We start from the raw sequence: 56598 nt of genomic DNA on the forward strand, positions 1-56598 counted from the left end.
CGGTTGTTTCCGCCGCGGCCACGGCCGCCACGGGAACCGCGCGAGCGGCGGCGGCCGTTGCCCTCGTCGTCGTTGGAGGACGACGAGTGAGCCTCGTTGGAGGCGTTGTTATTCGCCGCAGAAGCCTGCTCGGAGGGAGCCTGGAAAACCGGCGAAGCCGCCTCGTTCGAGGCCGCTTCGTTGGTTTCTGCCGGCGGGCCCGCCTTGCGGGTCACCTTCCGGGCACGTTTTTGGGGTTCAGTCATTCTTAAAGGACTCCAGCCTTTCCATATCTAGGCGCAGAGCAGCAATCTCGTCCTCATTCGCTCCGAGGACCGGAAGACGCGGCTCTCCGCAATCAATGCCCTGCAGTCGCAGGGCCGCTTTTGCCATGGTTGCTCCACCCAGACGCGCCTGTGCGTGAATGAGCGGGGTCAAGATCTCGGCGTTAATCTCGCGCGCACGCGCCAGATCGCCGGCTTCAAACGAAGTATAAAGTTCTGCGAGAGCCTGCGGCGCGGCGTGGCCGACGACGGAGATAAAGCCCGATGCACCTAGGGCGACCCAGGGCAGGTTGAGCGGATCATCGCCGGAGTACCAGGCCAAACCGGTCTCTCGCATGAGTTCGGCGCCAAGTCCAAGGTTGCCCTTGGCGTCCTTGACGGCACGGATGGTGGGTAGCTCCGCCAAGCGACGCAGAGTATCTGCCTCGATGGCGATGCCAGAGCGGCCAGGGATGTCATAGACGCAGATCGGAGTATCCGTTGCATCCGCGATAGCAGCAAAGTGGCGGTAGACGCCCTCCTGGGAGGGCTTGGAGTAGTACGGTGCCACGACGAGGAGACTGTCAACGCCTACCTCAGTGGCGGCGCGTGCCATCTCGATGGACACGGCCGTGTTATTCGTACCGACGCCCGCGCAGATCTTCGCGCGGTCGCCAACCTCGGCCTTGACGGCCTTGAGCAGGTCTACCTTCTCCGCCGGCGTCGTCGTCGGCGATTCGCCCGTCGTTCCTGAGATGACCAGCTGGTCAATCCCGCTATCGACGAGATGAGCGGCAAGGCGTCGCGCGCCCGGCAGATCGAGGTTGCCATCCCCGTCAAACGGGGTGACCATAGCAACTCCGACGCGTCCGAACGTCTCAACGCCATTCTTTGCTGTCATACCTGTGCTCATGGGGTACAAGGTTACCCGCTCATGGCCCTCATGTGGACATCGGGCCGCGAGTGGCGTCTAAATCCGATCCGCCAGCCCACGCTCACGCGAACGGGCTCGACGCCATCTCCGTCCCATCCGGCAGCTGCGTGATGTGGAAGTCGTCAAAGAGCGTCGGCGCCTGCTCGCGCAGAATCTTCAGGCATTCCACTGCAACGGCCCGCAGCTCCGAGTCAGCATGCTCCGTCGCCCGCGCGCCAATAAACTGGCGCCATGCCCGGTAATTGCCGGTGACCACAATCCGCGACTCAGTCGCGTTAGGCAGCACCGCGCGCGCGGCTTGGCGGGCCTGTTTCTTACGCAGCAACGCATTGGGCTCGTCCTCGAGCTTGTCCTCGAGCGCGCGCAGCAGCTCCTCGTAGACGAAGCGCGTTTCGTCCACGGCCTGCAGCATCAACCGCGTGAGCTCCGGATCCGCTGCCACCAAGTTCGGCAGCACAACCTCCGCTTCCTCCGAGTGGACGAAGCGCTGGCTCAACTGGCTAAACGAGAAGTGACGGTGGCGCACCAGCTCGTGCGAGGCCGAACGCGAAATGCCCCGGATGTAGAGCGTCGCCGTGGCGTGCTCGAGCAACGCATCGTGGCCGACCTCCATGATGTGGTGAAGGTACGTCTCGTTTGTCGCCGTGCGCGGATTGGGCTTATCGAAGGACTCGTAACATGCGCGTCCCGCGAACTCGACCAACGCCTCCGCGTCCGTGGCGGAGTCATCCGGCGCCCAGGACACATCGGCTGGCGCGTGGAATGCCGTGGCCGCGATGAGCTGGACGTCGAGCTTCTTTTCTTTCGCCATTACAGATCCAGGTAGTTATCGAGGCCCACCACGAGACCCGGGTGCTCCGCGATATTGCGCACGCCCACGAGCACGCCCGGGGTAAACGAGGAACGGTCGTAGGAATCCTGGCGGATGGTGAGCGACTGGCCCTGGGCACCGAAGATGACTTCCTCATGCGCGACCATGCCACGCATGCGCACCGCATGCACCGGCACGCCGTCGACGTCCGCACCGCGGGCGCCCTCCAAGGACTGCTCCGTAGCGTCCGGCATGGCGCCCAACCCGGCCTCCTTGCGTGCCGCAGCAATGCCCTGCGCGGTGTGGATGGCCGTGCCCGACGGTGCGTCGAGCTTCGTCGGGTGGTGGAACTCGATGACCTCGGCGGTCTCGAAGAACTTCGCAGCCTGCTTTGCCAGCGTCATGGTAAGCACGGCCGAAATGGCGAAGTTCGGCGCGATGAGCACGTGACCCGCCCCCTCGGCCTTAGTCCACTCCTCCACCTTGGCCAAACGCTCAGCATCAAAACCAGTCGTACCAACCACGGCGTGGATGCCATGCTCGACCACGAACTTGAGGTTATCCATCACCACGCCCGGCTGCGTGAAGTCCACGACAACCTCCGCGCCGTTATCCACGAGCTCCTGCAGCGGGGTGTCGCGGTCAATCTCCGCCACGAGCTCCAGGTCGTCCGCTGCGTTCACACCCTCTACGATGGCTTGCCCGACGCGCCCCTTCGCGCCCAAAACCCCGACCTTGATTGTCATGTGCGACCTCCATACAACGCATTACGGCTACTTTTACTCGTTTCGCCATCCTACTCGTCTCGCACGCGCTCGCTTTTATAACGCCACCAGTCCCACCGCGAGGGCGCCACCGACCGCCCCAGCAAAAGCTAAAGGGACAAACCGGAGCACGAACCGGCGACCCCACACGCCCCATTGCAGGGCCACCAGCTTGAGATCCACCATCGGTCCCACTGTGAGAAACACCAGTTGCGCAACCGGACTGACTCCCACGAACGAGGCTGCAATGAAAGCATCCGCCTCAGAGCACACGCTCATGATGATGGCCAGCATCGCCATCGCAGCAATCGCCAGGAGGGGTTGGCCTGCCAGCGTTTCCAGCCACTGTGCGGGTAGGAGCACCTTCAATGTCGCTGCGATCATCGCGCCGAGCACGAGGCATCCACCCGCGGAAGCGAAGTCGTCCACGATGTGTCCCGCAACGTGCCGCCATCGGTGCTCGCCTGGGACACGGTGATGCTCATGGCTGCCATGACGGGAGTTTTCGGCGACTGTAACGCCCACGCGTTGCCATGCCTGGCCCACGATGCTCGCCGCAACCAGGCCCGCTGCGAGACGCGCCCACGCCATCGCAGGCGCATCGGGGAAAGCTACGGCCGTCGCGACGAGCACCACAGGGTTGATAGCGGGGCTGGCCAGCATAAACGCCAAGGCTCCACTCGCAGGCACGCCCCGGCGCATGAGCGTTGCGGCCACTGGCACCGCGGAACACTCGCAGCCAGGCAAGATAACCCCGGCCGCGGCCATCCCCGGCACCCCAGCGCGCCCGGCGCGCAGGAATACCGAATCCGGGACAAGCACAGCCAGCACCGCAGAAACAACCACGCCCGCAACAAGGAACGGTGCGGCTTGGAAGACAATGGCGACCAGAAGCGTGGCCCAAGCGTCGAGCGCGCCGTGCAGACGTAACGGTCCCCCAACCCCAAGCTGCAAAGCCACGCCTAGGGCACAAATGACGACAGACCAGACGCCGATCTGCCGCAGGCGCGCGCTAGTTTCAACAAGCTCCGGATCAACGTGGTGCGGGACTCTAGTGCTCATACGGATCCTCCGGCACCCCAATAGCGGAGATGTCGCGAGAAGCTGCCACGGCTAGCACCGGTTCTTGGCCCGGACTCACTGCGCCGGTCACCTCATACCAGGCGTCCTCGCTCAGCGCGGCGTTGGTATCCAGCCGCACCGAATAGGCCATGGCATCGGCCGCACAGCAAGAAATGGTGAAGCGGGTCAGGCGCCATCCGTCCTCCGCACGCACGGCGAACCCGCGCACCGTTACCTTTTTGCCAGCAATGTTCTCCGGCTCCAAGTGTGCGCGCACGTTCAACTCACGGATTCCCGCGGTCTCCCCCAGCGGAGCGAACGCAGATTTCCCGCGCAACTCTGAGGCCGCAGGCTGCCGGGCGCCTGCGTGATTCTGAGCGACCGTCGAGCCCAACTGATGCGGCTGCGCGAGCCACACCAGCGCCAGAGGAACGAGCAACAACCATGCCATGCGCGGCACGGGCCGATCCGCCCGCGCAACTATCGCCGCTCCGAAAAGCACCACACCGGCTGCAATGAGGAGCCAGCTAAACCGTGGCGCAAGGTAACGGGCCACGTCTCCGACTGCGACCAGCCACACCAGCCCTAGAGCGAACACGCCCACGAGCACCACGCCACATTGCCGCACTCGCACCTCACCCATACTTCTACGCCGTTATTGAAACCGCCCTACTATAACCCGCTTTCCGCCTAGACTGGAAGACATGAGTACCACACGCCACTTCCGTTACTCCGCTCTCCTCGCGCTGCCGTTAATCGTGGCTGGCTGCTCAAGCACCGAGCCTTCCGATGCCCCCGCCTCCTCCCCCGCAGCAACCTCCAGCTCGGGAACCACTAGTGCAGCAACGTCCAGTACCGAATCCAGCGCCCTGGCATCGAGTCCGGAGTCGCCCACCACGAGCACCGATCCCGAAGACACCGCCGGTTCCGCACCCGCCGGTTTCCTCGGCACCCCGTCGCTCGCGGACCAGCCGCTCACGCAAGCCGAAGGCGCCGAACTCGTCCCCGTCGCCGTGCGCGTCGGCTCGCACGAGGGCTACGACCGCGTCGTCATCGAATTCACCGGCCCCGGAAAGCCTGGCTGGTACACGCAGTACACCAACTCCCCCGCAGCCCAGGCCTCCGGCAAGCCCGTCGCCTACGACGGGGCCACCGCCCTCGTCCTCGGTATCGAAGGCACCCCGTGGCCGTCTACGCCGCAGCTCCAGCAGCAGTACGCCGAGTTCACCACCTACCCCGGCGCAGGCGCCGTCACCGGAGTCAACTTCGTCAACGCCTTTGAGGCGCAGTCTCAATTCGTCATCGGCCTCGACCGCCAGCTGCCCTACTCCGTGACCTTCCTCGAGGGCCCGCCGCGCGTCGTCGTCGACTTCCAGACCTCCTAGCCCCGCGCGCCTGGATTTCAGAACAACAAAGCCCCAGATTTTGCGAGATCTGGGGCCTTCGTTGTCCTGAAAACCGCGAACGGCCCGCACGGAACGAATCCGTGCGGGCCGTGTGAGCGTCAAGCGCTCATCCGATGAGGACTAGTCCTCCTCGACCGGGACGAGGGAGATCTTGCCGCGGTTGTCGATGTCCGCGATCTCGACCTGAATCTTGTCGCCGACATTGACGACGTCCTCGACGCGCTCGATGCGCTCGTCGCCGCCCAGCTTGGAGATGTGGATAAGACCGTCGCGGCCCGGCGTGAGCGAGACGAAAGCACCGAAGGCGACCGTCTTCACGACGGTGCCGAGGAAGCGCTCGCCGACCTTGGGAAGCTGCGGGTTGGCGATGGAATTGATGCGCTCGATGGCGGCATCGGCAGCCTCGCCCGTGGTGGCGGAGACGTACACGGTGCCGTCTTCTTCGATGGAGACGTCCGCGCCGGTTTCCTCAGTGATGGCGTTGATGGTCTTGCCCTTCGGGCCGATGAGCTCGCCAATCTTGTTCATCGGGATCTTCACGGACGTGATCTTCGGGGCCAGGCCGGACATCTCGTCCGGACCCTCGATGACCTCAGCCATGGTGTCCAGGATGGTGGCGCGGGCATCACGTGCCTGTTCCAGAGCCTGCGCCAGGACCTTAGACGGAATGCCGTCCAGCTTGGTGTCGAGCTGCAGCGCGGTAATGAACTCGGAGGTACCGGCGACCTTGAAGTCCATGTCGCCGAATGCATCCTCGGCGCCGAGGATATCGGTGAGCGCGACGAACTTCTCCTTGCCGTCGACCTCGCCGGAGACGAGGCCCATGGCAATACCGGCGACCGGAGCCTTGAGCGGCACGCCCGCGTTGTACAGGGACAGCGTAGAGGCACAGACAGACCCCATGGAGGTCGAACCGTTGGAGCCGAGAGCCTCAGAGACCTGGCGGATGGCGTACGGGAAGTCCTCACGGGACGGGATAACCGGGAGCAGGGCGCGCTCGGCAAGCGCACCGTGGCCGATCTCGCGGCGCTTCGGGGAGCCGACGCGGCCGGTCTCACCGGTGGAGTACGGCGGGAAGTTGTAGTGGTGGATGTAGCGCTTGGAATCGACCGGGGTGAGCGAGTCGATTTGCTGCTCCATCTTGAGCATGTCCAGGGTGGTCACACCGAGGATCTGGGTCTCACCGCGCTCGAAGAGCGAGGAACCGTGGGCGCGCGGAACGAGGTCGACCTCGACGCCCAGGTCGCGGATGTCGGTGACACCGCGGCCGTCGATACGGAAACCCTCAGCCAGAATCTTGGAACGGACGATCTGCTTCATCACGGCGTTATACGCAGCGCGAATCTGCTTGGAGGCATCCTCCAACTCCGCGAAGCGGTCGAGGAGATCCTCCTCGATGTCTTCCATGTACTCGTTGGTCGCGTCGTCGCGGTCCTGCTTGCCTGGGATGGTGAGCAGCTCGCCCAGCTTCTTGGAGGCCTTCTTTTCCACGGCCTTGAACACGTCATCGGTGTACGGCGGGAAGAGCGGGAACTCCTGGGTTTCCTTTGCGGCGCGCTCGGCCAGGCCAGCCTGTGCCTCACACAGCGTGCGGATGAACGGCTTAGCGGCCTCGAGGCCCTCGGCCACGGTGGACTCCTGCGGTGCCGGGGCACCGTCCTTGATGCGCTCGGCGACGTTCTCGCCAGCACCTGCCTCGACCATCATGATGGCGACGTCGTCCTTGCGGCCCTTCTTCACGATGCGGCCGGCGACGACCATCTCGAAGAGAGCTCGCTCGTGCTGCTCGGCGTTCGGGAAGGCGACCCACTGGCCCTTCGGGTGCTTATCATCGGCGATGAGCGCCATGCGTACGCCGCCCACGGCGCCGGAGACCGGCAGGCCGGAGAGCTGCGTCGCAGCAGACGCGCCGTTGATGGCGACGACGTCGTAGTACTCGTCCGGGTCCATGGACATGACGGTGATGACGACCTGGACCTCGTTGCGCAGGCCCTTGACGAAGGTCGGGCGCAGCGGGCGGTCGATAAGGCGGCAGGCCAGGATGGCCTCGGTGGAGGGACGACCCTCGCGGCGGAAGAAGGAGCCCGGGATCTTGCCCGCGGCGTACATGCGCTCCTCGACGTCGACCGTCAGCGGGAAGAAGTCAAAGCCCTCGCGCGGCTGGTTCGACGCGGTGGTCGTGGCCAGCAGCATGGTGTCGTCATCCAGGTAAGTGGTGACGGAGCCGTCCGCCTGACGGGCCAGCTGGCCGGTCTCGAAGCGGATGGTGCGGGTACCGAAGTCCCCATTGTCGATGGTGGCAATCGCCTCGGTGATGCCAAATTCCTCATCAACGTTAAATTCAACAGCGTTCTTAGCGCTCAAAGTTTTCTACTCCTTGTAGCCCGGCGATCATCGGTGCCGCCGGTTGAAAAATCGTTGGGTTTTCTACAACGAGTAGCGATTTTAGCAGCTTTCCTGGGAGTATGTCGAACATCACGCTCCCTGACTCGCGATACAGGCTTAGGCTTAAACCATGGTCATGTTCGTGTTGTGGTCGCTGCCCACGCTGGTGTTTCTTCTTCTCCGGCGCCAGCCCGTGACCGTCGGACTCGGGCGGCCGCAGGCGCACGGCTGGACGTGGGCCGGCATCCTGCTGCTCGTGTTGCTGATGCTGAGCTACCTCGTGTTGTTGCCTGTGCCGGCGGAGGTTGTCGCCCAGACCACGACTGCAACAACGGCAATGGGATTCCTCGCGATGGCGCTGCGCGCGGTGGGCGAAGAAATCTTCTTCCGCGGTTTCCTACAAGGAATTATCACCCAACGCTGGAATGCCGGCGCGGGAATTACAGTGCAGGGTCTCCTCTTCGGCCTCATCCACCTACCGCTGGCCATGATGGATGTCGCCCTCATCCCGCTCTTTGTTGTGCAGATTGCCACCGGCTTCGCCCAGGGTTGGCTGCGCGAGAAAAGCGCTTCTTTATGGCCCGGCGCCGCCGTGCACGCTGCCATCAACATCCTCACGGCAATGCTCCTCGTGTAGCCCACGCGCGGGACTAGGCGAACGGGTCGCGCCCTCCCAGCTTCATGTCGAAGCGCGCATAGTCCTCAAGCGACGCAAAGTGGCGCGCATAGAGGTCCACGTCTCCCTCGACCGTGCCGTAGAGTGCGGGCGCGACATCCACGATGTGGCGCATGACGATCGTGGGATGCTCTGCCGATTCTTGGCTACGCGCCAGCGCCATGACCTTCGCGCGCGCCTCATCGTCGTCTGTGGCACGGACGAGGACAATATCTTCGCGGAAATACGACGGCGCGCTGGGCTCTACCGATTCAAGTTCAAAAACGACAATGCCGATATACGGTTCCATGGTGCCAAGCTACCGTCTCAGGGGCCGCGATACCTGCTTCGTGATCACGACGGCCCTAGAAAGCAACACACCCCGTCCGAAGACGGGGTGTGAAAGCAACCGGAAGGCTTAGCGACGCAGGCCCAGGCGGGCGATCAGGTCACGGTAGCGGTCGATGTTGGTGGCAGCCAGGTACTTCAGCAGGCCACGACGACGACCAACCATCAGCAGCAGACCACGACGGGAGTGGTGATCGTGCTTGTGGGTCTTCAGGTGCTCGGTCAGAGTGTTGATGCGGGAGGTGAGCAGAGCAATCTGCGCCTCCGGAGAGCCAGTGTCGGTCTCGTGCAGGCCGTACTCCTTGAGGATTTCGGCCTTCTTCTCAGTGGTCAATGCCATGAGTATTACTCCTCGTTTTATTTCAGTCCGCATGAAATGTCGCGCCGCGAAAGGCGCGCCTGCAACTGCTGCGAACCGCAGTACACAGACTTCGGAAGATATTACAGGTCAGCGCTGGATTTACCAAAAAGCTCGGCCATACGTGCCATGAGGTCGTCGACGAAGCGGTCGATATCCACACCGACTGCCGCGCGCGAGGTGACCTCCGTGTGGAAGCGGGCCGGGTCTCCCGTGGTGCGGCCTTCGTGAGTGCACATCATGTTGATGGGCAGCCAGTCGATGAGGCTCGGGGTTAAGGCGGTCGCGACGGCGAGCGGATCATGCAGGCCACAGCCGCCCAGCTCCGGCTCAGACTGCGCGTAGGCGTCGATGTAGTAGTCGAACATGTCGGCGTAGATGTCCCCTACCAGGGTTCCACGCCACTGCGCGGTGTGCTTCTTCGTGAGCACGGTGCGCGTCGTGACATCGAGACCCACCATGGACACGTTCGTACCGGTACGCAGCAGGAAGTCCGTTGCCGCGGGGTCTTGGATGACATTGGCCTCGGCCAGCGGCGTGACGTTGCCGGGGACGGTGAGGGCTCCGCCCATAAAGACCACGGGGGCATCGGCAAGCTCGGGTGCCTCACGCATCGCCGCGGCGATGGTGGTCGACGGTCCCGTGGGAATGATGGTGAGATCCGCGCCGTGGGTGCGGTAGGCCTCGATGAGGAAGTCGACCGCATCGGTGGTGATGGTCTGCTCCGGGGCGGCGGGCAAGGCGACGTTGCCCACACCGTTCGAGCCATGAATGAACGAGGATATCTCGAGGACCTCGAAGCCGGGCTTCTGCGGGCCCGGGATGACAGGAATCTCGGGGTGTCCCAGCAGCTCGAGAAGCGCGCGAGAGTTGGCGACACCCTGCTCGACGTCGACATTGCCGTAGGTACCCGTCACCGCCAGTAGCTCGGCCTCGCCACGCTCGTGGGCGGAAATCGCATAAGCCAACGCGAGCGCGTCATCAATACCGGTGTCGAGGTCGAGGATGAGCTTCATCTAGCCCTCCTTGAGGAAGTACTGGTCGGGGGTCCAGCCACGGGCGGCGGCATCGGCAGCCAAGGCAACGCGCGCGGCGGCGACGTCTCGGTGCATATTCTCCAGCAGCTCGTCCACGGAGTTGAACTTCACCATGTCCCGCAGGTGAGCGACGAATTCGACGGTGGCCTCGTGGCCGTAGAGATCAGCCTCGCGGTCGAGCACGAAGGACTCGATGGAGCGCTCCTCGTCGCCGAAGGTGGGGTTCGTACCCACGGAAATCGCGGCGGCGTAGGCGCGGCCCGGTTCCATGTTGCCGTCCACACGCGCGGCGGTCGGGTCGATGGAGAACCAGCCTGCGTAGACGCCGTCAGCAGGCAGCGCGTGCGTATCCGGGAAGTACTGGTTGGCGGTGGGGAAACCAAGCTCCTTGCCACCGCGGCCGGCACCGCGGACGACGGGACCGTTAACACTAAACGCGCGGCCGAGCGCCCAGTTGGCGTGCTCCACGTTGCCGCAGGCAAGCTGAGAGCGCACGTAGGTTGAGCAGATATCCACGTCGTCGTCGCTGAGCAGCGGAATGACGGTGACGTCGAATCCTTGTGTCTTTCCTAACGCAGTGAGCAGTTCCGGCGTGCCGGCGGCGTTCGCGCCGAACGAGAAATTCTGGCCCACGACCACACCGCGGGCGTGGAGGGCGTCGACGAGGAGCCGGTCCACGTACGCCTCTGGGCTCAGGCCGGCGAGTTCTTTGGTGAAGTCGATAACGAGGACGCCGTCGACGCCGTAGCTCTCCAGCAAACGCAGGCGCTCCTCAAGGGTCGTCACGGCCAGCGGCGCGCGCTCCGGCAGGAAGACCGACACGGGATGCGGGTCGAAGGTGACGACGACGGCCGAGCGGCCCTCGGCGTGGGCACGTTCCACGGCGGCATCGATAAGCAGCCGGTGGCCGCGGTGTACGCCGTCGAAAACGCCGATGGTCACGATGCTGCCGTGCGAGCACTCGACCTCGCTGAGTCCATACCAAATATCCACGCGCACCATGTTAGTTCACGCGTGCCCCGTCGCTTAGACTAGCGGACATGACTGATGCACTCGCCACCTCCGGCCTCGTTGTCGTTGACAAGCCCGCGGGCATGACCTCCCACGATGTCGTGGGGCGTCTGCGCAGGTTCTTCCACACGAAGAAGGTGGGCCACGCGGGCACGTTGGATCCCATGGCGACGGGAGTGCTCGTCCTGGGCCTCGAGCGCGGCACGAAGTTCCTCGCGCACATGGTCGCCTCCACGAAGGCCTATGACGCCACCATCCGCCTGGGCCAAGCGACCTCCACGGATGACGCGGAGGGCGAGACCATCTCTTCTGCGGACCCGTCCGCGCTTTCCGATGCCGCCATCACCGACGGCGTCGCCGCGCTCACCGGAGACATCATGCAAAAGCCCGCGGCAGTCTCCGCTATCAAGATCGACGGCAAGCGTGCCTACGAACGCGTCCGCGCCGGCGAAGACGTCGAGATTCCCGCGCGTCCTGTAACGATTTCTCGCTTCGACATCCTGGAGATTCGCCGGGGATCGTTTGTAGACGTCGACGTCCACGTGGAGTGCTCCTCGGGTACGTATATCCGCTCGCTGGCCCGCGACCTCGGCGAAGCACTCGGCGTGGGCGGGCACCTCACGGCCCTGCGGCGAACCGAGGTCGGGCCTTTTACCTTGGCCGACGCACGCACGCTGGAGGAACTGGAAGAATCCCCTACCTTGTCGCTGTCTCTCGACGAGGCGCTGGCGCGCTCCTATCCGGTCCTCGACGTCACGGAAGAAGAAGCGGCGGCGCTGGCCATGGGCAAATGGCTCGAGCCGCGGGGCTTGAAAGGCGTGCACGCGGCCGTGGACCCGTCCGGCAGGTCCGTTGCGCTCATCAAGGAGAAGGGCAAGCGCCTCGCGACGGTCTTCGTGGCGCGGCCGTCGACGCTCTAAGTCGAAGTATGAATGAGTCACGGATTTTCTTGCCGAAAACCCATGACTCATTCACGTTTGAACCCGCACGCGAAGTGTCAGAGGGTATGCGGCACCACGGTCGAGACGATGACGTAGCCGTCGCGGATGACCCAGCGGCCCTCGATGAAAGGCACGGGCGTGGGGCGCGCCAAGATATAGGAGATGAGCGTGCCGTCCGCGCGCAACGAGATTTCCGCTTGGTCGAAGTCGAGCCAGCGCTGCGTCATGGGAAACCACGCCTTGTACGTGGCCTCCTTCGCGCAGAAAAGCAAGCGGTCCGGGCAGGTCACGCCGGCGGCGACGAGCTTGGACATTTGGGGCACCTCGCTGGCCCGGGCGATGGCGTCGAAGACGCCTTCGGGGAGGACATCGGCAGGCTCGGCGTCGATGCCAATCGACCGGACGGAGGAATAGGGTGCCGCAACGGCTGCGCGAAAGCCCTGGGTGTGGGTAATGGAGCCCACGAAACCGTCCGGGAAGAGCGGCATGCCGCGTTCCCCTCTTAAGACGGGCCCCGTCGCGCCGAGCTCGGAGAGGGCTTGGTGGGCGCACCAGCGGGCGTCGCCGAATTCGGCCTTGCGCACGTCCACGGCTTGGCTAACCAGGGTGCGCTCGAGGGGATCGAGGCCGTCATAGTTTAAAAGGTCGGGTTCCGAGGTGCGCACGTAGCAAAAGCGCGCGGAGTCAGGGAAGAGCACGTTATCGATCATGAGCCCATCACCTTGTACGGCCAGACCTGTCCGTCGCGGCTTTGCCATTCGCGCGGGTAGCCCAGGGAAACCTCGGCGTGCGTGACGCCGTCGATCTCCTCGACCACCGGGATGTGGAGGTGACCGTAGATGACCTGCTGCGCGTGGTAGCGCTTCGGCCACGCGCGGGTATGGCGGGTGCCGCACCACAGGGCGACCTCGGGATAGCGCATGCGCTGCGTGGGCTCTTGGACGAGCGGCCAGTGGTTAATGAGAATCGTGGGCCCGTCGATCCGGGACAAGCGCTTAATCGAGTACGCGAGGCGGTCCCAGCACCACGCGCGGATATCAACGAAGGGGGCGATGGCCACCTCGTCGGTCATCATGATGCCCTTCTCCCCCGCCGCGGAGACGGCGTCCTCGGCCGAGACACCCGGCGTGCGGAAGCTGTAATCGTAGAGCGTAAAGAGCGGGACGATGGTCACCCCGTGGAAGACGGGGTACGGGTCCTCTGGCGTAATGACGCCCAGGCGGCGGCAGCCGGCCACGAGCTTGGCGTACTTCGCGCGGCCGCGGAAGCGGTCCTGGCTGCGGGCAAAAAGCTCGTGGTTGCCAGGAACCCAGATGACGGTGGCATAGCGCGACGCCAGCTCGCCGAGGATCTCCAAAATGAGGTCAGTGCGCTCCGCAACATCGCCAGCGACGATGAGCCAATCACTTGGATCGGAAGGCTGCAGCGCCTCGATGCGGGGCCGGTTTGCCTTGGCCGCCGCATGCAGATCGGACACGGCCCATAGGGTTGCCATCTACAGCTCCTTTCTGGCCCACTTCATTGACTTAAAACGATAAATCACGCCCACGGTGCGGAGGGCGATAAACGCCGCGAGTCCGGCCCACACGCCGGTAAGCCCCCAGTCCAGGGCATAGGCGAGGAAAACGCCGGGCAGATACCCCAGGATAACGGAGGCAAGGGTGAGCGTGCGCAGGAAGGCGGCATCGCCCGCGCCGAGCAGCACGCCGTCGAGTGCGAAGAGCACACCACCCGTGATGACCATGGCAACCATGACCCACCACGGTCGCGCAAGCGCGTCGAGCACCGCGGAGTCCTGGGTGAAGATCCGCGGAATGAGGGAGGCACCCACCGCGAAGACGACCGCGAGTGCCACCGCGAAGCCTGCCGAGTAGCCCACAATCCGCTGCCCCACTCGCTTGGCGGAGTGACCAGCGCCGAGGGCCGCACCGATAAGCGTCTGCGCCGCGATGGCGAGCGAGTCGAGGACGAGTGTCAGGAAATTCCACAGCTGCGTCATAATCTGATGCGCGGCCAGGGGCGCCGTGCCGAAGCGTCCCACCACGGCCGTCGCGGAGAGCATCGCCACCTGGAACGCGAGCGACCGCACGATGAGGTCGCGGCCGAGCACCAATTGCTTGCCGATGACCCCTCGGTCCGGGCGCCAGTCCCCCTCATGTTCGCGGTGGAGCTCACGCAGGAAGCACGCGGCGATGATCCCCATGCCCAGCACGGTCGCCGCCGCGGAGCCGAGAACGCCCCAGAAGTGCACGAAGATGGGCACGGCGATGGCACCCGGGATGAGCCCGGCCAGGGTGAACAACAGCGGCTTGCGGGTATCTTGGACGCCGCGCATCCAGCCGTTGCCGGCCATTTCCACGAGGGTAAGCGGGATGGCGAGCGCCGCGAGGCGCAGCCACTCGGCGGCTAGGCGCGCGACTTCCTCGGAGCCCGTCATGAACCTGCCGATGCTCCCGGCGAAGACCCACATGAGGGCCATGAGGATCGCTCCCACGCCCAGGGCCACCCAGGTGGCCTGGACGCCCTCAGCGACGGCGGCCTGGCGGTCGCCACGGCCGTAGAAGCGGGCGGAGCGCGCCGTGGTGCCATAGGACAGGAAAGTCAGCTGGGTGGTGACGACCGATTGCACGGTCGCGGCGGCCCCCAGGGCCGCGAGCGCCGTGGCACCCAAGCGTCCCACGACGGCGGTGTCGAGGAGCAGGTAGAGCGGCATCGCGGCCAGCACGCCCAAGGCGGGCAGGGCTAGGCCGAAAATCCGTCGCGCGGACACTGTCTCCTCGGTCATTCTTCGGCGAGCAGGGTGACGAGCTGGTTGATGATCTCCCCCTCGTCACCGTACGTGGTGTAGCCGGCGGCCGGCACGTGTCCGCCACCCCCGAGGCGGCCGGCGATCTCGGCGCAGTTGACCGTGGACGAGCGCAGGGAGACCGCCCACACGCCGCGGGACTGTTCCTTGAAAACGACGCCAATATCAGAACCGTCGAGCGCGCGGACGAAGTCGACGAGCGACTCCACGGAGCCCTCGGCCGAACCTTCAGCGAGATCGAGCGAGGCGACGAGGATGCCCAGGTGGTGCGGGCCCGCCGGCAAGATGCGCAGGCCAGAGAGCACGCGGCCGACCATCTGCAGGTCATCCGCATTCGTGGAGTCAATGAGGTCCACGGCGATCTGCTTGGTGTCGAGCCCGTATTGCATGTAGCGGTGGGCGTACATGTGCATGGCCGGACGGCCCCAGCGGAAGGAGCCGGTGTCCGTCATCAGGCCGGCGTAGAGGCCGTGCGCGATCTTCGTATCGAGCTGGACGGAGAGCAAGTCGAGCACGCGCGTCAATACGACCGTCGTGGACTCGCACTCATCGAGCACGAGGTTGATGGAGCCAAACCCTTTGTTCGAGGAGTGGTGGTCGATGCACACGAGGTTGTCGACCGTCGCCACGTCGTCTTCGAGCAGACCCGTGCGGTCGATGGCGCCGCAATCCACCGTGACGTAGACGTCATAGTTTTCCGGCAACGAGGAGGCGAGCTGAATGCGCTCGGAGCCCGGAATGGTGAGCAGGTTCTCCGAGACCGGGCGGCGCTGGCCGATGACGATGGTCGACTCCTTGCCCAACTGATCCAGGCCGAGGGCGAGTGCCGAGGCCGAACCGACGGCATCGGCATCCGGGCGCAGGTGTGTGATGATGCAGACGCGCTGCGCCGCCTTGAGGGCGTCAACAACCGCCTGGAATTGTGCTTCAGTTCCGGCCATCTACTCCTCCTCGCCCGACGTCTTGTACGGGTTCGCGTCGCCCGCTGGACGCGCGTTCTCCTTGAGCTTGGCCAGCTCCGCGTCGCGCTGACGAGCGCGCTCAAGCAGCTCCTCCATGTGCGCGGAGGCCTCCGGCACGGCATCGAACTCGAAACTCAGTGTGGGCGTAAAGCGCACGGAGAGCTGATCGCCCACGATCTTGCGCAACTGACCCTTGGCGCGGTGGAGCGCCTCGGCCGCCTGGTCCAGATCCGGCTCGGAGTTCAGGTCCTTGCCACGGACGGTGTAGTACACCGTGGCGTCGTGCAAATCGCCGGTGACGCGGGTGTCCGTGATGGTTACCAACTCGAGACGGCGGTCTTTAATCTGACGCTCGATGGCACTGGCGACGATCTCCTGAATGCGCTTGGCCATACGGGCCGCGCGGGCGTGATCAACCATGGCTACTCCTTCATGCTTACAGCTTGCCGCAGACGCGGCGTTCAACCAACCAAGTCTAGAGGACAAGCCCTCCCTCGCGCACCTAGCGGGGCGGGCACGCGAAAGCCCGCGTTTCCTCAATTCAGGAAACGCGGGCTCAGCGTCGAATTATTCCGGTATAGAACTCACGCGACTAGTCGCGCGGAACCTCGACCTCTTCGTAGGCCTGCAGGATGTCGCCCACCTGGATATCCGGGTAAGACAGGACAGCACCGCACTCGTAACCGGCGTTCATCTCGGTGACATCGTCCTTCTCGTGACGCAGAGACTCGATCTTCGCGTCGGAGGAAATGACGTTGCCATCGCGGACCAAGCGCACCTTGCCGTTGCGCTTGATCTTGCCCTCGGTGACCATAAGGCCGGCGATGGTACCCACCGCAGAGGACTTGAACAGCGCGCGGATCTCGGCCGCACCAGTGTCGCGCTCTTCGTAGATGGGCTTGAGCATGCCCTTGAGAGCCTGCTCAATCTCTTCGATGGCGCGGTAGATGATGGTGTAGTAACGGATGTCCACGCCTTCGGCGTTGGCCTCCTCCGTTGCCTTACCCTCAGCACGCACGTTGAACGCGATGATGATGGCGTCCGAGGCAGCCGCGAGCGAGACGTTGGTCTGCGTGACAGCACCGACACCGCGGTCGATGATGTTGAGCTGGACCTCGTCGTCGATCTCCAGGTCGAGCAACGCGTCCTCGAGGGCTTCTACCGAACCGGCGTTGTCGCCCTTGAGAATGAGGTTGAGCGTGGAGGTCTCCTTGAGCACGGCATCCAGGTCTTCGAGCGAGACGCGCTTGCGGGACTTCGCCTGCAGAGCGGAACGCTTGCGGGCATCACGCTGCGCGGCAATCTGACGCGCGACACGGTCGTCCTCGACCACGAGCAGGTTGTCGCCCGCACCCGGCACGCCGTTGAGACCCTGGACCTGGACCGGGCGGGACGGACCCGCCTCGTCCACGTCATCGCCGAACTCGTCGAGCATGCGGCGCACACGGCCATGTGCGTCACCCACGACGATGGAATCACCGACGCGCAGCGTACCGCGCTGAACGATGACCGTCGCGACCGGGCCGCGGCCACGGTCGAGGTGGGACTCGATAGCAACGCCCTGGGCGTCCATGTTCGGGTTCGCCGTGAGCTCCAGCGCCGCGTCCGCCGTAAGGATGACAGCTTCGAGCAGCTCCTGGATGTTCGTGCCGGCCTTCGCAGAGATGTCGACGAACATGGTGTCGCCGCCGTACTCCTCCGGGATGAGGCCGTACTCGGTGAGCTGGCCACGAATCTTGTCCGGCTGTGCCTCGGGCTTATCGACCTTGTTGACCGCGACGACGACCGGGATATCCGCAGCCTTCGCGTGGTTGATGGCCTCCACCGTCTGCGGCATAACGCCATCATCGGCAGCGACAACGAGGATCGCCAAGTCCGTGGACTGGGCACCACGGGCACGCATGGCGGTAAACGCCTCGTGACCCGGGGTATCCAGGAACGTAATCGTGCGCGGGCCATCTTCGAGCTCCACCGTGGTCTGGTAGGCGCCGATGCCCTGGGTGATGCCGCCGGCCTCACCCTCGCGCTCGTGCGTCTTACGGATGGTGTCGAGCAAGCGGGTCTTACCGTGGTCGACGTGGCCCATGACCGTGACGACTGGGGGACGCTTCTCCTGGGCTTCCTCGCCGCCTTCGTCCTCACCGAATTGGAGGTCGAAGGACTCGAGGAGCTCGCGGTCCTCGTCCTCCGGCGAGACGACCTGCACCTCGTAGTTGATCTCAGAGCCGAGCAGCTGCAGCGTGTCCTCGGAGACGGACGCCGTTGCGGTCACCATCTCGCCGAGGTTGAACAGAGCCTGGACGAGCGCTGCCGGATCGGCACCGATCTTCTCAGCGAAGTCAGCGAGCGACGCGCCGCGACGCAGGCGAACGACCTTGCCGCCGCCGTCNCGGGGTCGGTGCGCCCGGCTTCGGGGCAGCGGACTGACCCGGCTTCGGGGCGCCCTGCGCCGGTTTCGACGCGGGCTGGCCCGGCTTAGCGGCGTTAGACTTCTCTGCACCCGGCTTGGGTGCGCCCGGCTTCGGTCCCGACTTCTCCGCGGGCTTGCCCGGCTTCGCCTGCGCAGACGGGGCCTGCTGGCCCGGCTTGGGGTTGCCAGCGCCCGGCTTCGGGGCAGCAGACTGTCCCGGCTTGGCAGCACCCGACTTGGGCGCGCCACCCTTCGCGGGCTGCTGGGCGTCATCCTTGGCGCCCTGCGGCTCGTAGAAGGCACGCATCTTCTTCACCACCGGCGGTTCGATGGTGGACGATGCGGTTTTAACGAACTCGCCCTGGTCCTTCAGGGTCGCGAGCAGTTCCTTGCTGGTTACTCCGAGCTCTTTCGCGAGCTCGTGAACGCGTAGCTTTCCGGCCACTTGTCTCCTCTTGGTTGTTGCTTGAGGATGGCCGCGAAAGTGGCGGCCACCGTCAAGAGTTGTTGTTGACGACTTTCATCGCTGATGCTTCATCGTTGTGCGCTCATCAGTGTGGGGTCTTCCTTTATGCAATCTGGGTCCGGCACCACGTTAGGGCGCCGCGACCGACTCCAGGTACGAACGTACTTGACCTGTGTCCACGTGGGTAGACGTGCGCAGCGCGCGACCGAAAGCTCGGCGGCGCTCCGCTAGCTCATATGCGCCCACATCCGGCGTGAGCCACGCTCCCCGTCCGGGAAGGCGGCGGTGCGGATCGGCCACGACGCGAGTTGGATCTGCGGGGTCGAGGACCACGCGGAGCAGCTCGGTATCGGGGCGGCGGTCGCGAGTGGCAATGCACGTACGCACACGGAGTGACGTCATAGCGAGGTCAACTCCTTCGTGCTCGTGCACGCCCCGATTCAGGGCGCGCGGGATTACCACCGGTGTCCACCGGCGCATGAGGGCCGTTCCCTAGTCTACGCGACATGACGCAGAATTTGAACTTAGGGTAAACGCGCCGCCACTCAAGCGTGGCGGCGCGACACCAAAATTACGCGGCGCGACACCACAATTTACTCTGCAGACTCCGCGTCCGAGTGGATGTCGATCTTCCAGCCGGTAAGACGCGCGGCGAGACGAGCGTTCTGGCCCTCCTTGCCGATGGCGAGCGAAAGCTGGTAATCCGGCACGGTGACGCGGGCGATCTGCGCCTCCGGATCGAGGACGTCGACGCGCACGACCTTAGACGGTGCAAGCGCATTGCCCACGTAGACGGCCGGGTCCTCGTTGAAGTCAATGATGTCGATCTTCTCGCCGTGGAGCTCACGCATGATGTTGTTGACGCGCGCCCCCTTGGGGCCAATGCAGGCGCCCTTGGCATTAAGGCCCTTGGCCTTGCCCTGCACGGCGATCTTCGTGCGGTGGCCAGCCTCGCGGGCAATGGAGATGACCTCCACGGAGCCGTCGCCAACCTCCGGGATCTCCAGCTCGAAGAGGCCGCGGACGAGCTCCGGGTGGGTGCGCGAGAGACTCACCTGCACGGCAGCGCCGTTCTTATGCACGTCGACGACATACGCCTTGACGCGGTCACCGTGCTTCAAGGTCTCGCCCGGGATCTGCTCGGCGGGCAGGAGGATACCGTCCTGGGCGTCGGCTTCGGTGCCGAGCTGGACCACGACGATACCGCGCTCGTTGGCGCGCGCGTCGCGCTGCACGATGCCGGAGACCACGCGACCGGTGAGCGGCGTGTAGGAATCAAAGGTGCGGTCGGCCTCAGCCTCACGCATACGGCGCAGGATGGCGTCGCGCACGGCGTGGGCGCCCACGCGGCCGAAGTTGGCTGGGGTGTCGTCATATTCGGTGACGACCTCGCCGGTCTCCGGGTCGGTCTCGGTGACGATGACGGCCACGGCGCCGGTGTCTCCGTCGATGTCCACGCGGGCCTTGACGTTCTCGTCCGGCTCCGTCGCGCGGTATTCGCGGTAGGAGAAGAGCAAAGCGGATGCGATGGTCTGCAGCAGATCACCCACGGGGATGCCCTGCTGCGTCTGGATGGTGCGCAATGCCGCGATGTCGATATTCACTTATTAGTCCTCTCGGTCAGCCTGCTCGGCTGCTTGTTCAAACGATTGCTCAGTCACTCGAAGCTCGTCTTCGGGTGCGCGTGCGAATTCAATTTCTACCACCGCGCCGGCCAGATTTTCCAATCGTGCGACGCTCACGCGCAGCTCTTTCTTCGCGCGCGCGACGAGGATCACCGAGGACTCGTCAGGAGACAGCGCTCCCAGCCGGCCCACGGTCCTCCCCTCCAGCGAAATGACACGGCCACAGTTGCGACGGAAATGGCGCGGCGCGGTGAGCGGCAGATCCACGCCCGGCGTGGAAACCTCCAGCGTGTAGCCTGCGCCGAAATTGAGCTCGCCGCGCGCCTCTAGGTCGTCGAAAAACGTGGAGATCTCATCGGAGACCTCCCCCAGCAGATCCGAGCTCGGGCGTTCGTCGCCATCGACGCGGATAACCACCTGGGACTTCTTTCCAGCCGGAGTTGCCTTGACGTGCTCAAGGTCGAGCCCGCGCGCAGCCAACAGCGGGGTAAGCCGCTCGGTCAAAATCTGTGGAGTGGGAAAAGCCATGCGTTCTACCCTAGCTGCTTCCCACGCCTCGCACGCGCGCTAAGGTTGACTGCGTGTTACGCCGAATGCTCATTGCCGCCGTCTTGCCCGCCGCCCTGCTCACCGCCGGGTGCGCGCCTATCGTCGACTACTTCGGCCCGCGGCCGGACCCGACCCTTATCGAACTCGCCGCGCAAGCGCAGTCCCAGGGCAACGCAGAGCATGCCGATGCCCTCTGGGCCGAGGTCGCCCGCACCTGCGGGTTCGCCGAGGACGGCACCTCCCCTGGCTCCTGCCAGGTCGACCGCGACGCCGCCATGGCGGAGTACTCCACGAAGCACGCCGAGCCCATCGATCCGCTCACCGCCGCCGTCCCCGTCGAATCCCGCGCGCTCATCGTCTCCCACGCTATTGACGATGCCGCCAGCGCCGCGCCGCAGCTCGCCGAGCCGGACCTTATGCTTACCCCAGCCGAAATCGACCAGGCAAAGGATCTCCTCGCGTGGGAATACGAGACCATCTGGGGACTGGACACGGCGAAGGCATTTGCGGCGGGCGATCAGGAGGGGCGCATCGGCAGCCTCATCGCTGACCACGAGCAGATCGCCGCATGGCTGCGGGGCCTGCTGGCAGACGCCNTGCAAAGGAGCACTACCCCCATGCGTTCTAGGACGAAGACTCTCGCACCCTTCGGTGCCGCCGCAGCGCTTCCCGCCGTCGGCGCCCCCGCCGCTCACGCCGCCTCCACCGCGGCCTGGGACCAGGTCGCCGCGTGCGAGTCCGGCGGCAACTGGAATATCAACACGGGCAATGGCTACTACGGCGGCGTCCAGTTCAGCTACGACACGTGGGCCGGCTACGGCGGTCAGCAGTACGCGCCCACCGCAGACCAGGCCACCAAGGCCCAGCAGATCGACATCGCCGAGCGCGTCCTCGCTGGCCAGGGCGCTGGCGCCTGGCCCAACTGCGGCGGCCCGCTGACCTACTAGCCGCTAGCGCGTGAGCCGATAGGCCGCACGCATCATGAGCAGCTGCGCCGGAAGGCGCAGCGCGTGNGGCAGACGCCAAGGCCGAGGCCCCGGCGCAGGCCGCGGCCTACACTGCGACGGACCTGCCGCTGCCCACAGACACGGCGAGCTCCGCAGACTACGTCACGCAGTTAAACGCACGCACGCAGGAACGCTGGACGCAGGCGGCGACAATCGCGGGCCGGGACGAAGCCACAGCTGCCGCGACCACCGAGGCGACGGATGCGACCGCGTGGCTGCGCTGGCTCGTGGGGACCGCCGCCTGGGCGCGCACCGTCTAGCGGGTAAGGTGGGCGGCTATGACCGCTTCACGCATGAAGTCCGCCCGCTGGCTCGCTCTCCTCTTACTCATCCTCGGTATCGGGGCGATGTCGCTGGGAGGTGTGGAGCAGCCCAACGCGGGTACTCATTCCCTGCCGAGCGACGCGGAGTCCACCCGCGTCGCCAACATCCAGGCCGAGGTTCAGGAGGCCTCGGGCGCCGGCGAATCTCAGGCGGCCATCGTCTTCTTCAGCAGTGACGTGCGCACACACATGGACGAGTTGCAGAAACTCGCCGGTGACTTGGGCCCCGTCATTCCGAATGAGGCCGGCGACGGTGCCATCGTGCCCTACAACGTGGAGTCCACGAGCTCCTCGCAGAACGCCACCGAGGTCGAAGACCTACGCGCGCGCCTCACCGACGGCGCACCGGAGGGCGTGACCGTCCAGGTCACCGGCCCGGCCGCGATCCGCGCTGACCTCGCCAGCGTCTTCGAAGGCGCCAACTTCCTGCTCCTTGGCGTCACCGCGGCCATCGTCGCGCTCTTGCTCATCGCGACGTATCGCTCCCCCATCCTGTGGATCCTGCCGCTGCTCGTCATCGGCATCGCTGACCGAGTCGCCGCAACCGTTTTCACCTACGTCCTCGACGCCACCGGCCTGTCCTGGAACGAGTCGACCTCCGGCATCCTCTCCGTCCTCGTCTTCGGCGCGGGCACGAACTACGCGTTGCTGCTCATCTCGCGCTACCGCGATGAGCTCACGCGCCACGAGGACCGCTTCGCCGCCATGGCCGCCGCCTGGCTGCCCACGCTCAAGGCTGTCACCGCCTCGGCGACGACCGTGATCCTCGGCGTGCTCTGTCTGCTGCTCTCCTCCGTCCCCAACACCCGTGGCCTGGGCCTCGCGTCCGCCACGGGCATCATCATCGCGTGGCTCTTCGCCCTGTTCGTCCTGCCCGGCGTGCTCGTGACCTTCGGTCGCTGGATCTTCTGGCCCCGCCGCCCCGAAGTCGGCACCGAGCCGAACCACAAGCTCTGGGACCGCGTGGGCGGCCTTGTGGGCGCACGCCCCAAGCTCGTCACGGCCGTCTCCCTTCTCCTGCTCGCCGTGTGCGCTTCCGGCTACGCCCACATTTCCACGGGGCTGACCCAATCCGACCAGTTCCTCGACACCCCGGAATCCATCTCCGCTGGCACCGAGCTCGAAGAGAAATTCCCCGAGCAATCCGCCACTCCGACCATTATCGCCACCCGCGACGCGGACGCGGTGAAGGAGGCCCTCCCCGACGCTCAAGAGACCGGCGCCGGCAACGGCTGGACGCTCTTCCAGTCTTCCGCCCATTTCTCTGAACTACGCGGGCAGCTGCCGGGCGAGACCTACGTGGGCGGCTCCGACGCTCAGCTCGCGGACGAAGAATCCGCCGCAGCCGACGATCGCCGCACCATCTTCCCGCTCGTCCTCGCTCTTGTATGTGGCGCGCTCATCCTCATGCTGCGCTCCCTGCTCGCGCCGCTCATCATGGTCGCCTCCGTCTTACTCACCAATGTCGCCGCCCTGGGCCTGGGCTGGTGGGTAAGCTACTACATCTTCGGCTTCGACCGCTTCGCCTCCACGACGCCGCTTTTCGCGTTCGTCTTCCTCGTCGCCCTCGGCATCGACTACACGATCTTCCTCATCACCCGTGCCCGCGAGGACGCCCGCAGTGTTGGCACCCGCCGCGGCGTGCTCACCGCGCTCTCGGCCACCGGCGGCGTCATCACCTCAGCCGGCATCCTGCTGGCCGCCGTCTTCGCCGCACTCGGCGTCCTCCCCCTCGTCGTCCTCGCGCAGCTGGGCATCACGGTCTTCATCGGTGTCCTCCTCGACACTCTTATCGTGCGTACCGTCCTCGTGCCCGCCCTCGTCCAGCTCCTCGGCGAGAAATTCTGGTGGCCCGCCCACCCGGCCGGAAAATCCGACTCGGAAACGGTTTCCCTTAAATCTGCCGAATCCCCCGCTGCACAGCGCTCCTGATAGAAGCCTGTCCTCCGCTCAGCGGAAGGACAGGTAATTATGCGTTGAATTTCATTGCACACAATCGCATGGACTCCTACGTTGGGTCGGCATGGACGCGGCAGGCCCTCCTCCCGCTGCTTTCAAGAATCTGACCTCAACCATGCAAAGGAGCACTAACTCCATGCGTTCTATGACGAAGACTCTCGCAACCTTCGGTGCCGCCGCAGCGCTTACCGCCGTCGGCGCCCCCGCCGCTCACGCCGCCTCCACCGCGGCCTGGGACCAGGTCGCCGCGTGCGAGTCCGGCGGCAACTGGAATATCAACACGGGCAATGGCTACTACGGCGGCGTCCAGTTCAGCTACGACACGTGGGCCGGCTACGGCGGTCAGCAGTACGCGCCCACCGCAGACCAGGCCACCAAGGCCCAGCAGATCGACATCGCCGAGCGCGTCCTCGCTGGCCAGGGCGCTGGCGCCTGGCCCAACTGCGGCGGCCCGCTGACCTACTAGCCGCTAGCGCGTGAGCCGATAGGCCGCACGCATCATGAGCAGCTGCGCCGGAAGGCGCAGCGCGTGATAGGCCTTCTTCCCCCACCCCGCGCCGGTCTTCAAATCGCGCGCGGCGTGATAGAAGTTCGCCGGCCACACGGCCGCGAGCAACCCGAGCGCTGACCACCCGCCCACAGGGCGGGTTTTCTTATTGATTACTGCGGCACCCGTCCCCAACTCCCACACGCCCGAGACGTAGTTGTACAACCGCGCCGTGCCCGGCAACTGCGGCGGCACGATGGACTCAAACTCCTCCTTCTTTACGAAGTGGAGGGTGCCCATGGTGAGCATGACCGAACCGAACGCCAACGCGCGGGCTTCATTCCAATCGATGTTCATACCTCGAGCCTAGCCCCACCAACCGTGGTGACGCACGCACAAGGAAACCACCAAAGGTAAACCACACATCTCCCAGACCCGCTCGGTTTACTTCCTCTGGTTTCCTTTTACATAGTCGTTACACAGTCGAACAAAAGGGAGCCTCACAAGATCCCTTCTGTCCCTCCACAATCACGAACGCCCCACCGACACACGTCGATGGGGCGCCTCGCGCAACGAAAACTAACCGCGCACGAGCGAGGTGAGCTTCTCCACAATCTCCGCAGCCGGGACCTCGAGGGTCTCGCCTCCGCGGATACGCAGCTCAATAATGCCATCCTTGAAGGAGCGGCCCAGGATCGCGATGAACGGCATGCCCAGCAGCTCGGCGTCCTTGAATTTCACACCCGGGGAGACCTTCGGGCGGTCGTCGAAGAGGACCTCGATACCGGAAGCATCCAGGTCAGCCACGAGCTTGTCGCCCGCCTCGAGAGCCGCCTGATCCTTGTTCGCAACGACCACGTGCACCTGGTACGGCGCGACGTCAATGGGCCAGTTGAGGCCCTTCTCGTCCGAGCGCTGCTCGGCGAGAACAGCCATCATGCGGGAGACGCCGATGCCGTAGGAACCCATGGTCGGGACGGCGCGCTTGCCGTTCTCGTCGAGGATCTGGACGTCAAAGGCCTTCGTGTACTTGCGGCCCAGCTGGAAGATGTGGCCCAGCTCGATGCCGCGCTCCAGCGTCAGCGTGCCCTGCCCCTCCGGAGCCGGGTCGCCTTCCTTGATCTCCGCTGCCTCGATGAACTCGTCGACAGTGAAGTCACGGCCAGCCACGCACCCCACCACGTGGCGGTTCTTCGCATCCGCGCCCGTGATCCAGGAGGAGCCGTTGACCACGCGCGGGTCAGCGTAAACCTTGACGCCATTGGCATTAAGGGCACGCGGCCCCACGTAGCCCTTGACCAGGAACGGGTATTTCTTAAAGTCGGCATCCGACGCCAGCTCAAACTCGACCGGCTCCAGCGACGCCTCGAGACGCTTCTCGTCCAGCGCGCGATCGCCCGGGATGAGAACCGCAGCGAGCTCCCATTCCTTCTCTTCTTCCGATGCCGCCGGCGCGGCAGTCTTGATGACCATGCACTTGAGCGTGTCTGCGCCCGTCACGGCGCGACCATCGATCTCGATGCCCTCGCCATTCGCCCAGTCCACGAGGGTGTCGATGGTCTCTGCATCCGGGGTCGTGTACTCGGTCGCCTCCGGCTGGCCCTCGATGGGGGTCTCCGTCGGAACCGGGGTGACAACGGCCTCGACGTTCGCCGCGTAGTCGCCATCAGTCGCGCGCACGAAGGTATCCTCGCCCGCAGGCGACACGGCCAGGAACTCCTCCGACGCAGAGCCGCCCATGGCACCCGAGGTGGCCTTGCAGATGGCGTAATCGATCTTCAAGCGGTTAAAGATGTTTTGGTACGCCTTTCGGTGACGCATGTAGGACTCGTCCAAGCCCTCATCCGTCATGTCGAAAGAATAGGAATCCTTCATCACGAACTCGCGGCCACGCAGAATGCCCGCACGCGGACGCTCCTCGTCGCGGTACTTGGTCTGAATCTGGTACAGGGTGACCGGGAAGTCCTTGTACGAGGAGTACATGTCCTTGACGGCAGAGGCGAACATTTCCTCGTGCGTCGGGCCCAGCAACATGTCTGCGCCCTTGCGGTCCTGGAGACGGAAGAGGTTATCCCCGTACTCGGTCCAGCGGTCCGTGAGCTCGTAGGGCTCGCGCGGCAGCAGCGCCGGGAAGAGCATTTCCTGGCCGCCGATGGCATTCATCTCCTGGCGGACAACATCCTCAATCTTGCGCAGCGTGCGCAGACCCAGCGGCAGCCAGGTGTACACACCAGGCGCGGCACGGCGCACGTACCCCGCGCGGACCAAGAGCTTGTGGCTGGTGACTTCGGCGTCGGCCGGATCCTCGCGCAGAGTGCGCAGGAAGAGCGTAGAAAGGCGTGTAATCATGGTTCCCAACTTTACCCCGCTGGGCCGGGCGCTACGCTAGTGGCATGCTCATCGTCCTCCCACCTTCTGAAACCAAGGCGCCCGGAGGCACCGGCGCCCCGCTTGACCTGGACTCTTTGTCCTTCCCGGAACTTAACCCGGCGCGCCGCGAAATCGCGGAAGTCTTAAGCTCCCTGGACCCCGACGAGGCGCTCAGCATCCTCAAGATTTCGCAGAAGCTGCGTGGGGAGGCCGTCGCCAACACGGAGCTCTCTACCTCCCCCACCATGCCCGCCCTTGAGCGCTACACCGGCGTCCTCTACGACGCTTTGGACGCTCCCTCGCTTTCCGATGCCGCCCGCTCCCGCCTCGCCGTCGGCTCCGCCCTCTTCGGACTCGTCCGCGCAGGCGATCTCATTCCCCACTACCGACTGTCCGGCGGCACGAAACTCGAGGGCCGCACCATGAAATCGCGCTGGGGCTCGCTCATCACAGACGCGCTCACAAAGGTCCAGGATGAAGAACTCGTGGTCGACCTGCGCTCCGGCACGTACCAGCAGCTCGGCCGGCTCCAAGGCGCTGTGACCGCCCGCGTCGAGTCCGTGCAGGAGGACGGCTCCCGCAAGGTAGTCTCCCACTTCAATAAGCACTACAAGGGCCAGCTTGCCCGCGTGCTCGCGACCGCACCCTCGGAGGCCTACTCCATCGACGACGTCGCCGCCCTTGCCCAGGCCGCAGGACTCACCACCGAAACCCGTCGAAACGAGCTCGTCCTCGTCATCTAACGCACACCGCCATTTACCCCATTGCGCTGCGCTTTCACCATCCAGTGAATAAAATTAATGGTATGACACGGCGTAAGAAATCTCTGGTGTGGCTCAGTTCGATCCTCGCGGTGCTCGTAGTCATCGCGCTTCTCGCAGGGTACTTCTCCGCGCGGATCATCCTGCACTTTCTCTTCGCCCCGCAGCACGACATTGACGTCTACACTTCCCCTGCGCTGAAGGCCGCCCACACCCGCATCACTACCGAAGACGGGCTCGGTCTCGACGCCTGGGAGCTCGCACCGGACACCGACCCAAAGGGCGGCGTTGTCATCCTTTCCGGCCTCCAAGGCCCAAGTGTGACGCACCTCCACGAGTTCGGCGAGTTTCTCCAGGACCAGGGCTACACCGCGCTGCTGCTGGAGATGCGCGGCATCGCCGGCTCCGAGGGCGACCACGAGGAGGGCGGCCTCGGCGAAATCCGGGATCTCAAGGCGGGGCTCACCTACCTCCGCTCCGAGCACCCGGATCTTCCGCTGGGTGTGTGGGGCACGTCCATGGGCGGCTTCGTCACCCTCGCGAGCCTCGACTATCTCGACGCGGACACCATGCCCGCCGCCGTGGTCGCCACGAGTTCGTATACCAATTTTCCTTCCATTTTCGCTGATACCGCGATTGCCTACGGCCTCCCCGAGAGCCAGCGCACCGCCGTGGAAGAAGGAATCACCGAAGAACTCGGCGACCGCTACGGCGAGTACACCACCGCCAGCGCCCTGCACGCCGTCCAGAACACGGACACCAAGATCATGCTCGCCTACGCCGAAGGCGACGTCCAAGTCCCCTCGCGCCACTCCAAGGAACTCATCGCCGCCGCCCGCGCCGCGGGCAAGGACCCTGAAGTCTTCGCCGTCGAAGGCAAGGAACACTTCATCGTCCCCGCCAACGAAGAAGGTCTCACCGAGTACGTCGGCGACACCTCCTACGGCCGCGCCGTCGCTGACTTCTTTGCACGCAACCTGCGCCGATAACGCACCTTCCTTAAACCTAAACTCATCCCGCGCACCAACGAGGGCCGCACAGCGCAACGAAGATATGCCGAGCTACAGCAGCGGGTTGTACCGCAGACTGTTGCGCCGCGGCTCGCATTCCGTTGCAATGCGAATAGACCGCGCCACGCGTCCCTCATCGCGCGCCTTATAGAGCGGATCCACAATCCGGTCCCGCAGATTCCACGGGGAAATCGTATTGATGTAAATCTTCGTGCCGCCCTCAAAGCCCGCGAGCGTGGACACGCGCAGCTTGATCATTACGCGCCACGGCGCCGGCGTCGCGGTGGACGGCGGACGGTGGTGCCACTCCTCGTTACACGCGACCTGCGGCCCCACAGCCACGTGCGCGGCATGGATGAGGTCGCTCATCGCGTCGCGTTCCTCGCTCGACTGCAGCCACGGCTCACACGTCGCGGACTTGGAGTAGATCTCCAGCGTCGGATAGCGGTGGCCAAAACCGGCAAAGAGCACGGCGTGGTCGTTCTCAGCGATGATGAGGTTGTGCTGCATCGCGTAGTCCACGGCCCACTCGTTGTACATGTTGGGATGCGCACGCAGAATCTCGAGCTCATGCCCCGCCGCCATGCCGCGGTCATCGATGGCCACGAGCTGCTTGTGCAGGTGGTCAAAGGACGCGCCCGCCGGCGCCAACCAGTTCTGGAACGCAACGACATACGACGCATACCGATTGTGCTCATACAGGTCGCGCATACTATCGGCCGTAAACTGCACGAACAACCGGTGTTCTTCCGGCGTAAGCGTGCCCGAAGACGCCAGCCGGTCATCCGTCGTCGCACCCGGCACATAGTGATTGCGTCCCACGATGACGTCGTGTCCGCCGCCAAAGAAACAGTGCGACTGCGCCAGCAACGCCTCGTCGTCCGCGTCCGGCTGTCCGGAGGCCGCGCGCTTCGTCCGCACCGTGCGAAGAACATGCTCGCGCCCCGCCGGATCTGCGAGATAGGCATCCATGCGCGCCTGTGTCGCCGCGTCGAGCTGGTAGCCGTAGTTCTGCTCCCAGTAGTCGAAGGAGACAATCTCAAAAAGGTTCGGCACGCGCCGGAACAGCGGCTCCGTCGCATCGAGCGCCCCCGCCGACACACCGCGCAGAATCTCCCCAGTAGCCAGAATGCGGGATTTCTCCGGCGGCGTCTCCAGCCGGCGCTCCGCACAAAACGCACACGTTGCCACGTGTGCCTGCGCGTCAATATCGTGTACGGCAGACGCAGGCGTCGAGAAAGGCCGGTTTCCACGGCCCGGCACGGTCCATACCTCGGTGCCGGAGAAGGGATTGAGTTGTTTGACGGTGCCGTCCGCCATGCGCAGAATGGGCTCGGGGCGGCTGTAGAGGGACTGGGTCATACCGTTTAGACTATCGCGCCTCTACACTGGTGTCCCATGCAGCACGAGTATTTTGAGGTCGACGTTTTCGCCACTGCACCTTTCAGCGGTAACCCCCTGGGCGTCATCACGGGCGCAGATTCGCTCACCACCGCGCAGATGCAGAAAATCGCCAACTGGACGAATTTTTCAGAGACCACCTTCCTGCTCGAGCCCCACCACCCAGAGGCTGACTACCGCGTGCGCATTTTCACTCCCACAGAGGAGTTCGACTTCGCCGGCCACCCCACGCTAGGCACCGCCCGCGTCTTCAGCGAACTCACCGGCACACGCCGCGCCCTTGTCCAGGAATGCGGCGTGGGCTTGGTCCACCTGCGCGAGGAGGGCGGCGTCTATTCCTTCGCCACCCCACCTCTGCGCCGCGAAGGCGCTCTGAGCCCCGAAGAGCTCGAGGAGACGTGCCGCTTCCTTAACATCACTCCCGCCGACGTCGTCGATTCCGGCTGGGTCGACAACGGCCCCGGCTGGCGGCTCATCCAGCTTGCCGATGCAGCCTCCGTCCGCGCCCTGCAGCCGTCCCCCATCCCCGGGGTCAAGGTCGGCGTCGTGGGCCTCGAAGCCTCCGGAAGCGAGACCACCTATGAGGTTCGCGCATTCACGTCCGCATTCGAAGACCCCGTCACCGGCTCGTTCAACGGCGGCGCCGCGCAGTTCCTCCGCGGCCGCGGCCTCGTGCCCAATACCTATGTCGCGGCGCAAGGCTCGCAGCTCGGTCGCGCCGGCCGCGTCCACATCCATGACGACGGCACCGATATCTGGGTCGGCGGCGCAGTCGCCATCCGCGTGCGCGGCACGCTGGAATCCTAAGGAGCACCATGCACCCCTCCATCGAGCACAGCTACGCCAGAGCACTTCCGGACCTCGTCGCGGCCGCGCGCGGCGAAAGCCATCCCGACGCCCGTCTCGTGCTGCTCAACGAGGAACTCGCCACCGAGCTCGGCTTCGACGCGGAGTGGCTGCGTTCGCCCGAGGGCATCGAGTTTCTCCTCGGCCACGGCGAAGAGTTCTACGCCATGGCGTACGCGGGCTACCAATTCGGCCAGTTCAATCCCCGCATGGGCGATGGCCGCGCACTGCTTCTCGGCGAGGTCGTCGACGGCGACGGCGCCCGTTGGGATCTCCACGCCAAAGGCACCGGTCGCACGCCGTTTTCTCGTCCGGGCTCGGACGGCCGCGGCACGCTGCGTTCCATGCTGCGCGAATACCTCGTCTCCTCGGCGCTTCACGCACTTGGCGTGCCTACCACCCGACCGCTGGCGGTACTCTCCACCGGTCGCAAGATTCAACGCCAGATGGTCGAGCCCGCCGGCGTCATCGTGCGCGTCGCCGCCAGCCATATCCGTGTGGGCACGGTCCACTACGCGCAGATGGTCGGTGAAGACACGCTGCGCACCCTCGCCAACGTTGCTATCGAGCGCCACTATCCCGACCTTGCCGCAGGCGACTACACGGGACTCTACGAATCAGTCATGGCATCCCAAATCCGTACCGTCGCCGCGTGGCAGCGCCTCGGCTTCCTCCACGGCGTCATGAACACGGATAACACGACGCTTACCGGCGAGACCATCGACTTCGGCCCTTGCGCCTTCGTCGAAACCTTCGATCACGACACGGTGTACTCCTCCATCGACACGCAGGGCCGCTACCGCTTCGGCCACCAGCCCGGCATCCTCGGATGGAACCTCGCGCGCCTCGCCGAGTCCATGCTGCCGCTCTTCGACGCCGATCCCAACGAGGCCGTCTCCTTCGCGCAGGAGACCATCAACGGTTTCTACAACGCCTTCGAGACCGAACACCACGCTCAACTCGCCCAGGCGCTCGGTCTCAAACCGGAGACCTCCCGCGAGCTCACCACGGATCTTCTCGCAGCGCTGCCTGACCACGAACTCACGCGGACTCTCGCCGCGCTCCGCTACGGCGGCGATGTCCCGGCCGGAGCTTTGGCAGAATGGCAGCAGCGCTACGCGGCGGCAGCCCCCGCCGCGCCCTCGGAGACCGGACCACGCGTCCCGGTTGTTATTCCCCGCAACCTCGCCGTCGAAGCCGCGCTGCGCGACGCGCCTACCGACATGAGCCAGTTTCTCCGATTACTCGATGCCGTCACGCACCCGTTCACGCCGAACGACGAATTCGAGGCGCCCAGCGCCCCCGCACAGCTGGAGATGTACCGCACCTACTGCGGAACCTAAACGGGCTCCAGCAGAAGACGCACGTATCGTCCCCGAACCTCCGGCGACGTCTACACGACGATACCCCGCATCTCATAAGATTTTCTTCCTCTATTACCGCGAATCGGCGAGAACAACTACGCGAATCGGCGAAGGAATAGTCGCAAAACGGCGAAAGTGGTACCGCGAATCGGCGAAGGAATAGTCGCAAAACGGCGAAGACTATCACTTTGAATCGCATTTTGCACTAAAATACGAGCTCATGAGCGGTTACGTCATCCAACGCAATATCATGCCCCGGGCGAAGGAAATCCTCGCTTTTAGCCCCGTGACTGTTATCTCGGGCGGACGTCAGACGGGCAAGAGCACCCTCGCCCAAGAGCTCGTACGAGATACCGATGCAGTCGTCGCCAATCTCGACGTTGAGGCGTACCGCGAGGCCGCAGATGCTGATCCTGACGGATTCATTCGCCAGTTCAGCGACCGGCCCCTCGTCATCGACGAGATCCAACGCGTTCCGAAGCTCTTTCTCGCCATCAAGGCGGCCGTCGACGCTGACCGTCGGCCGGGACGCTTCGTCGTGACTGGGTCGTCCAACTTCTTTAGCCTGTCCGGGACCGAGGAAAGCCTCGCAGGACGAGCCATCACCATCCCCATGCGCGGACTCAGCCAAGGCGAGCTACGCGGTATCACTGACGATTTTGCAGCATGGGCATGGAAGCTGCCGGAGAATCCGTCGCCACAGCTCGACCTCCCGGAACTCAGCCGTCGTGACTATCTCACTACCGTCGTGCAGAGCAGCTTCCCGGAGATCCACAATGCACCCGCCGCCCTGGCTGAGGCCTGGCTCGACGCCTATGTCGAGAGGGTGACCAACCTTGATGCACGCCTGGTCCGCCGAGTTCAGCACCCCGACCGTTTGGGGCGATTGTTGCGACTGCTCGCCGCGGAACCAGCCATGGAGTTTGTCGCAGCCAAAGCCGGTCGCAGTCTCGGCGTTCCGGCACGCAGCATCCCCGCGTACTTAGACACGCTTCGCGATGTCTATCTCATCGACGAACTGGATCCCTGGGGACGCAACCTCTCGTCACGCGTGGCGGGGCGAAAGAAGGTGATGTTTAACGACACCGCGATCGCGAGCATCCTGACCGGCACGGACGTGGAAAGCCTTGAATACGACATCGCGGGGCAGCTCACCGGCGGCCTCGTTGAGAATTTCGTTGCCACCGAATTAGCGAAACAACGCGCCTGGTCTTCGGTGAAATTCAATATCATGCACTACCGACATCGCGATGGCGAAGAGGTCGACCTCATCCTGGAAAACCGCCGCCACCAGATCGTCGCCATCGAAGTGAAGACGACCACCACCGTTCGTGCCCAGCATGTACGCAACCTTCGTTCGGTGAGGGACAAGGTAGGTGACGCATTTATCGCAGGAATTGTGCTCTACACGGGCACAAAAATACTGCCGTTCGGCGACAATATCTGGGCCGTGCCGATCAATGCTCTCTGGGAAACCGGAGAGGCCCACTCCCCGACCGAGGGTTAAAGCTCGGCCGCGGTTTAGAGTCCCTCGCGCGCGTTGGACTCGGCAGTCATCTCCGCGAGCACGCCCTCGATGTTGAGATTGACTACCGGATGAGTGGCCGGGTCTTCGGCTGCCAAGTCGCCTTGGATGCGGCGGACGTAGTCCACGTCCTTATCGCCGCGACCGGAGAGAGTGACCAAGATGTTCATCTCCTCGCCGGTCTCCTCGCACTGCTGGGCGAGCTTGAGAGCATACGCCAGCGCGTGCGAGGACTCGAGCGCCGGGATGATGCCCTCGTAGCGTGAGAACATGCGGAAGGCATCGAGGGCCTCCGCGTCCGTGACGGCCGGGTACGCCGCGCGGCCGGTGTCCTTGAGGTAGGAGTGTTCCGGGCCGATACCCGGGTAGTCCAGGCCCGCAGACACCGAATGCGGATGCAGGATCTCGCCGTCCTTGAGCAACGCATACGAGCAAGATCCGTGCAGGATGCCCACCACACCCTTGTTGAGCGGCGCGCCGTGCTTGTCCGTGTCAAGGCCCTCGCCTGCCGGCTCGACACCGATGAGGCGGACATTGTCGTTGCCTGCATACTGCTCGCCGTCCTCCATGCCGAGCAGGTACTCGGCGAAGGTGCCAATGGCGTTGGAGCCGCCTCCGGCGCAGGCCACGACGGCATCGGGAAGCGCACCGGTGCGCTCAAGCATCTGCGGACGCGACTCGCGGGACCAGGCGGGGTGAAGAAAAATGACCAACGGCCCCCTCGCCGAAGCGAAAAGGGCCGTGTATCCAGCGCGAGGATTTACTGCTCGAGCTTGAGGGTCTTCTGGGTGTACTCCCACATCTCGTCGTAAAGCTTGACGTTCTTGGCGAGCGTCTCACCGTAGGACGGGATCATCTCCTGCAGCTTCGGGCCCCACTGGATCATGTGCTCACCGAAGCAACGCTCGATGAGTTCGACCATGACGGCCGGGGCGATGGAAGCTCCCGGGGAAGCGCCGAGCAGGCCGGCGATGTTGCCCTCCGGGTTGTTGATGAGCGTCGTACCGAACTCGAGGGAACCGAAGCGCGGTGCAGCGGCCGGCTTGATGACCTGGACGCGCTGGCCAGCGATGACGGTCTCCCAGTCAGCCGGGTCTGCGGACGGGACGTACTCCTTAAGGGTCTCAACGCGCTGCTCGAAGTCCTTGAGGACCTCGGAAACCAGGTACTTGGTAAGGCCGAACTCCTGGGCGGCAACGCCGAGGTAGGACGGGATGTTGTCCGGACGTATGGACTTGAACAGGTCGAGGTAGGAACCCTTCTTCAGGAACTTCGGCGACCAACCACCGTACGGACCGAACAGCAGGCCCTTCTCGCCGTCGATGACGCGGGTGTCGAGGTGCGGCACGGACATCGGCGGAGCGCCCACAGCAGCCTTGCCGTAGACCTTGGCCTGGTGCTGGGAGATGAGCTCCGGGTTCTTGGCGCGCAGCCACAGACCAGAGACCGGGAAGCCAGCGTAGCCAGCAACTTCCTTGACGCCTGCCTTGCGCAGCAGGTCGAGGGCGTAGCCGCCTGCGCCGACGAAGACGAACTTCGCACGGATGACGGAGTAATCACCGGTGTGCACGTTCTTGGCGTACACCTTCCAGTTCGCACCATCGCGCTTGATGTCGATGACCTCGGAACCGTAGCGGATTTCGGTGCCGGATGCCTTGGCAGCAGTAAAGAACTGCTTCGCCAGGGCACCGAAGTTCACGTCGGTACCGGCATCGGTCCAGGAGATGGCGACCTTCTTAGAGTTGAAGTCGCGGCCCTTTGACATGAGCGGCAGCTTCTCCTGGAAGACTGCGTCATCGTCGGAGAACTCCAGGCTCGGGAACATGTGGTTGTCCTTGAGCAGCTCGTAGCGGCGCTTCAGGTAATCGACCTGAATGGAGCCCTGAGCGAAGGACACGTGCGGAACCTGGTTGATGAAGGCCTTGGGATCCGTGAGGATGCCGTTGTTGAGCTGGTGTGCCCAGAACTGGCGGGAAACCTGGAACTTCTCGTTGACGCCGAAGGCCTTGGTCGCGTCAATGCGGCCGTTCTTCTCCGGGGTGTAGTTGAGCTCGCAGAGCGCGGAGTGGCCGGTACCGGCGTTGTTCCACGGAGAGGAGGACTCCAGAGCCGGACCGTCGAGGCGCTCGAACACCATCTGCGTCCAGCTCGGCTCTAGCTCACGGAGCATGGCGCCGAGGGTAGCGGACATGATGCCGCCGCCGACGAGGGCTACATCAACTTCTTCAGTGACCTGTGCGGTCTTCTTTGCGGAGGACACGGTGTTAAACCTCTTTGACTTTCGCTTGATCGTGCACGTCTTATAAAGCTGTGCGCTCATACCGCGCCGCGTGCAGGACCTAAGCTCTCCGATCAACCTGCGGTGTACGCATGTAAAGGCAGTCTCCTCGCGACTACCCAAGCCCACCAAAGACCTCAGTCACATCCGCGGCGCAAGCACTCAACGCATTACTTATCAACCTTACGCCTTTACCCACTCGCACAAATATCAGCCCAGCAGAACGCACGTACTGCCCATTTTGCGCACCATTCCCTACCCCCGTTCGTGCTCTCCAGCTCACGGCGTACCCTCAAGCGGCCCCACTCGGCTATGGATAAGCTGGTCCACATGAGCACTGAACTTCATTGGACCGAGGATATGCTGGGCCCCGACTTCACCCAGGCAACGCTTCCGCTGGGGCCGGACCCTGACGGCCAAGGCGATGTCTCCGCCACCCTCGTCGCCTACAAGCGTGACACCCCCGATTTCTCGCAGCGCCCTGCCCTCCTTTGGGTCCACGGCATGACGGACTATTTCTTTGATGCTCATGTCGCGCAGCATTATCAGGAGCTGGGCTACGCTTTCTATGCCGTCGACCTCCGCAAGTGTGGCCGCTCGCGCCGCGAGGGCCACACCTGGCACTACATTTCGGATCTCACGCTCTATTACCAGGATCTTGATGCCGCTCTCGCGGCCATCCCTAACTCCCGCGTCGTCCCCATGGGTCACTCCACGGGTGGGCTCATTTGCGCGCTGTGGCTCGACGCCGAACACCCTGAGCAGGTTCCTGGTCTTATCCTCAACGGTCCCTGGCTCGACATGATGAGCGTGCCCCGCCCGGTGGTCAAGGCGCTCTCCCCTGTCATCGACCGCGCTGGCAAACGCTTTCCGATGCTCGCCTTCCCCGGCGGTAACCTCACAGCCTTCGGCGATTCCATGCATGCCAGCAAGTATGGCGAGTGGGACTACGACCTCACCCTCAAGCCGCTGGGCGGTCACCGCAAGTACGTAGGCTGGCTGCGCGCCATCTTCGGTGGCTTTGCAAAGCTGCACCGCGGCGTCGACGTAGGCGTTCCCTACCTCACTATCTGCTCGACTCGCTCCATCCTGGGCAAGCCCTACTCGGAGGAAATCAACTACGTCGACTGCGTCGTCGACGTCACCCAAACCATGCACTGGGCACCCACCCTCGGCAAGGAGTGCACGCTGCGTCCCATCCATGGCGCACGCCACGAGGCTTTCGCCTCCCGCCCCGAAATCCGTCCCGAAGTCTTCCGCACGGTCGATGATTGGCTCGCCACCCATCTCCCGGCCGAGCCGACGCCCAGTCACTAGCCATCCATCGCCGACGTCCGCATCCGGCACAACCCAATCAGAAATAAAGATGTAGTCTGGGCTGTTTCCGCGAATATGCACGCCACGTAACAGCAGCGACAGTCTCCATTGCCGTTCAGCGGTCACATAGTTACTTCCGCGAATCCGGCCAGCAGGCTTAGGTAAAATACACAACTTATTCCTATATATATTAAAGGAGAATACATTGAACACCTCGAATACCAGCTCCCCCGCAACTCCGTCGGCGCATTACGACCTCATCATCATCGGTACGGGCTCGGGAAATTCCATCCCCACCCCGGAGTACGACGATGTCTCCATCGCCATTATCGAGGAAGGCACGTTCGGCGGTACCTGCCTCAACGTCGGCTGCATCCCCACCAAGATGTATGTCTATGCCGCAGACGTCGCCCTTGCTGCACGCGAGGCAGGTCGTCTCGGACTCGATGCTCAGGTCAATAGCGTGGACTGGGACTCCATCGTTGACCGCGTCTTTACCAACCGCATCGACCGCATCGCGCAGGGCGGCGAAGCCTACCGCCGCGGCGACGAGACCCCGAACATCACGGTCTATGACCAGCACGCCCGTTTCGTCGGCCCGAAGACCATCGAGGTCGGCGGCGAAGTCATCACCGGCGACCAGATCGTCATCGCCGCGGGCTCTCGCCCCACCATTCCGCCGGTCTACCGCAACTCTGGCGTGAAGTTCTACACCAACGAAGATGTCATGCGCATGCCCACACAGCCAAAGAGCCTCATCATCGTCGGCGGCGGCTACATCGCGATGGAGTTTGCCCACGTCTTCGACGGCCTGGGCACCAAGGTCACCATCGTCAACCGCTCAGAAAAGCTCTTGCGCTTCCTCGATGAAGACCTTGTCACCCGTTTCAACGCCATCGCCCGGGAGCGCTTCGATATCCGCATCGGCAACGGCACTCTCCTCGAACAAACCGAGAACGGCGTCAAGCTCACCCTCGACAACGGCGAGACCGTTGAGGCCGACGCCATCCTCGTCGCCACCGGTCGCACCCCCAACGGCGATCTCATGGACGTGGACACCGCCGGCATTGAAATGCACGAGGACGGTCGCATCAAGGTCGACGAGTACGGACGCACTACCGCCGAGGGCGTGTGGGCCCTGGGCGACGTCTCGTCGCCTTATATGCTCAAGCACGTCGCTAACGCTGAGACCCGTGCCATCTCGCACAACCTCCTGCACCACGACGACCTTCGCCCGATGCCGCACGAGCACGTCCCGTCTGCAATCTTCACTCACCCGCAAATCGCCACCGTAGGCATGACCGAGGCTCAGGCTCGCGAGGCTGGCTACGACGTCACCGTCAAGGTCCAGAACTACGGCGACGTTGCCTACGGCTGGGCAATGGAGGACCACACCGGAATTGTGAAGCTCATCGCAGAACGCACCACCGGCAAACTCCTTGGCGCGCACTACTTCGGCCCTCAGGCATCCACGCTCATCCAGCAAATGATTACTGTGATGACATATGACCTCGATCTTCGCGACTTCGCGCGTAACCAGTACTGGATCCATCCGGCCCTTGCCGAGGTGACCGAGAACGCGATTTTAAGCCTCGAATTTGCCTAATTAGCGTTACGTGACATAAATCACCCCCACCCCCTCTTGCCTAGTCACATGAGTAACATTCGTTACCTAACCTTGGGATTTAGAGAACGTCGCTGCCATGAACTTGACAGGATTATGGGGTGGATTTTTGCTTAACAGGCACTTAAACGCGCCGCCCGACGTGCATATTCAGAATCGAACAGCTAGAGTTCCCCAATGACACCGGCTCAAGCCGTAACACCGGCGACCGCGTGTTTCTGGAATTCCCCTGGGAATCCAATAACACTTAGGTTTCCACCTGGAAGCCTTGCAAGTACGACATTTAAGGACATTTGATATGCGTATCCGCAATGCAGCCATCGCCGGCGCAACCGCTCTCGCAGTCGCTTTCGGCGGCACCACCGTTGCTTCCGCTGAGGACACCGCCGCTCCGAAGCAGGAGCAGTCCTCCACCGCTAACGGCTCCTCCACCTCGGACAACAAGGGTGAGTCCACCCCGGACGAGAAGGATGCCGCAAAGGGCGCTTCCCTCTCCTCCAAGATCAACACCGGCCTGAAGCTCGAGGGCGACAAGGAAGCTGACGGCCAGAAGATCTTCGGCTCCTCCAAGGACCTGTCTGAGCAGCCGAAGTGGGCCAAGGTCCTGTACGGCACCACCATCGCCACCGCTATTGCCACCCTCATCGGCATGGTTGTCGGCCCGCTGGCTAACTTCGTTCAGTTCGGTCCCTTCTCCCGCTAAACGCAGCTCACCGGCTCACACCACTTTCGAAAGGTAAAACACACAATGCGTAACTTCCGCACCGCAGCCGTTGCTGCTGCCACCGCCGTCACCGTCGCTTTCGGCGGCACCGCTATCGCTTCCGCTGAGACGGGCGAGAAGCCGGCCAACAACGAGACCATCACCGAGAACCAGGACGTCACCAAGGACGCTACCGCCTCCGAGATTTTTGATGCTCTCTCCTCCAAGGACGAGAACTACCCGACTGGGTCCTCTAAGGTTGGCGCTGTCACCGACAACAAGGTAAAAGCCAAGGGTACTGACCTCGTCGGCAAAGAGGTTAATGACGAGGCTAACCCGCAGTGGTCCAAGATCTGGCGCGACGGCACCTACGCCCTCATCGGCACCACCATTGCTGGCGCCCTGATCGCTGCCTACAACTTCGCTGTGTACAACCACATCCTGCCGAACCACATCCTTGACCCGATCTTCAACCGCTAAGCCACTCGCTTAGACGAAGACGTCTGGATGAAGACCCGCACATTGTGCGGGTCTTCTTTTTGTCTTGATTCACCCAAATTTCATTCAGGCAGATAAATGGGGCTAACGCAGTAAATATTTATCTACCTGTAGGCGAATTGTTACCCCCATGCCCCTTTGCTGTGCGTAATGCTCTATACTTGCTAGCGCAACATCGACCGTCCGTTACATTTCCGTAATCGGACTCGAGATGCTCGAGAATCTCTTCGTGAGATTCACACATGGGTTTCCTTCCCCCGGAAGCCGCGCACAGACAACTCTTAAGGATTTTTGATATGCGTATTCGCAAGGCCGCCATCGCTGGCGCAACCGCCCTCGCCGTCGCTTTCTCCGGCGCTTCCATCGCCACTGCGGCTGAGGCTCCTTCTGACCAGAACACCACCTCCTCCAACCAGACCGAGAACAAGGGTGGCTCCTCCAAGATCGGCGACGCTCTGGACGCCAACACGAACGCCGATGGCCGTAAAGTCTTCGGCCAGGACGCCGACGTTTCGTCCCAGCCGGCTTGGGCACAGGCTCTGTACGGCATCGGAATCGCTTCCGCCGTCGTCACCGTCATCGGTGGCCTCGTCGGTCCGGCCCTGAACTTCATCAAGTTCGGCCCCATCAAGTTCTAGTAACGGCCTTACAGCCCCTACCAAAATCTTTTTGAAAGGTATTCACTTCAATGCGTAACTTCCGCACTGCCGCCGTTGCTCTTGCAACCGCCACCACCGTCGCTTTCGGCGGCGTTTCCGCTGCTACCGCTGCCGAGACCGAGAACACCGGCGCTCTGTCTGCCGCCGCTAAGGGCGCTTCCTCCGAGGGCGAGGGTTCGCTGTCCTCCAAGGCTGGCGATGCTACCGGCAAAGACACCCCTGCCAACGGCCGCGACCTGCTCGGCTCTTCCGTCGACGACGATAAGAACCCGCAGTGGGCTCAGCTGTGGCGCGACACCACCTACGTCGGTGTTGCCGCTGCTGCTGTCTCCGTTGCCGTCGCAACCTACAACTTCGCTGTGTACAACGGCGTTATCCCTGACTACGTTGCTCAGGCAATGAACGGTCAGCTGAAGTTCTAATGTAGAACCTTCACGCCTTCAAGCGCTCCGCACTGCGGGGCGCTTTTTCATCTCTCAAATAGGACTGAGCTTAAGGCGTAGGGATGAACAGTAGGCACAGAGAAGCGCCCGTTCCACCGCACAGTGGTGGGACGGGCGCTTCTGTTCGCTCTGTGAGTCGCTATGAGGTTCGTTGAGCGACTGTTTCGATTAGTCTTCGTCGGGAAGAGTGAGGATTTCCGGCTCGCCCTCTTCCTGGATGACGAGGGTGTGCTCGAACTGAGCGGTGAACTTTCCGTCCTTGTTCTGGACGGTCCAGTCGTTATCCCAGATCTCGTAGTCGAGGCCTCCGAGGTTAATCATCGGCTCGATGGTGAGCGTCATGCCCGGCTCCAGTACGTTTCGGTAGGCCATGGAGTCGTAATGCAGGACAACGAGGCCGTTGTGGAACGTGGGCCCCACACCGTGGCCGGTGAAGTCGGTAACGACGTTGTAGCCGAAGCGGTGTGCGTAGGACTCGATAACGCGGCCGATGACGTTAATCTCGCGACCAGCCTTGGCGACCTTGATGCCGCGCATCATAGCTTCCTTGGTGCGTTCGACAAGCAGCCGGTGCTCTTCGGAGACGTTGCCAGCGAGGAAGGTGGCGTTGGTGTCGCCGTGGACGCCGTTCTTGTAGGCGGTGACGTCAATGTTGACGATGTCGCCGTCCTCGATGACGGTCGTGTCCGGAATGCCGTGGCACACGATCTCATTCAAGGAGACGCAGCAGGACTTCGGGAAGTTCATGTAGCCCAGGGTCGACGGGTAAGCACCATGGTCGCACATGTACTCGTGCGCAATGCGGTCGATCTCGTCGGTGGTCACGCCGGGGGCGACAGCCTTGCCCGCTTCTTTGAGGGCGTTGGCGGCAATCTTGGACGACTCGCGCATGGCCTCGATGACCTCAGGGGTCTGAACGAAAGGTTCGCCGATGTTTTCTTGGACCGAGTCCTTCCACACGTACTCGGGACGCTCGATAGAGTCAGGGACGGTGCGAACGGGGGTGGGCTTTCCTGGGGTAAGTTTTGCGCGATTGCTCATGCCGTCTATGGTAGTCCCCCACCCTGCCACCCCGGCGGTCGGGTTGGGCGGCGGCGATGAGGGGCATCGGCAAGCTACTCGGCGCCGCCGGTGGCGACCTGCTCGGGGTCCTGCTGAGTGCGCAGTTCGTCAAGACGCTTGAAGAAGCTGTCCGTGATGGCGACGGAGGTCTCGGAACCGCCGCCGAGGACGACGAGGGTGGCAAAGGCAATGTCATCATCGCGGAAGCCGGTGAACCACGCGTGGGAACCGCCGTTGATTTCGGCCTCACCGGTCTTGCCATAGATGGTGCCGCCAGCGCCCATGCCGCGTGCGGTACCGGACGTGACCGTGGCGCGCATGAGGGTGCGAAGGTTGTCGATGACGACGGGTGACGGGCCATCGGGGTTCTCCGAGACGGTCGTCTTCTGCCCCGCGATGAGGGTCGGAGTGGGACGCACGCCTGCGGCGACGGTGGACGAAGCCAGAACCATGCCGAAGGGGCTCACGAGGTCCGCGCCCTGGCCGTAGCCGGCTTCGGTGCGCTCCAGTGGAGTCTCTCCCTCGGGGATGGAGCCGGTAATCGTGGTCAATCCAGGAATGTCGTAGTCGAGGCCCAGACCGAAGCGGGAGCCTTCCTCCTTGAGTTCGCCCTCACCGAGGTCGGTCGAGATGTTTGCGAAGGTCGTGTTGCAGGACTGTGCAAAGGCTTCTTCGAGCGAGACGCTGCCCAGGGAGAAGCCGTTATAGTTCGTGACGGTGCGGCCGTAGATATCCATCGTGCCGGGGCACGGGACGATAGTGCCGGAGTTGAGGCCTTGCTTGTCCACGCCAGCGGAGGCGGTGATGATCTTGAACACGGAGCCGGGCGGGAACTGACCGGACAGGGCCAGGTCGCCTTTCTTATCGGCGGCATCGGTCTGCGCGACGGCGAGGATTTCGCCGGTGGAGGGACGCATGGCGACAAGCATGGCCTCGGAGTCCGCGCGGAGATCCACGGCTTGCTCCGCGGCGCGCTGGACGTTGTAATCAATACCCACGCGGATGGCGGGCGACGGGGTGGCGTCGTGGAATTCGACGTCGCTGAGTGAAGCGCCGTTCTCGTTAACGACGGCGATGCGCCAGCCATTCGTGCCGTCCAGCTTGTCCGCGACGATGGAACGCACACGGGACATGATGTCGGTGGCAAAGCCCGTCTCTTTGGTGATGAGCGCCGGCTCTTCATTGAAGCGGACTCCGGGAAGGTTGGCGCCTTGGATGGCGTTGCGGTCTCCCTCGTTGTAGAGACCCACGGAGTAGGTCTCCCCTGCCTCTTCAAGGTTCGTGGCGAGCTCGCCCGCGTCCTGGTTGACGAGGGGCGCGAGCTGGCCCGCGAGCGCGCGCATATCGCCGGAGGAGGTGTCGACGAGAAGGCGGTATTGAACGCCCGGGCTCATAAGCTCGACGCCGTCGGAACTCACGACGGAGGCTCGGTCGGCGACAACGGGGCGCAGCTCGAGGTGCTGGTGGGCGCCGAGCTTGGGGTGCAGCGCCGTGGATTCCCAATTAACGGTCCACGTTTTATCGACCTTGGTGAGTACGGCCTTGGCGTCGTAGGTGAGTTCGCGGTCCTTGGGCAGGTCCCACGTCACGGAGTAGTTGGCGGTAGCGACGGAGTCTTGTTGGTCGATAGAGGTGAGCTCAACGTCGAGGCCCTCGGCTTGGAGGCCGGAGTACGTTTCCCCGTACTGTTCCGCGGCAATGTCAGGGTCGTCGACGACGCTTTTGAGTGCGTCGACGTCGTGGTTTTCAAGCGCCGCAATGAAGTCCTCAGCGACCGGATCCGCCGCGACCGGTTTGGGCGTACACGCAGCCAGCGAGGTGCCCATAATCCCCGCTACGCAAAGAAAAGCCGCCGTCCGTTTCATGTCTTTCAACACTACTGGGACGGCGGCACAACGCGGGTTAGGCGCGCGGTTTAGCGGGTAACGCGAACCTCGGCCTTGGCGCCTTCGACGGCCTCAAGGCCCTGCTCATCGGCAATGCGCATGGCTTCTTCAATGAGGGTTTCCACAATCTGGGACTCAGGTACGGTCTTGACCACTTCGCCCTTGACGAAGATCTGGCCCTTGCCGTTGCCAGAAGCAACACCAAGGTCAGCGTCGCGGGCCTCGCCCGGACCGTTGACGACGCAGCCCATGACGGCCACGCGGATGGGGAACTCCATGCCCTCGAGGCCAGCGGTGACTTCCTCGGCGAGCTTGTACACGTCGACCTGGGCGCGGCCGCAGGACGGGCAAGAGACGATCTCCAGCTTGCGCGGGCGCAGGTTGAGCGACTGCAGGATCTGGTCACCGACCTTAATCTCCTCGACCGGGTCTGCGGACAGGGAGACGCGGATGGTGTCGCCGATGCCCTGCGAGAGCAGAGCGCCGAAGGCGACGGAGGACTTGATGGTGCCCATGAACTTCGGGCCAGCCTCGGTCACGCCGAGGTGGAGCGGGTAGTCCGTCTTCTCTGCGAGCTGGCGGTAGGCCTCGACCATGAGGACCGGATCCGAGTGCTTGACGGAGATGGCAATATCGCCAAAGCCGTGCTCCTCGAACAAGCCAGCCTCCCAGATGGCGGACTCGACGAGGGCCTCCGGGGTGGCCTTGCCGTACTTTTCGAGCATGCGCTTGTCCAGGGAGCCACCGTTGACGCCGATGCGGATCGGGATACCAGCGTCCGAAGCCGCCTTAGCGACCTCCTTAACGCGGCCGTCGAACTCCTTGATGTTGCCCGGGTTAACGCGGATAGCAGCGCAGCCAGCGTCGATAGCCTGGAAGATGTACTTCGGCTGGAAGTGGATGTCCGCGATGACCGGGATGGGAGACTTCTTGGCGATGGCCGGCAGAGCCTCCGCATCGATCGGCTTCGGGCACGCCACGCGCACGATGTCACAGCCGGAAGCCGTGAGCTGAGCGATCTGCTGGAGGGTCGCATTGACGTCATGAGTCTTGGTGGTCGTCATCGACTGCACCGAGATCGGGTGCTCGGAGCCAACGCCCACGGGGCCGACGAAGAGCTGACGCGTTTTACGACGCGGCGCCAAAGTCGGGGCAGGTCCGTCCGGCATTCCGAGTCCGATGGGGGTTGACATACGTTCTCCTATTTACTGGAAAAAAGATGGGTACACGGGGGTTTAGATGCAAACCACTCTACGCTATCCATACAGTCTAATGACTATGGCAAATGGGCAGAGCTGGAGGTTCTGAGTTTCACCATCGGTGCAGTCAGTGACACGTCCTACACCACGTGGCGTTTAGCCAAAGAGACGAATCGGGTTCACCACATCCGCGATGATGACGAGCGCGCCGAAGGTCATGAGAATGGCCGCCATGACGTAGGTGACCGGCATGAGGCGCGTGTAGTCGGCCGGACCCTTGGCTGCCAGGCCGCGGGCGCGGCGCAGGGAGTCGCGGATTTTCTCGTACGCGATCACCGCAATGTGGCCGCCGTCGAAGGGCGGCAACGGGATGAGGTTAAACAGCGCAAGGAAGTAGTTGAGCGAGGCCAGCATCATGAAGAAGGAGGACCACAGGCTATTCTCCACGAGCTCGCCGCCCACGCGGGAGGCACCGACGACGGACATGGGCGAATCATCGGCGCGGTTGTGGCCGAAGATGGACGCGACGATGCCGGGGACCTTCTCCGGCATGTGGATGATGGCGTCGACGGTGGACTTGGCCAGGTACCACGAGTAATCCGCGGTCGCCGGGACAGCGGTGGCGGCATTGTATTTCTTGACGATATCGAGCGGCGCGTTGGTGAGACCGATGGAGCCGGCCTCGACCGTCTGCCCGTCCGTGGTGAGACGCTTGACGGTGTCGAGGTGGACTTCAAAGTCGCGGGGCTGGCCGTCGCGTTCGACGGTGAGCGTGACGGTCTCCCCCGGCTTGGCGATGACCGCCTCGCGCAGTGCGTTGAAGTCCGCAAGCTCCTCACCGTCGAGGGCGACGATGATATCGCCGGGCTCAACGCCGGCCGCGCCGGCAGGACCGGTGCCGGTGCAGTCTTCGTAGGTGCTTTCGTCGATCTGGTCGGCGGAGCACACCACCTCGCCGACTTTGGGACGCACGTCCGCGTGGACGTCGGGCAGGCCTGTGGTCACGGCGACGCAGAAAAGAATAGAGAAGCCCAGCACGATGTTGACGAGGATGCCGGCGGCCATGACGAGGACGCGCTGCCAGGCTGGCTTCTTGTACATCGCATACGGCTCTTCCTCGTCGGTGAGGAATTCGTCGTTGGCGGTCATGCCCGCGATGTCGCAAAAGCCGCCCACGGGCAGGGCCGCGAATCCGTACTCGGTGCGGCCTTTCTTCTTCGCCCATATCTTGGGGCCGAAACCGATGTAGTAGCGGCGTACCCACATGCCAAACGAACGGGCGGTGAGCATATGGCCCGCCTCGTGCAGGGCGATGGTGATGCCGATGCCTAGGGCGAAGAGAAGAATGCCCAGAATATAGGCCATAGGTGAAGTGTCCTAGCGTGCGATCTGTTCAATTCGCGCGTCCGCCTTGGCGCGCGCCTCGCGCTCCACGGCGAGGATGTCATCGACGCTAGAGAGTACACCAGCCAACTGAGAATACTGGCCCATCACGTGCGCGACTGTGTCCACTATCTCTGGGAAGTGGATGCGACCAGCAAGGAAGGCGGCGGCGGCCTGCTCGTTCGCCGCGTTGTAGACCACGCCTGAGCTGTTTTGTGCGGCCTCGCGGGCGAGCTGGACGGCCGGGAAGGCGGCATCGTCAAGCGGCTCAAAGTGCCAGTCCAAAACCTGGCTGAAGTCGAGCTGCGGTTGCGCGTCCGGCACACGTCGCGGCCAGTAGAGCGCGTGGGAAATGGGAAGCTTCATCGACGGCGGAGAGGCCTGCGCGATGGTGGCGCCGTCCACAAACGTCGCCATGGAATGAATGATGGACTGCGGGTGGACGGTGACGTCAATGCGCTCGGGCTCGATGTCGAAGAGCAGGGTGGCCTCGATGAGCTCCAGGCCCTTATTGATCATCGTCGCGGAGTTCAGCGTATTCATCTGCCCCATGGACCACGTGGGGTGCTTCGCGGCCTGCTCAGGCGTGACGTCCCACATCTGCTCGCGGGTCCAGCCACGGAAGGGGCCTCCCGATGCCGTCAGCACCAGCTTGTCGAGTTCGCCACGCTCGCCGGAGCGCAGGCACTGCGCCATGGCGGAGTGCTCCGAGTCCACCGGAATAATCTGGCCCGGCTTGGCCAGGTTGATGGCCAGCTTTCCGCCGGCGACGAGGGATTCCTTGTTGGCGAGGGCGAGGTACTCCCCCATCTCGATGGTCGCGAGGGTGGCTGCAAGCCCCATGGAGCCCACGAGTCCGTTGAGGACCGTGTCGGCTTCCACCTCACGGGTGAGCCGCTCCGCGGCGTCTGGCCCCTCGAGGACCGCGCCGCCAAGAGCCGCGCTCACCTTATCCGCGGCGTGCGTGTTGGCGACGGCGACGTGGTTAGCCGAAAGGTTGAGGGCCTTCGCCTGATCGATGACGAGGTCCGGGTGTCCGCCGCCAGCCGCGATGCCGACGACGACAAACTTATCGGGATTATCCGCGATGACTTCCAAAGCCTGGGTGCCAATGGAACCTGTGGAGCCGAGGATAAGGACGCGTTGTGCAGTCTCTGGCGCATGCTGCGCTGCAATGTCGGGATGAGTCACGAGCCCCTACTGTAGTAGGTCGCTCGGGACGCCCCTCCACCCACGCGGGTGTGACGTAGTTTACTTCCTCGCGTGGAGCTCGAAATCTCGGGGGTAAGTGCCACGTTCCGGCGGGCCATGGACTATTCTATTGGGGACAAATAGGCACGTACACGCGAAGGAGAACAAGTGTCTTCCCACAAAGTGACCTCTGAGGTCTACAACGGCGTTTCCACCGACGACGTCCCGTCTGCAGCGTTCGGCTGGTCCAAGACCCCGCGCAGCGGCATCCAGATTGCCGGTTGGTTCTCCGTCTTCATGCTCTTGATGTTCAACTTCGGTAACCACAAGGGCCACGTGGAGACCATCTTCCTTATTCTTTTGGCTGTCGTTATTGCGCTTCTGCTGCTCATCCACCTCTTCCAGCCGAAGCTCGCCAACGTGCGAACCCTTACCGCCCGCAACCAGCCGCTCGGCCACGCCGAGCCGGAGTGGGCATACGAACAGAAGACCCTGGGCCACACCTACGCCGAGCTGACCGATGATGAGCTTCGTGCCCTCAACATCGACCCGGCCCGCGTAACCCACCTGCGCGCCGTTACCGAGGGCAAGCACGCCGCTCACTAAGCGCTGCTGCTTCTCACGGCTTTAAGCCTCCGCCTGGTGCGGAGGCTTTCGTTGTTTTCGCGCTACGTACTCTGCGTGACCGCCCCCTCTCCCCACGACGTGCACATGAGGTGCATTGAGGTCAAGTCCTGGGGAGTCAAGAAATTGCGCGTCGTGGTGGTCCACCTTGGCCATCGCAAGAACTTCTATTCTGGATTTTCACCTTCAGCCGAAAGTTATTCGCCGTTGCGCTATCACGACACGTACGTGCGCACCTTCGCATAGATCTCCGGCATCTGAGCGTCGACGCGGCGGGAGGCCAGCCACAGCGCAAGGACGTAAATGGCGGCGGGGACGACGAGTCCGACGGCGGCGCCAGCGAACTTGAGACCGGAGTCGGCGCCGAGGATCACCATGATGATGCCCGGAGCGGCGGGTAGCCAACCGAAGAAGAAGCACACGATTGCAGCGATGAAGGCACCGGCGGAGTATCCGGACTTATCCGTCCATGGGTTGGTGCCGGGCGGAGAGACGGGATACGGGTTGAACGCGGAGAGCAGCGCGGCGAAGCTGCCGGAGGAGAGCACCATGCCCACGGCAAGGGCTGCTATGCAGGCGGCGAAGGCGCGGTCCGGTGCCAGGAGGAGAAGGACGACCGCGCCGAGCGCGATGACCACGGCGGTGGTTGTGAGGTGCGCCCAGTGCCGCGCGCGGAAGAGGACCGAGGCGCGCACGGGAGCGAGCATCTTCACCCACAGGGAAGGTCCGTCGTAACCACAGTCGTTGATGGCCACGATGCCGCCGAGAACACCCAGGTAGCCCACGAAGAAGTACCCGAGGACCTCCTCGCCGCGCCAGAGCTGGTACAAGGCGAAGGCGAGGAAGACGGGCAGCATGACGAGCGTCATGGTGAGCCGCGAGTCGCGGAAGAAGTAGCGCAGGGAACGAGAGTACTCCATCCACGCGGGGCTGCGGTAGGCCAGACCGCCGAGCGAAAGGGCCGTGACACCCTCGGCGCGTGGGGCGGCGCTCGGGGCGTTGCCGTGGACGGGGCTTTCGAAGGTTTGGCGCGCGGTGAGGTCCCAGCCCCAGGCGAGGAGGGCGAGGGTCACCAGGCCGATGAGCAGCTGCGCCAGCGCCGGGGCGAGGGCACCGTCGGCCAGCGAGGCCACCCATCCGGTGAGCGCGGACAGCGGCGTCCAGGCGAGGACCCCGCCCACGGTGCCCAGCGGCACGATGTTGTTCAGGATGCCCTGCAGGTTCGTGAAGATGAAGAGGAGCGCCACGCCGCCCAGGCCCATGACGAGGTTCGCCTTGTCCTTGCTCAGCGCGGCCGAGCCGAGGGCGCCCACGAGGTCTGCGGCAAAGACTGTGAGCGCGAGCGAGAACGCCATGGAGACTACGAACGCGGCCGCGAGCAGGGGACGGCCGTGCGTGGTGAGAAAGACCGCGCCGCCCACGGCGAAGATGACAGTGAAGAGGGTCGCAATGATGGAGCGGGTGGTGAGAAACAGGGACCACGCGAGCGCGGGGCGTACCTCGCGGTAACTCAGCGGGAAAGTCCCCAGTTCGGCAGGGGTGAGCTGCTTCTCCCCCGCCGGCATCATGACGGACAGCAGAATATACATGGCGACGCCGAGACCGTTGATGACGGTGAGGACGTGAAAGCTGTGGGTAGCATCGGCAAAATCCATGTAGCCCGCCAGGCTGAGCGAGACCAGGCCGAGAAGTCCGTAAAACCCGATGAGGAAGGCCAGGATGAACTGCTGCGGGTTGGAGTGCAGCGCGCGGGTCCACAATGTGCGGTGAAGTGTGATGAGGGTGCGGGTCATCGCGAGCCCTCCCCCAGCCAGTCGAGCGAGGCCTCGTCGAAGTCGCCGCCACCCACGAGGTCCACGAAGACGTCGGTGAGGCTGCGCCCGTCGCGCACCTCGTCCACGTGACCGGACGCGACGACGCGACCTTGGTCGATGATCGCCACGTGATCACACAGTCCCTCCACGAGGCTCATGACGTGGGAAGATAACACGACGGTGCCACCGCGTGCAGCAAAGGAACGCAGCATCTGTTGGATAAGGCGTCCGGAGACAGGGTCAACGGCCTCGAGCGGCTCGTCCAGGACGAGCACCTCCGGCGAATGGAGCAGTGCGCCGGCGAGCAAGATCTTCTTCGTCATGCCGGCCGAGTAATCGGCGATGGGCTTGGAGGCGGCATCGGAAAGCCCGAGAGCCTGGAGGAGCTGCGCGGCGCGGCGGGTGGACTCCTCCTCCGGGAGGCGGCGCAGAGCGCCCAAGTAGTAGAGATATTCCGCGCCGGTAAGCCGGTCGAAGACGGAAGCGCCGTCCATGAGCAAGCCGACGGCGGCCTTGGCGGGCAGTGGATCCTCCCAGACGGAGTGCCCCGCGATAAAGGACGCGCCGTGGTCCGGGCGCAACAAGCCGCACGCCATGGTGAGCATGGTGGTCTTGCCTGCGCCGTTGGGCCCCACCACGCCGTACATGGCGCCGCGGGGGACGTCGAGGCTCAAGCCTTGGACAGCGGGGCGGCCGTCAAAGGCCTTGGCGAGGTCGCGCACCGCAAAGGCGCACTCGCGCGGGTCGGGTACTAACGCAGAAAGGTGTGGAGACGTCATGTCTCCACACCTTAACTAAAAATGGTCTGCTTTACGCGGACTCGCGCTCGTCGGCGGCGAGCTGGCCGCAGGCCGCGGCGATCTCGTCGCCCTTGGTGTCGCGCACCGTGCACGGCACGCCCTGCGCGATGACCCGGCGGACGAACTCGTCCTGGCGGGCCTTCGGTGCTGCGTCCCATTCGGACCCCGGGGTCGGGTTAAGCGGAATGACGTTGACGTGGACCTTGGAGCCCAGCGCCTGGTGCAGCTTGCGGCCGAGCATGTCCGCGCGGAAGCCCTGGTCATTCTTATCGCGGATGAGCGCGTATTCAATGGAGACGCGGCGGCCTGACTTGTCGGCGTAGTAACGCGCGGCGTCGAGGACCTCGGAGACCGGCCAGCGGTTGTTCACCGGCACGAGGCTATCGCGCAGCTCATCATCCGGCGTGTGGAGCGAGACAGCCAGGGTGCAGGCCAGCCCCTCGTCCGCGAACTTGCGGATGGCCGGCGCCAGACCCACCGTGGACACGGTGACGTTGCGCTGGGAGAGGCCAAAGCCTTCGCCGTCCTGGCCGGTGATCTGGCGTACCGCGTGCATCACGCGCTTGTAGTTGGCCAGCGGCTCGCCCATGCCCATGAACACGACGTTGGACAGGCGACCGCCCTCGGCCTCCATCTGCGCGGACGCGTTACGGAATTGCTCCACGATCTCCGCGGTGGACAGGTTGCGGTCGAGGCCGCCCTGGCCGGTGGCACAGAACGGGCAGGCCATGCCGCAGCCCGCCTGGGACGAAATGCACAGGGTGGCGCGGCCCGGGTAGCGCATAAGCACGGACTCGAGCAGCGTGCCATCGTGGAGGCGCCACAGGGACTTCGTGGTCGAGCCATCGTCCGTCGAGGTCTGGCGGATGGGCGTCATGAGTTCCGGAAAGAGGGCTTCCTGCACGGCCGCACGCTTCTCGGCCGGGATATCCGTCATCTTCTCAACGTCGTTGGTGAGGTGCTGGTAGTAATGCTTCGCCAGCTGCTTGGCGCGGAACTTGGGCAGTCCCAGCTCGGCGAGCTTCGCAACGCGCTCGTCGACAGTAAAGTCCGCAAAGTGCTTCGGCGGCAAGCCACGCCGCGGGGCGGAGAAATTCAGTTTCAAAGGTTCAGCCATGGTGCTCGCTATTGTCCCACTCTCGGCGCTCAACGGCTAATTAAAAGGAACCTAAAGTGATGAAGTCAACGCCGCGCCGGTATCTTGGTATCCATGACTTCCAAGGACCCCCGTAACGTTCAGCCCGACCCCTCCGCTGAGCTTGCCGATGCCCCCTCCGCTACGCCCGACTCCACCCCAGCGTCTGCTCCCGCTCCGGTTCCTGCCGCTCAGGACTCGTTCTCTGCGGAGGACCGCGTCGCCTTCGCCGAGTTTCAAAAGGAGCAGTCCAAGGTGAAGGGGTCCTTTGCTGCCAGCACGTGGGCCGCGCTCATCGTGGGCTTCCTGCTGCTAATTCTGCTCATCATCTTTATCTTGCAGAATCAGCAGCCGGCCGAGCTCAACTTCTTCAATTGGTCCGGCCAGCTGCCCGCAGGCATCGCGTTCCTCATCTTCGCCATCGCCGGCGCGCTCATCATGGCGCTTGTGGGCGGCTGGCGCATGTTCGAGCTGCGCCGCCAGGTGCGCAAGCAGGCCCAGCGCCACTAACGCTTCACCGCATAATGAAAAGCCGCGTCCTCGTGGACGCGGCTTTTGTGTGCGTGGTGGCTACGGCAACGGCACGAAGCCGGTGGCGAGGGCGTTCATCGCCACCCAGGTCACCATGGCCGACGGCAACATGCCGTCGAGGCGGTCCATGAGTCCGCCGTGGCCGGGCAGGATATGCGACATGTCCTTGATGCCCAGCTCGCGCTTAAATTGGGATTCCACGAGATCACCCAGCGTCGCGCAAAAGACGAGCAGCAAGCCCATGATGGCGCCGACCCAGGCGTCGTGATGGAGCAAGAGCTTCACCGCCAGCGCGCCGGTGAGCGTGCCAAAGACGATGGAGCCCACGAAGCCCTCCCAGGACTTCTTCGGCGAGACAGCCGGGGCCATGGGATGCGAGCCGAACATAACGCCAGCGACGTAACCACCGGTATCGGACGCGACGACGCAGAGCATAAAGACGATAATCGACGCGGCACCCGAGGCCAATGGCGTATCGATGTACGACAACATCGCCGCGAACGAGCCGAAGAGTGGAATCCACGTGAGCACGAACAACCCGACGGACATATCGCGCAGGTAGTTAATGGGCGGACGGTGCCGACCGTTGTGGAAGAGTCGGCCAAACATGAGCGCCAGGACGCTCAACACGTAGACCGCCACGAGGCCTGACGCCCCTGCCACCCACGAGGCCCAAATCATGGCCTGGCACAAAACGATCAGCAACGTGCGCGGCACTTGGTAGGAATGCTCACGCAGTCGCGTGGTGACCTCCCACATGGAAAATCCCAGCGCGGCCGCCACCACGATATACCACGCGAGCGGACCCGCCCACACGGCAAAGACGACGAGTGCGCCCAACCCCACGCCCACGCCGATGGCTGCCGGTAGGTTGCGGCCGGCGCCATTCTTCGGCTTAGGCAGGTGGCGATTCTGGGAGGCGGTATCGGGCACGACCAGACATCCTTTCGCGGGGTAGGGCATGAAACGAGCCGCCGAAGCGTGAATGCGTCCGACGGCTTGTTGTGTACATGTGGTGCGGAGGGTCTAGACCTCCATCAACTCGTCTTCCTTAGCGGCGACGAGCTTGTCCACCTGGTCGATGTAGGAGGCGGTGATCTTCTCCATCTCCTTTTCTGCGGCGACGACCTCGTCCTCGCCCGCGTCGCCATCCTTCTGCAGCTTCTTCAGCTGCTCCATGGCCTTGCGGCGCAGGTTACGGATGGCCACCTTGCCATCCTCGCCCTTGGACTTGGCGAGCTTGACCATGTCACGGCGACGCTCCTCGGTCAGCTGCGGAATGGTCACACGCAGAACCTGACCGTCGTTGGTCGGGTTGACGCCCAGGTCCGAGTTACGGATAGCGTTCTCGATCTCGTTCATCATGGACTGCTCGTAGGGCTTGATGAGCAGCATGCGTGGCTCCGGAACCGAGATGGTCGCCATCTGGGTAATGGGGGTCATCACGCCGTAGTACTCGGCCACGAGACCGTTGAACATGGCCGGGTTGGCACGGCCTGTGCGGATGGTCACCAACTGCTCGCGGGTGTGCTCCACCGAGGCGGTCATGTGCTCTTCGGCGTCGAGCTGAATCTCATCAATCATGAGGAAGAATGTTCCTTCTGTGTGTCGTAGGTGCTGGGTAGAAAATCTAGCAGGTTTTTCGCCGCTTGCGGGTCATATTCCCCGGCGGGGCTTACTTCGACTGAACGAGGGTACCGATAGGCTCGCCCTTGACGGCGCGCTCGATATTGCCCTCAGTGAGCAGGTTGAAGACCAGGATGGGCATGTTGTTGTCCATGCACAGGCTAAACGCGGTGGCGTCTGCAACCTTCAGGCCCTTCTCGATGACCTCGCGCGGCGTGATTTCCGTGTAGAGCTCCGCGTCCGGGTTGGTGCGCGGGTCGTCCGAATAGACACCGTCCACGGCCTTGGCGAGGAAAAGGACCTCGGCGCCAATCTCCAAGGCACGCTGTGCCGCGGTCGTGTCCGTGGAGAAGTACGGCATACCCATGCCAGCGCCGAAGATAACCACGCGGCCCTTCTCCAGGTGGCGGTCAGCGCGCAGCGGCAGGTACGGCTCCGCGATCTGCGCCATGTTGATGGCGGTCTGCACGCGGCAATCCACGCCCTGCTGCTGCAGGAAGTCCTGGAGGGCCAGGCAGTTCATAACGGTGCCGAGCATGCCCATGTAGTCCGAGCGCGCACGGTCCATGCCGCGCTGGGAGAGCTCCGCGCCACGGAAGAAGTTGCCGCCACCGATGACCACGGCGACCTCGGTACCCTGCTTGGAAATGTCCGCGATCTGGCGGGCGACGTTTTCGACGACGTCCGGATCGATGCCGACCTTGCCGCCGCCAAACATTTCACCACCCAGCTTGAGCATCACTCGCTTGTACGCAGTTCGCTTGGAATCCGGGGTAGTCACCTGGAGACGTCCTTCCACTTAAAGGGGCACAATTTTCTCCGACCATCTTACCTGTTAGGACGCCCCGCTACCTAACACCGCGCCTCGCCGGCGGCACGCAAAAGCCCACGTCCCCGCGGAAGCGGAGCGTGGGCTGATTTTCGAGCGAAAGTTCGCCCTCACGCAGCAGCAGTAACCCTGCCGCGGGAGTGAGACTTAGGCACCGATCTCGAAACGCTTGAAGGCGGTGATGGTGGTGCCAGCCTCGTCAAGAACCTGCTTGACGGTCTTCTTGTGGTCCTCCAGTGCGGCCTGCTCGAGCAGGACAACGTTCTTGAAGAAGCCACCCAGGCGGCCTTCCACGATCTTCGGGATAGCCTTCTCCGGCTTACCCTCTTCGCGGGTGGTGGCCTCAGCGATTTCGCGCTCCTTCTCGACGACCTCAGCCGGAACCTCTTCGCGGGTGAGGTACTCAGCCTTCATCGCGGCGATCTGCAGAGCAGCCTGGTGTGCGGCCTCAGCGTTGCCCTCGTAGGCAACGAGAACGCCCACTGCCGGCGGCAGGTCTGCGGAACGCTGGTGGAGGTAAACGGCGACGTTGTCGCCCTCGATGGTGGCAGCGCGGGCAGCCTGCAGCTTCTCACCGGTCTTTGCGGACTCTTCGGTCACAATGTCGGCGACGGTCTTGCCGTCGATCTCGAGAGCATTGAGCTCCTCAGCGGAGTTGACCTTAGCCTCGCCTGCGGCCTCAGCGATCTTGGCTGCGAAGGACTTGAAGGCGTCGTTCTTTGCCACGAAGTCGGTCTCGCAGTTGATCTCGACCATGGTGTTGCCGGAGACGGCGATGAGACCCTCAGAAGCCTCGCGGTCCGCACGCTTGGAGACGGACTTTGCGCCCTTGATGCGCAGGATCTCAACAGCCTTGTCGTAGTCGCCGTTGGACTCTTCCAGGGCCTTCTTGCAATCGAGCATGCCAGAGCCGGTAGCTTCGCGCAGGGCCTTGACGTCTGCAGCAGTGTAGTTCGCCATAGTTGGGGCGATCCTCCTTGTTGATCAAACAATGTTCGTTGAAACAGCGTAGTCGACGCACGCGCCGCGCGCCGCTCTAGGGGGCTAGAAAAATGCCCCCGCGCCGTCGAAATACCGTGCCACGGCTCCACACGCGCGCGATGCACGTGAGACACGTCGTGTCACGACAAACCCCCGTGGCCTTAGTCGGCACAACGGGGGTTTAAAAGTC

At 63.8% G+C, this 56598-nt stretch carries 53 protein-coding genes and 3 pseudogenes; 19 read left to right on the forward strand and 37 right to left on the reverse strand.

What is annotated here, in order from left to right; all coding sequences use genetic code 11:
• The 6 genes and pseudogenes from BN9444_RS14825 to BN9444_RS10145 form a co-directional block, all read right to left on the reverse strand.
• Positions 1-245 (reverse strand): annotated as a pseudogene (locus BN9444_RS14825) (ribonuclease J); the annotation flags it as partial.
• Complete coding sequence (gene dapA, locus BN9444_RS10125) at positions 238-1155, reverse strand: 4-hydroxy-tetrahydrodipicolinate synthase (protein ID WP_068801845.1); 918 nt, start codon at positions 1153-1155, stop codon at positions 238-240. The gene dapA and the pseudogene BN9444_RS14825, both read right to left, overlap by 8 nt.
• 82 nt (positions 1156-1237) lie before the next feature.
• Positions 1238-1987, reverse strand: a complete 750-nt coding sequence (gene thyX, locus BN9444_RS10130; RefSeq protein ID WP_066486650.1) for an FAD-dependent thymidylate synthase — start codon at positions 1985-1987, stop codon at positions 1238-1240.
• Positions 1987-2733 carry a 4-hydroxy-tetrahydrodipicolinate reductase gene (gene dapB, locus BN9444_RS10135; RefSeq protein ID WP_066486652.1) on the reverse strand — a complete coding sequence of 249 codons (747 nt, stop codon included), beginning with the start codon at positions 2731-2733 and terminating at the stop codon, positions 1987-1989. The genes thyX and dapB overlap by 1 nt, the downstream gene beginning before the upstream one ends.
• A gap of 75 nt (positions 2734-2808) precedes the next feature.
• Entirely contained in the window at positions 2809-3813 is a 1005-nt protein-coding gene (locus BN9444_RS10140; protein ID WP_068801846.1) for a permease, read from the reverse strand.
• A complete protein-coding gene (locus tag BN9444_RS10145; RefSeq protein ID WP_168162239.1) occupies positions 3803-4417 on the reverse strand; it encodes a TIGR03943 family putative permease subunit in 615 nt (204 codons plus the stop codon). Before BN9444_RS10145 ends, BN9444_RS10140 begins: the two co-directional genes overlap by 11 nt.
• A gap of 100 nt (positions 4418-4517) precedes the next feature.
• Here BN9444_RS10145 and BN9444_RS10150 point away from each other — a divergent pair, with 100 nt between their 5' ends.
• Positions 4518-5198 (forward strand): AMIN-like domain-containing (lipo)protein, encoded by a 681-nt coding sequence (locus tag BN9444_RS10150; RefSeq protein WP_066486663.1) that lies wholly within the window; start codon positions 4518-4520, stop codon positions 5196-5198.
• Positions 5199-5339: 141 nt separating this feature from the next.
• On the opposite strand, the gene BN9444_RS10155 is transcribed toward BN9444_RS10150, so the two are convergent.
• On the reverse strand, positions 5340-7583 hold the full coding sequence (locus BN9444_RS10155) for a polyribonucleotide nucleotidyltransferase (protein ID WP_066509644.1): 2244 nt from the start codon (positions 7581-7583) through the stop codon (positions 5340-5342).
• A 151-nt stretch (positions 7584-7734) separates the two neighbouring features.
• Here BN9444_RS10155 and BN9444_RS10160 point away from each other — a divergent pair, with 151 nt between their 5' ends.
• On the forward strand, positions 7735-8241 hold the full coding sequence (locus BN9444_RS10160; RefSeq protein ID WP_068801847.1) for a CPBP family intramembrane glutamic endopeptidase: 507 nt from the start codon (positions 7735-7737) through the stop codon (positions 8239-8241).
• A 13-nt stretch (positions 8242-8254) separates the two neighbouring features.
• Here the strand turns inward: BN9444_RS10160 and BN9444_RS10165 are convergent, their stop codons facing one another.
• The 4 genes from BN9444_RS10165 to BN9444_RS10180 form a co-directional block, all read right to left on the reverse strand.
• The gene (locus BN9444_RS10165) at positions 8255-8569 is read right to left on the reverse strand and encodes a DUF4288 domain-containing protein (protein WP_066486671.1); all 315 of its coding nucleotides are present in this window, start codon (positions 8567-8569) and stop codon (positions 8255-8257) included.
• A gap of 108 nt (positions 8570-8677) precedes the next feature.
• A complete protein-coding gene (gene rpsO, locus BN9444_RS10170; protein ID WP_066486675.1) occupies positions 8678-8947 on the reverse strand; it encodes a 30S ribosomal protein S15 in 270 nt (89 codons plus the stop codon).
• Positions 8948-9048: 101 nt separating this feature from the next.
• A complete protein-coding gene (locus BN9444_RS10175; protein WP_066486678.1) occupies positions 9049-9981 on the reverse strand; it encodes a nucleoside hydrolase in 933 nt (310 codons plus the stop codon).
• Entirely contained in the window at positions 9982-11004 is a 1023-nt protein-coding gene (locus BN9444_RS10180) for a bifunctional riboflavin kinase/FAD synthetase (RefSeq protein ID WP_068801848.1), read from the reverse strand. It abuts the gene before it with no gap.
• 38 nt (positions 11005-11042) lie between these two features.
• Here BN9444_RS10180 and truB point away from each other — a divergent pair, with 38 nt between their 5' ends.
• Positions 11043-11933, forward strand: coding sequence for a tRNA pseudouridine(55) synthase TruB (truB, locus tag BN9444_RS10185; RefSeq protein WP_066509655.1), 891 nt, complete (start codon positions 11043-11045; stop codon positions 11931-11933).
• A 77-nt stretch (positions 11934-12010) separates the two neighbouring features.
• Here the strand turns inward: truB and BN9444_RS10190 are convergent, their stop codons facing one another.
• The 9 genes and pseudogenes from BN9444_RS10190 to rimP all read right to left on the reverse strand — a co-directional run bounded on the left by BN9444_RS10190 (position 12011) and on the right by rimP (position 20751).
• Entirely contained in the window at positions 12011-12664 is a 654-nt protein-coding gene (locus tag BN9444_RS10190) for a 4'-phosphopantetheinyl transferase family protein (protein WP_066486690.1), read from the reverse strand.
• On the reverse strand, positions 12661-13449 hold the full coding sequence (locus BN9444_RS14830) for a metallophosphoesterase family protein (RefSeq protein ID WP_066509656.1): 789 nt from the start codon (positions 13447-13449) through the stop codon (positions 12661-12663). The genes BN9444_RS10190 and BN9444_RS14830 overlap by 4 nt, the downstream gene beginning before the upstream one ends.
• Positions 13450-14739: an MATE family efflux transporter gene (locus tag BN9444_RS14835; protein WP_066509664.1), complete on the reverse strand. Its 1290-nt coding sequence runs from the start codon at positions 14737-14739 to the stop codon at positions 13450-13452.
• Positions 14736-15701: a DHH family phosphoesterase gene (locus BN9444_RS10205; protein ID WP_068801849.1), complete on the reverse strand. Its 966-nt coding sequence runs from the start codon at positions 15699-15701 to the stop codon at positions 14736-14738. Before BN9444_RS10205 ends, BN9444_RS14835 begins: the two co-directional genes overlap by 4 nt.
• Positions 15702-16142 (reverse strand): 30S ribosome-binding factor RbfA, encoded by a 441-nt coding sequence (rbfA, locus tag BN9444_RS10210; RefSeq protein ID WP_066486702.1) that lies wholly within the window; start codon positions 16140-16142, stop codon positions 15702-15704. It abuts the gene before it with no gap.
• A gap of 172 nt (positions 16143-16314) precedes the next feature.
• Positions 16315-18577 (reverse strand): annotated as a pseudogene (infB, locus tag BN9444_RS10215) (translation initiation factor IF-2).
• A gap of 150 nt (positions 18578-18727) precedes the next feature.
• Positions 18728-19000, reverse strand: a complete 273-nt coding sequence (locus BN9444_RS10225; protein WP_068801851.1) for a YlxR family protein — start codon at positions 18998-19000, stop codon at positions 18728-18730.
• Between the two features lie 191 nt (positions 19001-19191).
• Positions 19192-20202 carry a transcription termination factor NusA gene (gene nusA / locus BN9444_RS10230; protein ID WP_066486705.1) on the reverse strand — a complete coding sequence of 337 codons (1011 nt, stop codon included), beginning with the start codon at positions 20200-20202 and terminating at the stop codon, positions 19192-19194.
• Between the two features lie 3 nt (positions 20203-20205).
• On the reverse strand, positions 20206-20751 hold the full coding sequence (rimP, locus tag BN9444_RS10235) for a ribosome maturation factor RimP (protein WP_068801852.1): 546 nt from the start codon (positions 20749-20751) through the stop codon (positions 20206-20208).
• Between the two features lie 638 nt (positions 20752-21389).
• Here rimP and BN9444_RS10240 point away from each other — a divergent pair.
• The 3 genes from BN9444_RS10240 (at position 21390) to BN9444_RS10250 (ending at position 24527) form a co-directional block, all read left to right on the forward strand.
• Complete coding sequence (locus tag BN9444_RS10240; protein WP_068802197.1) at positions 21390-21719, forward strand: transglycosylase family protein; 330 nt, start codon at positions 21390-21392, stop codon at positions 21717-21719.
• A 338-nt stretch (positions 21720-22057) separates the two neighbouring features.
• Positions 22058-24034, forward strand: coding sequence for an MMPL family transporter (locus BN9444_RS10245; RefSeq protein ID WP_068801853.1), 1977 nt, complete (start codon positions 22058-22060; stop codon positions 24032-24034).
• Positions 24035-24197: 163 nt separating this feature from the next.
• Entirely contained in the window at positions 24198-24527 is a 330-nt protein-coding gene (locus tag BN9444_RS10250) for a transglycosylase family protein (RefSeq protein WP_068801854.1), read from the forward strand.
• A 3-nt stretch (positions 24528-24530) separates the two neighbouring features.
• On the opposite strand, the gene BN9444_RS10255 is transcribed toward BN9444_RS10250, so the two are convergent.
• Both BN9444_RS10255 and BN9444_RS10260 read right to left on the reverse strand, forming a co-directional pair.
• Entirely contained in the window at positions 24531-24905 is a 375-nt protein-coding gene (locus tag BN9444_RS10255; RefSeq protein ID WP_068801855.1) for a DoxX family protein, read from the reverse strand.
• Positions 24906-25127: 222 nt separating this feature from the next.
• Positions 25128-26897 carry a proline--tRNA ligase gene (locus BN9444_RS10260; protein ID WP_068801856.1) on the reverse strand — a complete coding sequence of 590 codons (1770 nt, stop codon included), beginning with the start codon at positions 26895-26897 and terminating at the stop codon, positions 25128-25130.
• 44 nt (positions 26898-26941) lie between these two features.
• Between BN9444_RS10260 and yaaA the strand changes: the two genes are divergently transcribed.
• Together yaaA and BN9444_RS10270 are read left to right on the forward strand one after the other, a co-directional pair.
• On the forward strand, positions 26942-27661 hold the full coding sequence (yaaA, locus tag BN9444_RS10265; RefSeq protein ID WP_068801857.1) for a peroxide stress protein YaaA: 720 nt from the start codon (positions 26942-26944) through the stop codon (positions 27659-27661).
• Positions 27662-27723: 62 nt separating this feature from the next.
• Positions 27724-28668, forward strand: coding sequence for an alpha/beta hydrolase family protein (locus BN9444_RS10270; protein ID WP_084759298.1), 945 nt, complete (start codon positions 27724-27726; stop codon positions 28666-28668).
• 72 nt (positions 28669-28740) lie between these two features.
• Here BN9444_RS10270 and BN9444_RS10275 read toward each other — a convergent pair whose 3' ends face one another.
• Complete coding sequence (locus BN9444_RS10275; protein WP_068801859.1) at positions 28741-30051, reverse strand: DUF4921 family protein; 1311 nt, start codon at positions 30049-30051, stop codon at positions 28741-28743.
• 36 nt (positions 30052-30087) lie between these two features.
• Between BN9444_RS10275 and BN9444_RS10280 the strand changes: the two genes are divergently transcribed.
• From BN9444_RS10280 to BN9444_RS10290, 3 genes are all read left to right on the forward strand, one after another.
• Complete coding sequence (locus BN9444_RS10280; protein WP_068801860.1) at positions 30088-30897, forward strand: PhzF family phenazine biosynthesis protein; 810 nt, start codon at positions 30088-30090, stop codon at positions 30895-30897.
• Between the two features lie 8 nt (positions 30898-30905).
• On the forward strand, positions 30906-32279 hold the full coding sequence (locus BN9444_RS10285) for a protein adenylyltransferase SelO family protein (protein ID WP_068801861.1): 1374 nt from the start codon (positions 30906-30908) through the stop codon (positions 32277-32279).
• A 241-nt stretch (positions 32280-32520) separates the two neighbouring features.
• The gene (locus BN9444_RS10290) at positions 32521-33807 is read left to right on the forward strand and encodes an ATP-binding protein (RefSeq protein ID WP_068801862.1); all 1287 of its coding nucleotides are present in this window, start codon (positions 32521-32523) and stop codon (positions 33805-33807) included.
• Positions 33808-33821: 14 nt separating this feature from the next.
• Here the strand turns inward: BN9444_RS10290 and BN9444_RS10295 are convergent.
• Positions 33822-34562: pseudogene (locus BN9444_RS10295) on the reverse strand (pyridoxal-phosphate dependent enzyme); the annotation flags it as partial.
• 23 nt (positions 34563-34585) lie between these two features.
• Positions 34586-36085 (reverse strand): malate dehydrogenase (quinone), encoded by a 1500-nt coding sequence (gene mqo, locus BN9444_RS10300; protein ID WP_068801863.1) that lies wholly within the window; start codon positions 36083-36085, stop codon positions 34586-34588.
• A 348-nt stretch (positions 36086-36433) separates the two neighbouring features.
• Here mqo and BN9444_RS10305 point away from each other — a divergent pair, with 348 nt between their 5' ends.
• From BN9444_RS10305 to BN9444_RS10330, 6 genes are all read left to right on the forward strand, one after another.
• Entirely contained in the window at positions 36434-37420 is a 987-nt protein-coding gene (locus BN9444_RS10305) for an alpha/beta hydrolase (protein ID WP_066486767.1), read from the forward strand.
• Between the two features lie 205 nt (positions 37421-37625).
• Complete coding sequence (gene mtr / locus BN9444_RS10310) at positions 37626-39026, forward strand: mycothione reductase (protein ID WP_068801864.1); 1401 nt, start codon at positions 37626-37628, stop codon at positions 39024-39026.
• A 316-nt stretch (positions 39027-39342) separates the two neighbouring features.
• Entirely contained in the window at positions 39343-39747 is a 405-nt protein-coding gene (locus tag BN9444_RS10315) for a hypothetical protein (protein ID WP_066486773.1), read from the forward strand.
• Positions 39748-39792: 45 nt separating this feature from the next.
• Entirely contained in the window at positions 39793-40227 is a 435-nt protein-coding gene (locus BN9444_RS10320; RefSeq protein ID WP_068801865.1) for a hypothetical protein, read from the forward strand.
• A gap of 314 nt (positions 40228-40541) precedes the next feature.
• Positions 40542-40883 carry a hypothetical protein gene (locus tag BN9444_RS10325; protein WP_068801866.1) on the forward strand — a complete coding sequence of 114 codons (342 nt, stop codon included), beginning with the start codon at positions 40542-40544 and terminating at the stop codon, positions 40881-40883.
• A gap of 50 nt (positions 40884-40933) precedes the next feature.
• Complete coding sequence (locus BN9444_RS10330) at positions 40934-41326, forward strand: hypothetical protein (RefSeq protein WP_068801867.1); 393 nt, start codon at positions 40934-40936, stop codon at positions 41324-41326.
• Positions 41327-41515: 189 nt separating this feature from the next.
• Here BN9444_RS10330 and map read toward each other — a convergent pair whose 3' ends face one another.
• The 5 genes from map to dxr form a co-directional block, all read right to left on the reverse strand.
• Positions 41516-42388, reverse strand: a complete 873-nt coding sequence (gene map / locus BN9444_RS10335; RefSeq protein WP_066486782.1) for a type I methionyl aminopeptidase — start codon at positions 42386-42388, stop codon at positions 41516-41518.
• 74 nt (positions 42389-42462) lie between these two features.
• The gene (locus tag BN9444_RS10340; protein WP_068801868.1) at positions 42463-44274 is read right to left on the reverse strand and encodes a penicillin-binding transpeptidase domain-containing protein; all 1812 of its coding nucleotides are present in this window, start codon (positions 44272-44274) and stop codon (positions 42463-42465) included.
• A gap of 50 nt (positions 44275-44324) precedes the next feature.
• Complete coding sequence (ispG, locus tag BN9444_RS10345) at positions 44325-45488, reverse strand: flavodoxin-dependent (E)-4-hydroxy-3-methylbut-2-enyl-diphosphate synthase (protein WP_068801869.1); 1164 nt, start codon at positions 45486-45488, stop codon at positions 44325-44327.
• 162 nt (positions 45489-45650) lie between these two features.
• Complete coding sequence (locus BN9444_RS10350; RefSeq protein WP_068801870.1) at positions 45651-46859, reverse strand: M50 family metallopeptidase; 1209 nt, start codon at positions 46857-46859, stop codon at positions 45651-45653.
• 12 nt (positions 46860-46871) lie between these two features.
• Complete coding sequence (dxr, locus tag BN9444_RS10355) at positions 46872-48053, reverse strand: 1-deoxy-D-xylulose-5-phosphate reductoisomerase (RefSeq protein ID WP_066512815.1); 1182 nt, start codon at positions 48051-48053, stop codon at positions 46872-46874.
• Between the two features lie 183 nt (positions 48054-48236).
• Here dxr and BN9444_RS10360 point away from each other — a divergent pair, with 183 nt between their 5' ends.
• Positions 48237-48674: a DUF2631 domain-containing protein gene (locus BN9444_RS10360; RefSeq protein WP_066486797.1), complete on the forward strand. Its 438-nt coding sequence runs from the start codon at positions 48237-48239 to the stop codon at positions 48672-48674.
• Positions 48675-48907: 233 nt separating this feature from the next.
• On the opposite strand, the gene BN9444_RS10365 is transcribed toward BN9444_RS10360, so the two are convergent.
• The 3 genes from BN9444_RS10365 to rlmN are packed head-to-tail and all read right to left on the reverse strand — an operon-like array spanning position 48908 to position 52423.
• A complete protein-coding gene (locus BN9444_RS10365; RefSeq protein WP_066512648.1) occupies positions 48908-50485 on the reverse strand; it encodes a hypothetical protein in 1578 nt (525 codons plus the stop codon).
• Complete coding sequence (locus tag BN9444_RS10370) at positions 50482-51285, reverse strand: ABC transporter ATP-binding protein (RefSeq protein WP_068801871.1); 804 nt, start codon at positions 51283-51285, stop codon at positions 50482-50484. Before BN9444_RS10370 ends, BN9444_RS10365 begins: the two co-directional genes overlap by 4 nt.
• 31 nt (positions 51286-51316) lie before the next feature.
• Entirely contained in the window at positions 51317-52423 is a 1107-nt protein-coding gene (gene rlmN / locus BN9444_RS10375; protein ID WP_066486812.1) for a dual-specificity RNA methyltransferase RlmN, read from the reverse strand.
• Between the two features lie 93 nt (positions 52424-52516).
• Here rlmN and BN9444_RS13895 point away from each other — a divergent pair, with 93 nt between their 5' ends.
• Positions 52517-52951: a LapA family protein gene (locus tag BN9444_RS13895; RefSeq protein ID WP_066486815.1), complete on the forward strand. Its 435-nt coding sequence runs from the start codon at positions 52517-52519 to the stop codon at positions 52949-52951.
• Positions 52952-53011: 60 nt separating this feature from the next.
• Here the strand turns inward: BN9444_RS13895 and BN9444_RS10385 are convergent, their stop codons facing one another.
• The 4 genes from BN9444_RS10385 to tsf all read right to left on the reverse strand — a co-directional run bounded on the left by BN9444_RS10385 (position 53012) and on the right by tsf (position 56387).
• Complete coding sequence (locus tag BN9444_RS10385; RefSeq protein ID WP_181734552.1) at positions 53012-53905, reverse strand: phosphatidate cytidylyltransferase; 894 nt, start codon at positions 53903-53905, stop codon at positions 53012-53014.
• A gap of 93 nt (positions 53906-53998) precedes the next feature.
• On the reverse strand, positions 53999-54556 hold the full coding sequence (frr, locus tag BN9444_RS10390; protein ID WP_066486825.1) for a ribosome recycling factor: 558 nt from the start codon (positions 54554-54556) through the stop codon (positions 53999-54001).
• Between the two features lie 91 nt (positions 54557-54647).
• Positions 54648-55337: a UMP kinase gene (pyrH, locus tag BN9444_RS10395; protein ID WP_066486831.1), complete on the reverse strand. Its 690-nt coding sequence runs from the start codon at positions 55335-55337 to the stop codon at positions 54648-54650.
• A gap of 237 nt (positions 55338-55574) precedes the next feature.
• On the reverse strand, positions 55575-56387 hold the full coding sequence (tsf, locus tag BN9444_RS10400) for a translation elongation factor Ts (protein ID WP_066486835.1): 813 nt from the start codon (positions 56385-56387) through the stop codon (positions 55575-55577).
• Between the last annotated feature and the right edge of the window lie 211 nt (positions 56388-56598).

The organism is Corynebacterium phoceense, assembly GCF_900092335.1.
Classification (GTDB): domain Bacteria; phylum Actinomycetota; class Actinomycetes; order Mycobacteriales; family Mycobacteriaceae; genus Corynebacterium; species Corynebacterium phoceense.

Bases quoted from the DNA above. Each gene is read 5' to 3' on its own strand.
- BN9444_RS10205 (WP_068801849.1), bottom strand. From the start codon at position 15,701: ATGGCCGGAACTGAAGCACAATTCCAGGCGGTTGTTGACGCCCTCAAG.
- BN9444_RS10330 (WP_068801867.1), top strand. From the start codon at position 40,934: ATGCGTAACTTCCGCACTGCCGCCGTTGCTCTTGCAACCGCCACCACC.
- BN9444_RS10245 (WP_068801853.1), top strand. From the start codon at position 22,058: ATGACCGCTTCACGCATGAAGTCCGCCCGCTGGCTCGCTCTCCTCTTA.
- BN9444_RS10280 (WP_068801860.1), top strand. From the start codon at position 30,088: ATGCAGCACGAGTATTTTGAGGTCGACGTTTTCGCCACTGCACCTTTC.
- BN9444_RS10250 (WP_068801854.1), top strand. From the start codon at position 24,198: ATGCGTTCTATGACGAAGACTCTCGCAACCTTCGGTGCCGCCGCAGCG.
- dapB (WP_066486652.1), bottom strand. From the start codon at position 2,733: ATGACAATCAAGGTCGGGGTTTTGGGCGCGAAGGGGCGCGTCGGGCAA.
- BN9444_RS10325 (WP_068801866.1), top strand. From the start codon at position 40,542: ATGCGTATTCGCAAGGCCGCCATCGCTGGCGCAACCGCCCTCGCCGTC.
- BN9444_RS10270 (WP_084759298.1), top strand. From the start codon at position 27,724: ATGACACGGCGTAAGAAATCTCTGGTGTGGCTCAGTTCGATCCTCGCG.
- rpsO (WP_066486675.1), bottom strand. From the start codon at position 8,947: ATGGCATTGACCACTGAGAAGAAGGCCGAAATCCTCAAGGAGTACGGC.
- tsf (WP_066486835.1), bottom strand. From the start codon at position 56,387: ATGGCGAACTACACTGCTGCAGACGTCAAGGCCCTGCGCGAAGCTACC.
- frr (WP_066486825.1), bottom strand. From the start codon at position 54,556: ATGATTGATGAGATTCAGCTCGACGCCGAAGAGCACATGACCGCCTCG.
- BN9444_RS10190 (WP_066486690.1), bottom strand. From the start codon at position 12,664: ATGATCGATAACGTGCTCTTCCCTGACTCCGCGCGCTTTTGCTACGTG.
- map (WP_066486782.1), bottom strand. From the start codon at position 42,388: ATGAGCAATCGCGCAAAACTTACCCCAGGAAAGCCCACCCCCGTTCGC.
- BN9444_RS10165 (WP_066486671.1), bottom strand. From the start codon at position 8,569: ATGGAACCGTATATCGGCATTGTCGTTTTTGAACTTGAATCGGTAGAG.
- BN9444_RS10160 (WP_068801847.1), top strand. From the start codon at position 7,735: ATGGTCATGTTCGTGTTGTGGTCGCTGCCCACGCTGGTGTTTCTTCTT.
- thyX (WP_066486650.1), bottom strand. From the start codon at position 1,987: ATGGCGAAAGAAAAGAAGCTCGACGTCCAGCTCATCGCGGCCACGGCA.
- BN9444_RS10175 (WP_066486678.1), bottom strand. From the start codon at position 9,981: ATGAAGCTCATCCTCGACCTCGACACCGGTATTGATGACGCGCTCGCG.
- BN9444_RS10240 (WP_068802197.1), top strand. From the start codon at position 21,390: ATGCGTTCTAGGACGAAGACTCTCGCACCCTTCGGTGCCGCCGCAGCG.
- rimP (WP_068801852.1), bottom strand. From the start codon at position 20,751: ATGGCTTTTCCCACTCCACAGATTTTGACCGAGCGGCTTACCCCGCTG.
- BN9444_RS10260 (WP_068801856.1), bottom strand. From the start codon at position 26,897: ATGATTACACGCCTTTCTACGCTCTTCCTGCGCACTCTGCGCGAGGAT.
- BN9444_RS10365 (WP_066512648.1), bottom strand. From the start codon at position 50,485: ATGACCCGCACCCTCATCACACTTCACCGCACATTGTGGACCCGCGCG.
- BN9444_RS10140 (WP_068801846.1), bottom strand. From the start codon at position 3,813: ATGAGCACTAGAGTCCCGCACCACGTTGATCCGGAGCTTGTTGAAACT.
- BN9444_RS10305 (WP_066486767.1), top strand. From the start codon at position 36,434: ATGAGCACTGAACTTCATTGGACCGAGGATATGCTGGGCCCCGACTTC.
- BN9444_RS10315 (WP_066486773.1), top strand. From the start codon at position 39,343: ATGCGTATCCGCAATGCAGCCATCGCCGGCGCAACCGCTCTCGCAGTC.
- BN9444_RS10290 (WP_068801862.1), top strand. From the start codon at position 32,521: ATGAGCGGTTACGTCATCCAACGCAATATCATGCCCCGGGCGAAGGAA.
- BN9444_RS14835 (WP_066509664.1), bottom strand. From the start codon at position 14,739: ATGACCGAGGAGACAGTGTCCGCGCGACGGATTTTCGGCCTAGCCCTG.
- rlmN (WP_066486812.1), bottom strand. From the start codon at position 52,423: ATGGCTGAACCTTTGAAACTGAATTTCTCCGCCCCGCGGCGTGGCTTG.
- BN9444_RS10275 (WP_068801859.1), bottom strand. From the start codon at position 30,051: ATGACCCAGTCCCTCTACAGCCGCCCCGAGCCCATTCTGCGCATGGCG.
- BN9444_RS10350 (WP_068801870.1), bottom strand. From the start codon at position 46,859: ATGGCCTATATTCTGGGCATTCTTCTCTTCGCCCTAGGCATCGGCATC.
- BN9444_RS13895 (WP_066486815.1), top strand. From the start codon at position 52,517: ATGACTTCCAAGGACCCCCGTAACGTTCAGCCCGACCCCTCCGCTGAG.
- BN9444_RS10255 (WP_068801855.1), bottom strand. From the start codon at position 24,905: ATGAACATCGATTGGAATGAAGCCCGCGCGTTGGCGTTCGGTTCGGTC.
- BN9444_RS10370 (WP_068801871.1), bottom strand. From the start codon at position 51,285: ATGACGTCTCCACACCTTTCTGCGTTAGTACCCGACCCGCGCGAGTGC.
- BN9444_RS10150 (WP_066486663.1), top strand. From the start codon at position 4,518: ATGAGTACCACACGCCACTTCCGTTACTCCGCTCTCCTCGCGCTGCCG.
- truB (WP_066509655.1), top strand. From the start codon at position 11,043: ATGACTGATGCACTCGCCACCTCCGGCCTCGTTGTCGTTGACAAGCCC.
- BN9444_RS14830 (WP_066509656.1), bottom strand. From the start codon at position 13,449: ATGGCAACCCTATGGGCCGTGTCCGATCTGCATGCGGCGGCCAAGGCA.
- yaaA (WP_068801857.1), top strand. From the start codon at position 26,942: ATGCTCATCGTCCTCCCACCTTCTGAAACCAAGGCGCCCGGAGGCACC.
- rbfA (WP_066486702.1), bottom strand. From the start codon at position 16,142: ATGGTTGATCACGCCCGCGCGGCCCGTATGGCCAAGCGCATTCAGGAG.
- dapA (WP_068801845.1), bottom strand. From the start codon at position 1,155: ATGAGCACAGGTATGACAGCAAAGAATGGCGTTGAGACGTTCGGACGC.
- pyrH (WP_066486831.1), bottom strand. From the start codon at position 55,337: ATGCTCAAGCTGGGTGGTGAAATGTTTGGCGGCGGCAAGGTCGGCATC.
- BN9444_RS10340 (WP_068801868.1), bottom strand. From the start codon at position 44,274: ATGAAACGGACGGCGGCTTTTCTTTGCGTAGCGGGGATTATGGGCACC.
- BN9444_RS10285 (WP_068801861.1), top strand. From the start codon at position 30,906: ATGCACCCCTCCATCGAGCACAGCTACGCCAGAGCACTTCCGGACCTC.
- BN9444_RS10225 (WP_068801851.1), bottom strand. From the start codon at position 19,000: ATGACGTCACTCCGTGTGCGTACGTGCATTGCCACTCGCGACCGCCGC.
- BN9444_RS10180 (WP_068801848.1), bottom strand. From the start codon at position 11,004: ATGGTGCGCGTGGATATTTGGTATGGACTCAGCGAGGTCGAGTGCTCG.
- BN9444_RS10320 (WP_068801865.1), top strand. From the start codon at position 39,793: ATGCGTAACTTCCGCACCGCAGCCGTTGCTGCTGCCACCGCCGTCACC.
- ispG (WP_068801869.1), bottom strand. From the start codon at position 45,488: ATGTCAACCCCCATCGGACTCGGAATGCCGGACGGACCTGCCCCGACT.